At 52.9% G+C, this 57671-nt stretch carries 42 protein-coding genes and 1 pseudogene (2 of these 43 only partly in view); 14 read left to right on the top strand and 29 right to left on the bottom strand.

What is annotated here, in order from left to right; all coding sequences use genetic code 11:
• The 4 genes in view from pqiB to rlmKL are tightly spaced (at most 15 nt apart) and all read right to left on the bottom strand, a layout consistent with a single transcriptional unit that may run on beyond the window.
• Window positions 1-848: the 5' portion of an intermembrane transport protein PqiB gene (gene pqiB / locus C7M51_RS03940; RefSeq protein WP_160620601.1), read on the bottom strand. 796 nt of this gene lie to the left of the window's left edge; only the first 848 of its 1644 coding nucleotides appear in the window; its start codon is at window positions 846-848; the stop codon falls past the left edge of the window.
• Window positions 835-2103 (bottom strand): membrane integrity-associated transporter subunit PqiA, encoded by a 1269-nt coding sequence (pqiA, locus tag C7M51_RS03935; RefSeq protein ID WP_160620600.1) that lies wholly within the window; start codon window positions 2101-2103, stop codon window positions 835-837. The genes pqiB and pqiA overlap by 14 nt, the downstream gene beginning before the upstream one ends.
• Window positions 2104-2118: 15 nt before the next feature.
• The gene (locus C7M51_RS03930) at window positions 2119-4029 is read right to left on the bottom strand and encodes an ABC transporter ATP-binding protein (protein ID WP_160620599.1); all 1911 of its coding nucleotides are present in this window, start codon (window positions 4027-4029) and stop codon (window positions 2119-2121) included.
• A 6-nt stretch (window positions 4030-4035) separates the two neighbouring features.
• Window positions 4036-6147: a bifunctional 23S rRNA (guanine(2069)-N(7))-methyltransferase RlmK/23S rRNA (guanine(2445)-N(2))-methyltransferase RlmL gene (gene rlmKL, locus C7M51_RS03925; RefSeq protein ID WP_160620598.1), complete on the bottom strand. Its 2112-nt coding sequence runs from the start codon at window positions 6145-6147 to the stop codon at window positions 4036-4038.
• A gap of 123 nt (window positions 6148-6270) precedes the next feature.
• On the opposite strand from rlmKL, the gene C7M51_RS03920 reads away from it, so the two are divergent.
• On the top strand, window positions 6271-7380 hold the full coding sequence (locus C7M51_RS03920; protein ID WP_160620597.1) for a YcbX family protein: 1110 nt from the start codon (window positions 6271-6273) through the stop codon (window positions 7378-7380).
• 14 nt (window positions 7381-7394) lie between these two features.
• Here C7M51_RS03920 and C7M51_RS03915 read toward each other — a convergent pair.
• Window positions 7395-7939 (bottom strand): annotated as a pseudogene (locus C7M51_RS03915) (cell division protein ZapC).
• A gap of 198 nt (window positions 7940-8137) precedes the next feature.
• Window positions 8138-9148, bottom strand: coding sequence for a quinone-dependent dihydroorotate dehydrogenase (gene pyrD, locus C7M51_RS03910; RefSeq protein ID WP_160620596.1), 1011 nt, complete (start codon window positions 9146-9148; stop codon window positions 8138-8140).
• Window positions 9149-9392: 244 nt separating this feature from the next.
• Here pyrD and ssuE point away from each other — a divergent pair, with 244 nt between their 5' ends.
• Genes ssuE through ssuB form a run of 5 tightly spaced genes read left to right on the top strand, consistent with a single transcriptional unit; the run spans window position 9393 to window position 13652 of the window.
• Window positions 9393-9944, top strand: coding sequence for an NADPH-dependent FMN reductase (ssuE, locus tag C7M51_RS03905; protein WP_160620595.1), 552 nt, complete (start codon window positions 9393-9395; stop codon window positions 9942-9944).
• A gap of 12 nt (window positions 9945-9956) precedes the next feature.
• Entirely contained in the window at window positions 9957-10913 is a 957-nt protein-coding gene (locus C7M51_RS03900; protein WP_160620594.1) for a sulfonate ABC transporter substrate-binding protein, read from the top strand.
• Window positions 10914-10927: 14 nt separating this feature from the next.
• Complete coding sequence (gene ssuD, locus C7M51_RS03895) at window positions 10928-12073, top strand: FMNH2-dependent alkanesulfonate monooxygenase (protein WP_160620593.1); 1146 nt, start codon at window positions 10928-10930, stop codon at window positions 12071-12073.
• A gap of 11 nt (window positions 12074-12084) precedes the next feature.
• A complete protein-coding gene (gene ssuC / locus C7M51_RS03890; protein ID WP_160623554.1) occupies window positions 12085-12876 on the top strand; it encodes an aliphatic sulfonate ABC transporter permease SsuC in 792 nt (263 codons plus the stop codon).
• On the top strand, window positions 12873-13652 hold the full coding sequence (gene ssuB, locus C7M51_RS03885; protein ID WP_160620592.1) for an aliphatic sulfonates ABC transporter ATP-binding protein: 780 nt from the start codon (window positions 12873-12875) through the stop codon (window positions 13650-13652). The genes ssuC and ssuB overlap by 4 nt, the downstream gene beginning before the upstream one ends.
• A gap of 114 nt (window positions 13653-13766) precedes the next feature.
• Here the strand turns inward: ssuB and tri1 are convergent, their stop codons facing one another.
• The 5 genes from tri1 to pepN all read right to left on the bottom strand — a co-directional run bounded on the left by tri1 (window position 13767) and on the right by pepN (window position 21853).
• Window positions 13767-14834 carry an ADP-ribosylarginine hydrolase Tri1 gene (gene tri1, locus C7M51_RS03880; RefSeq protein WP_160620591.1) on the bottom strand — a complete coding sequence of 356 codons (1068 nt, stop codon included), beginning with the start codon at window positions 14832-14834 and terminating at the stop codon, window positions 13767-13769.
• On the bottom strand, window positions 14831-16141 hold the full coding sequence (locus C7M51_RS03875; RefSeq protein ID WP_160620590.1) for a PAAR domain-containing protein: 1311 nt from the start codon (window positions 16139-16141) through the stop codon (window positions 14831-14833). The genes tri1 and C7M51_RS03875 overlap by 4 nt, the downstream gene beginning before the upstream one ends.
• A 12-nt stretch (window positions 16142-16153) precedes the next feature.
• Window positions 16154-16942, bottom strand: coding sequence for a DcrB-related protein (locus C7M51_RS03870; RefSeq protein WP_160620589.1), 789 nt, complete (start codon window positions 16940-16942; stop codon window positions 16154-16156).
• A gap of 1 nt (window position 16943) precedes the next feature.
• Window positions 16944-18887, bottom strand: a complete 1944-nt coding sequence (locus C7M51_RS03865; protein ID WP_160620588.1) for a type VI secretion system Vgr family protein — start codon at window positions 18885-18887, stop codon at window positions 16944-16946.
• A gap of 350 nt (window positions 18888-19237) precedes the next feature.
• On the bottom strand, window positions 19238-21853 hold the full coding sequence (gene pepN, locus C7M51_RS03860) for an aminopeptidase N (RefSeq protein ID WP_160620587.1): 2616 nt from the start codon (window positions 21851-21853) through the stop codon (window positions 19238-19240).
• Between the two features lie 236 nt (window positions 21854-22089).
• On the opposite strand from pepN, the gene pncB reads away from it, so the two are divergent.
• The 4 genes from pncB to C7M51_RS03840 all read left to right on the top strand — a co-directional run bounded on the left by pncB (window position 22090) and on the right by C7M51_RS03840 (window position 27707).
• Window positions 22090-23310: a nicotinate phosphoribosyltransferase gene (gene pncB, locus C7M51_RS03855; protein WP_160620586.1), complete on the top strand. Its 1221-nt coding sequence runs from the start codon at window positions 22090-22092 to the stop codon at window positions 23308-23310.
• A 195-nt stretch (window positions 23311-23505) separates the two neighbouring features.
• Entirely contained in the window at window positions 23506-24906 is a 1401-nt protein-coding gene (gene asnS, locus C7M51_RS03850) for an asparagine--tRNA ligase (RefSeq protein WP_160620585.1), read from the top strand.
• 300 nt (window positions 24907-25206) lie between these two features.
• Window positions 25207-26328, top strand: a complete 1122-nt coding sequence (gene ompF / locus C7M51_RS03845) for a porin OmpF (RefSeq protein ID WP_280116108.1) — start codon at window positions 25207-25209, stop codon at window positions 26326-26328.
• Window positions 26329-26516: 188 nt separating this feature from the next.
• Window positions 26517-27707 carry an amino acid aminotransferase gene (locus C7M51_RS03840; protein ID WP_160620584.1) on the top strand — a complete coding sequence of 397 codons (1191 nt, stop codon included), beginning with the start codon at window positions 26517-26519 and terminating at the stop codon, window positions 27705-27707.
• Window positions 27708-27761: 54 nt separating this feature from the next.
• Here the strand turns inward: C7M51_RS03840 and C7M51_RS03835 are convergent, their stop codons facing one another.
• From C7M51_RS03835 to cmoM, 7 genes are all read right to left on the bottom strand, one after another.
• Window positions 27762-28391, bottom strand: coding sequence for an MBL fold metallo-hydrolase (locus tag C7M51_RS03835; protein ID WP_160620583.1), 630 nt, complete (start codon window positions 28389-28391; stop codon window positions 27762-27764).
• A gap of 45 nt (window positions 28392-28436) precedes the next feature.
• Complete coding sequence (gene mepK, locus C7M51_RS03830) at window positions 28437-28985, bottom strand: peptidoglycan L,D-endopeptidase MepK (protein ID WP_160620582.1); 549 nt, start codon at window positions 28983-28985, stop codon at window positions 28437-28439.
• 186 nt (window positions 28986-29171) lie between these two features.
• Entirely contained in the window at window positions 29172-30851 is a 1680-nt protein-coding gene (gene ldtD, locus C7M51_RS03825) for a L,D-transpeptidase (RefSeq protein ID WP_482805586.1), read from the bottom strand.
• Between the two features lie 277 nt (window positions 30852-31128).
• Window positions 31129-35607 carry a chromosome partition protein MukB gene (gene mukB / locus C7M51_RS03820; protein WP_160620580.1) on the bottom strand — a complete coding sequence of 1493 codons (4479 nt, stop codon included), beginning with the start codon at window positions 35605-35607 and terminating at the stop codon, window positions 31129-31131.
• Window positions 35604-36314, bottom strand: a complete 711-nt coding sequence (gene mukE, locus C7M51_RS03815) for a chromosome partition protein MukE (RefSeq protein ID WP_160620579.1) — start codon at window positions 36312-36314, stop codon at window positions 35604-35606. The genes mukB and mukE overlap by 4 nt, the downstream gene beginning before the upstream one ends.
• On the bottom strand, window positions 36295-37617 hold the full coding sequence (mukF, locus tag C7M51_RS03810) for a chromosome partition protein MukF (RefSeq protein WP_160620578.1): 1323 nt from the start codon (window positions 37615-37617) through the stop codon (window positions 36295-36297). The genes mukE and mukF overlap by 20 nt, the downstream gene beginning before the upstream one ends.
• Window positions 37614-38399 (bottom strand): tRNA uridine 5-oxyacetic acid(34) methyltransferase CmoM, encoded by a 786-nt coding sequence (gene cmoM, locus C7M51_RS03805; RefSeq protein WP_160620577.1) that lies wholly within the window; start codon window positions 38397-38399, stop codon window positions 37614-37616. The genes mukF and cmoM overlap by 4 nt, the downstream gene beginning before the upstream one ends.
• Before the next feature lie 125 nt (window positions 38400-38524).
• On the opposite strand from cmoM, the gene elyC reads away from it, so the two are divergent.
• Complete coding sequence (gene elyC, locus C7M51_RS03800) at window positions 38525-39298, top strand: envelope biogenesis factor ElyC (RefSeq protein WP_160620576.1); 774 nt, start codon at window positions 38525-38527, stop codon at window positions 39296-39298.
• Window positions 39299-39358: 60 nt separating this feature from the next.
• Here the strand turns inward: elyC and kdsB are convergent, their stop codons facing one another.
• The 11 genes from kdsB to serC all read right to left on the bottom strand — a co-directional run bounded on the left by kdsB (window position 39359) and on the right by serC (window position 52369).
• Window positions 39359-40105 (bottom strand): 3-deoxy-manno-octulosonate cytidylyltransferase, encoded by a 747-nt coding sequence (gene kdsB, locus C7M51_RS03795; protein ID WP_160620575.1) that lies wholly within the window; start codon window positions 40103-40105, stop codon window positions 39359-39361.
• Window positions 40102-40284 (bottom strand): Trm112 family protein, encoded by a 183-nt coding sequence (locus tag C7M51_RS03790; protein WP_038627028.1) that lies wholly within the window; start codon window positions 40282-40284, stop codon window positions 40102-40104. Before C7M51_RS03790 ends, kdsB begins: the two co-directional genes overlap by 4 nt.
• A 69-nt stretch (window positions 40285-40353) precedes the next feature.
• On the bottom strand, window positions 40354-41574 hold the full coding sequence (locus C7M51_RS03785) for a winged helix-turn-helix domain-containing protein (protein ID WP_160620574.1): 1221 nt from the start codon (window positions 41572-41574) through the stop codon (window positions 40354-40356).
• Between the two features lie 59 nt (window positions 41575-41633).
• Window positions 41634-42611: a tetraacyldisaccharide 4'-kinase gene (gene lpxK / locus C7M51_RS03780; protein WP_160620573.1), complete on the bottom strand. Its 978-nt coding sequence runs from the start codon at window positions 42609-42611 to the stop codon at window positions 41634-41636.
• On the bottom strand, window positions 42608-44356 hold the full coding sequence (gene msbA / locus C7M51_RS03775; RefSeq protein WP_160620572.1) for a lipid A ABC transporter ATP-binding protein/permease MsbA: 1749 nt from the start codon (window positions 44354-44356) through the stop codon (window positions 42608-42610). Before msbA ends, lpxK begins: the two co-directional genes overlap by 4 nt.
• 35 nt (window positions 44357-44391) lie before the next feature.
• Window positions 44392-46653 carry a ComEC family protein gene (locus tag C7M51_RS03770; RefSeq protein WP_160620571.1) on the bottom strand — a complete coding sequence of 754 codons (2262 nt, stop codon included), beginning with the start codon at window positions 46651-46653 and terminating at the stop codon, window positions 44392-44394.
• A 205-nt stretch (window positions 46654-46858) separates the two neighbouring features.
• Window positions 46859-47143: an integration host factor subunit beta gene (gene ihfB, locus C7M51_RS03765; RefSeq protein ID WP_038627039.1), complete on the bottom strand. Its 285-nt coding sequence runs from the start codon at window positions 47141-47143 to the stop codon at window positions 46859-46861.
• Between the two features lie 86 nt (window positions 47144-47229).
• The gene (gene rpsA / locus C7M51_RS03760) at window positions 47230-48903 is read right to left on the bottom strand and encodes a 30S ribosomal protein S1 (RefSeq protein ID WP_038627041.1); all 1674 of its coding nucleotides are present in this window, start codon (window positions 48901-48903) and stop codon (window positions 47230-47232) included.
• Between the two features lie 117 nt (window positions 48904-49020).
• The gene (gene cmk / locus C7M51_RS03755; RefSeq protein WP_160620570.1) at window positions 49021-49704 is read right to left on the bottom strand and encodes a (d)CMP kinase; all 684 of its coding nucleotides are present in this window, start codon (window positions 49702-49704) and stop codon (window positions 49021-49023) included.
• Window positions 49705-49914: 210 nt separating this feature from the next.
• Window positions 49915-51201, bottom strand: a complete 1287-nt coding sequence (aroA, locus tag C7M51_RS03750; RefSeq protein ID WP_160620569.1) for a 3-phosphoshikimate 1-carboxyvinyltransferase — start codon at window positions 51199-51201, stop codon at window positions 49915-49917.
• Between the two features lie 82 nt (window positions 51202-51283).
• Window positions 51284-52369, bottom strand: a complete 1086-nt coding sequence (gene serC / locus C7M51_RS03745) for a 3-phosphoserine/phosphohydroxythreonine transaminase (protein ID WP_160620568.1) — start codon at window positions 52367-52369, stop codon at window positions 51284-51286.
• A 308-nt stretch (window positions 52370-52677) separates the two neighbouring features.
• Between serC and ycaO the strand changes: the two genes are divergently transcribed.
• From ycaO to pflB, 3 genes are all read left to right on the top strand, one after another.
• Window positions 52678-54435 (top strand): 30S ribosomal protein S12 methylthiotransferase accessory factor YcaO, encoded by a 1758-nt coding sequence (ycaO, locus tag C7M51_RS03740; RefSeq protein ID WP_160620567.1) that lies wholly within the window; start codon window positions 52678-52680, stop codon window positions 54433-54435.
• Between the two features lie 352 nt (window positions 54436-54787).
• Entirely contained in the window at window positions 54788-55648 is an 861-nt protein-coding gene (gene focA / locus C7M51_RS03735) for a formate transporter FocA (RefSeq protein WP_160620566.1), read from the top strand.
• A gap of 86 nt (window positions 55649-55734) precedes the next feature.
• On the top strand, window positions 55735-57671 hold the 5' portion of the coding sequence (pflB, locus tag C7M51_RS03730; RefSeq protein WP_160620565.1) for a formate C-acetyltransferase. It continues 358 nt past the right edge of the window; only the first 1937 of its 2295 coding nucleotides appear in the window; the start codon lies at window positions 55735-55737; the stop codon falls past the right edge of the window.

The raw sequence follows: 57671 nt of genomic DNA, 5'->3' as shown, positions 1-57671 counted from the left end.
TAGAGCGAATCCTGAATGCTGCGCTGATCGTCATAAAGATGATATTCCGCCTTATTTTCGGCAGGCACGCCCAGCTCCCAGCCATCGGGCACATCAAAACTGACGCCGCCGCTAAACAGCGTAGTCAGCGATCCCATTTCAACACGCATACCCGATGCCGACATCTCTACCGCAATACCGCTATCTTTCCAGAAGCGCACATTAGAAGTGACCAGCCGATCATAAGGCGCGGCGACAAAAAGCTGATATTGCATAGCGCGCTTGTCGGCATCAAAGCTGCTGGTTTCCACCGAACCGACTCGATAGCCGCGAAACAGCACCGGATCGCCCGCATTAAGCTGACCCGCTTTGGTGCTATCCAGCACAATACGAATACCTTTCGCGTCAGGCGGTGCCAACGGTGGAGCATCAAGCAATTTATACCGATCGGGCTTGGTTCCCTTGCTACCCGGCTGGAGTTCAATGTAAGCCCCGGAAAGCAGCGTACCAAGGCCGGTAATCCCCTCGCGCCCTACCTGCGGTTTTACCACCCAGAAAACGCTGTCTTCATGCAGCAGCTTTTCCATTCCCGCATTGAGCCGGGCTTTGATTTCTACATGATGCAGATCGTCGGTCAGCACGGCGCTTTCCACTACACCTACATCCACGCTGCGGCTCTTAATCGCCGTCTTCCCACCTTCAATGCCTTCAGCATTGGTGGTGATAAGCGTCACCTCCGGTCCCTGATGGCTAAAGTGGTAAAACAGAATCCAGGCACCAATCAGGACGGTAACAATAGGTACTATCCATACCGGCGACCAGCGTTTAATTTGATCCACTTTGGCGACGCCGTGGTTATTTTCCGTCAAGACTCGGCTCCTTCATCATATTCTCTGGTTCACGATCCCAGGTAAGACGGGGATCGAACGTCATGGCGGCAAACATTGTCAGGATCACCACTGCCGCAAAGAGTATCGCACCCGGTGCGGGATAAATATTCATTAACTGCCCTATTCGTACGAGAGCGGAGAGCACGGCAATAACAAAAACATCAATCATCGACCAGCGGCCGACAAACTCCACCACTTCATAAATCAGATGCATCTTTTCGCTATCGCGTCTGCCGTGCCCGTTGGCATCCCAGCACAGCCAGCCGATAGCCAGCATTTTCAGCGATGGCACCATAATACTGGCGATAAAGATGACCAGCGCCACCGGATAAGAGCCGTCGCTCCACAGCAGGATAACCCCGGCCATAATATTGGAGCCCATTTTGTCACCCAGCGCTTCGGTTACCATAATTGGTAAAATATTGGCGGGAATGTAGATAATAACCGAGGTGAACAGCAGCGCCAGCGTCCACTGCAGACTATGCCGACGACGCGCATGCGCTACCGTTGTACAGCGCGGGCAGACAGAACGATCGGCGGGCAGCACGGCAGTACAGCACGGACAGGATCGCAGCCCCTGCTTCAATCCACTGATACCAGCCTGCGGCCTGAAAGGAAGCGGCGGTTCTGCGGCGATTTCCCGCCACAGCCAGCGTCGATCGACGCACTGAAAAGCGCGTAGCTGCAACAGACAAAACAGACACCAGGGCAGGAAACTGCTGCCGATACCAATATCGCCGTAGGCCATCAGCTTAACGAAGCTGACCAGCACTCCCGCGAGGAATATTTCCGCCATTCCCCAGCTTTTAAGCTTAAACAGAATACGCGCCAGGCCAATACGCAGCGGCTGTGGCAACGGTAGCGGATTAACCAGCAGCAGTAATGTCACCATGCAAAAGGCAGGCACCGCCTGAACAAACAGCATAAACAGCGTGGCGAGGCTGGTGTAATCTTCTGAAACCATTACCTGTGGGATTTCCATCAGGGTAATTTCACTGCTCAACCCGGAGACATGCATACTCACAAAGGGAAACAAATTAGCCAACAGCAGCATAAACAGCGCCGCCAGCGCATAACCGGAGGGCCGCTTACGCGGCTCGCTCCAGTTAATGGTCAGGGTGGCGTGACAGCGTGGACAGCTCGCTTTCTGCCCGATGGCAATCGGCGGCAGCCGCGTCATCAGGTCGCATTGCGGACAAAGCATCCACTCTTCTGAGTGTTCGGATGAACACATAGCCTACTCCCGATCTCAGGCGCCGTTTTTCAGCGATTCAAGGTATTCCCAGCGTTCGAAAGCGCTTTCCAGCTGCTGCTCAGCCTCCGCCAGCGCATCCAGAACCGGCTGGGTTTTATCATGCGGCTGGCTAAAGAAGCTGGCATCCGCCATCTGCGTCTGCAGCTGTTCAATCTGTGCTTCCAGCGCCTCCAGCTGCTGCGGCAACTGTTCCAGCTCGCGCTGTAACTTATAGCTTAGTTTTACAGCTGGCTGTTTTGCCCCCTCATTCCTGGGCGCTTTTTCCACCGGCGCCGACGCTTTTACCGGTGCGACGCGGCTCTGACGCGATGTGGCACGCTGATGCTGAGCATCATGATAGCCGCCAACAAAGGCACCGATGTCGCCGTTGCCTTCGAAAATCCAGCATTCGGTAACGGTATTATCCACGAACTGACGATCGTGGCTTACCAGCAGTACGGTGCCCTGATAGCCATCAATCAGCTCCTCCAGCAGCTCCAGCGTTTCTACATCCAGATCGTTAGTCGGCTCATCGAGAATCAGCAGGTTGCTTGGCTTCAGGAACAGGCGCGCCAGCAGCAGGCGGTTGCGTTCACCGCCGGAAAGCGCGCGTACCGGCGTCATCGCACGTTTCGGATGGAACAGAAACTCCTGCAGATAGCCGAGCACGTGGCGAGGTTTGCCGTTAACCATCACCTCCTGTTTGCCTTCTGCGAGGTTATCCATCACCGTACGATCGGGATCGAGAATAGCGCGATGCTGATCGAAGTAGGCGACTTCCAGTTTGCTGCCGCTGTGTACGCGTCCGCTGTCTGCCTTAAGCTGGCCCAGCATAAGTTTCAGCAGCGTGGTCTTACCGCAGCCGTTCGGCCCAATCAGCGCGATCTTATCGCCACGCTGCACCTGAGCGCTGAAATTTCTGACCAGGGTGCGATCGCCGATGCTGTAGTTAACGTTCTCCAGCTCAAAGACAATCTTGCCGGAGCGTGACGCTTCCTCGACCTGCATCTGCGCTTTGCCCATCACTTCGCGGCGTTCCGAGCGCTCACGACGCAGCGCTTTCAGCGCACGCACGCGGCCTTCATTACGGGTACGACGAGCTTTGATGCCCTGACGAATCCAGACCTCTTCCTGCGCCAGCTTGCGGTCAAATTCAGCGTTCTGCATCTCTTCAACGCGCAGCGCCTCTTCTTTCCCGGTGAGATATTTATCATAGTCGCCCGGCCAGGAAACCAGCTTGCCGCGATCGAGATCGACAATACGCGTCGCCATATTACGGATAAATGAACGGTCGTGAGAGATAAAGACGATGCTGCCCTGGAAAGTTTTCAGGAAAGTTTCCAGCCAGTCGATGGTTTCGATATCCAGATGGTTGGTGGGTTCATCCAGCAGCAGCACGCGCGGATTGCTGACCAGTGCGCGCCCCAGCGCCGCTTTACGCAACCAGCCACCCGAAAGCGACGACAGCTCCACTTCCGGCTCAAGGCCAATCTGCTGTAGCACATCATTAATGCGCGATTCCAGCTGCCACAGATTATGGTGATCCAGCACGCCCTGCAGGCGCGCCATTTCATTAAGGTTTTTTTCGCTCGGATCGTTCATCACCACGTGAGAAATGGCGTGGTAGGCCTTCAGATGCTCCGCCTGCTCCGCTACGCCCTCGGCAACAAAGTCATATACCGTACCGGCGATATTACGCGGCGGGTCCTGTTGCAGGCGCGCCACCACCAGATCCTGCTCGAAAATAATGCGCCCATCGTCCAGCGGCTGCTCGCCGTTGATAATTTTCATCAGCGTGGATTTACCGGCACCGTTGCGCCCTACCAGACAGACGCGCTCATTCTCTTCAATATGCAATTCGGTGTGATCGAGCAGCGGTGCATCGCTGAAAGAGAGATAAGCGTTGTGAATACTAATTAATGACATACAGCGTTATTCCTTACCGGCATGGGTTATCAGCCAGCAGTTATGAATGTGGCGGTTGCGGGCAAAATCCTGTGACTGCGTTTTGGCAGTGATCTCCTGGGCGCGCAGGCCGATAGCGGCCAGGCCTTCGTGATCCATTTTAAAGCCACGTTTATTGTTAGAAAACATAATGGTGCCGCCCGCACGCAGCAGACGTTTAAGATCGCGCATCAGCTGCAAATGATCGCGCTGCACGTCAAAGCTCTCTTCCATACGTTTTGAGTTAGAGAAGGTAGGCGGATCGATAAAGATCAGATCGAACTGCTCATGACTTTCACGCAGCCAGCTCAGGCAATCTGCCTGCATCAGTCGATGCTGACGCCCGCTGAGGCCGTTTAAACGCATATTGCGTTCTGCCCACTCCAGGTAAGTGCGCGACATATCCACCGTAGTGGTGGAACGTGCGCCACCCAGCCCGGCGTGCACGCTGGCGCTGCCGGTATAGGCGAACAGATTAAGGAAATCCTTGCCTTTACTCATCTGGCCCAGCATACGCCGCGCGAGACGATGATCGATAAACAGGCCGGTATCAAGGTAGTCGGTCAGGTTTACCCAGAAGCGCGCGTTAAACTCACTAACTTCAAAATATTCGCCTTTTTCGCCCAGCTTCTGATACTGGCTTTTACCCTTCTGCTTTTCGCGCGTTTTCAGCACCAGACGATTAGCTGGCAACTTCAGTACCGTCAGCGTGGCGCTGATGACATCAAACAGACGCTGACGTGCCTTGAGCGCATCGATGGTTTTCGGTGGCGCATACTCCTGAATCACCACCCAGTCGGCGTAGCGATCGACGGCGACGTTATATTCCGGCAGGTCGGCGTCATACAGGCGATAGCATTCGATACCCTCCTGACGCGCCCACTTGTCCAGCTTCTTCATATTCTTTTTCAGGCGATTGGCGTAATCTTCCGCCACCTGCGCAGGCATTCCTTCGCTGCTGCTTGCCGCCAGCTGGTAGTTTTTCTGTACGCACTCCAGCGGGCCGTTTTTCGCTTTAAACTGACGATCGGCACGCAGCTGCAAACAGCTCAGCAGATCGGGCGAGGCGCTGAACAGCGAGAGATGCCAGCCGCCGAACTGGCTTTTCATTACGCGCCCCAGCTGGCTGTGCAGTGCGATCAGTGCCGGTTCGCTCTCCAGACGTTCGCCATAGGGCGGGTTGCTGATAACGGTGCCGATCGGCCCCTGCGGCAGCGGATTTTTCAGCTGCACCACATCCTGCACGCCAAAGGTAAAAAGATCGGCCACGCCAGCGCGACGGGCATTGCCGCGCGCGCGTTCCAGCACCCGCTCATCGTTATCATAGCCAAAAAAGCGCGAAGTTGTCTGCTGCACGCCCTGGCGGGCGCGGATCTGCGCTTCGTCGATTAGCTCTCGCCACAGCTCAGGCTGATGTGCTTTCCAGCCTTTGAACCCCCACTGACGGCGGTTCAGACCCGGAGCACGATCGCTGGCGATCAGCGCCGCTTCAATCAGCAGCGTACCGGAACCACACATCGGGTCGATCAGCGGCGTACCCGGCTGCCAGCCAGAGCGCAGCACTGTCGCCGCGGCCAGGTTCTCCTTCATAGGTGCCTGCCCCGTCTGCTGGCGATAGCCGCGCTGGTGCATTCCTTCCCCGCTCAGATCGAGCGCAATGCTGGCGATATCCTTATTCAGCCAGACATTGATGCGCACATCCGGCTGTTCACGATCGACATCCGGGCGCGGCAGATTTTTACGGGTAAAGCTGTCAACGATGGCATCTTTTACTTTTAACGCACCGAACTGGCTGTTGCGAATCGCTTCGTTAGTACCGCTAAAGTGGACGGCAAAAGTACCGTCAATCAGGTTTGTCCAGTCGATAGCCTGGGCGCCAAGATAGAGATCGAGATCGCTATAGACGGAGCATTCGCTCAGCGGCAGCAGGATACGCGATGCCAGGCGGCTCCACAGCAGGCTACGATACATTAAACGATCGTCACCCTGATAATGTACACCACCCTGCACCACCTGCAGCTCCTGCGCCCCCAGCGCTTCCAGCTCACTCTTCAACAGCTCTTCGAGCCCACGCGCCGTACTGGCAAACAGAGAATTCATATCATCACTTACAGTATTGGGAAAATTGTTGCGCATTATAGCTAATCGCCGCCGCATGTCATAAAGTTAGCTTCCTTTAAGCGCAGATTCCTGTATTGCCCGTGGTCCAGTTCGGAGAGCATTATGATTGTTCTGTCACGCCTGTTTATTCATCCGGTCAAATCAATGCGAGGATTACAGCTCTCGCACGCCCAGGTAAGAGAGAGCGGTCTGGCCTTTGATCGCTTGTTTATGCTGACGGCTGAAGACGGCACCTTTATTACCGCTCGCCAGTTTCCACAGCTGGTGCAGTTTATTCCGGCGTTGATGCCGGACGGGCTGTGGCTACAGGCACCGGACAACAGCAGCGCAACGTTGCGGTATAGTGATTTTCAGCCACAGGATGCCGCGACCGAAGTCTGGGGCAATCATTTCACCGCCCGTATCGCACCGCAGCCGATCAATGACTGGCTGAGCGGCTTTTTCCCGCATCCGGTTCAGCTACGCTGGGTCGGCCCGGAGATGACGCGTCGGGTCAAACGCCATCCTGACGTGCCGCTCGGCTTTGCCGACGGCTATCCATTTTTGCTGGTAAACGAAGCGTCACTGCACGATTTGCAACAGCGCTGTACGGCAAGTATCCGACTGGAGCAGTTTCGTCCTAACCTGACGGTTACCGGCGCGGTCGCCTGGGAAGAGGACAGCTGGGCGCGCCTGCGCCTTGGTGAAGTGGAGTTTGACGTCGCGAAACCTTGCAGCCGCTGCATTTTCACCACCATCAGCCCGGAGCGTGGACAAAAGCATCCTTCCGGCGAACCGCTTAAAACGTTACAGAGTTTCCGCAGCGCGCTGGATGATAGCGGTGATGTCGATTTTGGAATGAATCTGATTGCCCGCAACAGCGGCGTTATTCGGGTAGGCGATACGCTGGAAGTGTTACAAACCCAGCCGCCGCGCTTATATGGCGCGGGTAAAGTCACAGAGACACTACATGTGGAAGCGGCGGCGGAAAGCAGCGTGACGATTAGCTACCAGGGCAAATCGTTCATCGGCAATAACCAGCAAGTTATACTGGAACAGCTGGAAATGCAGGGCCACCGCATTCCCTACAGCTGTCGTGCCGGCCTGTGTGGTAGCTGTGAAATGCGCCTGCTCTCAGGTCAGGTAACGGCGCTGAAGCAGGACGCCGTGCACGCTGATGGCACCCTACTAAGCTGTAGCTGTATTCCCGCCGGAGATATTGAGCTGGCCTGACGCCGAATGCGCGGTCAACCGGCCCAGGCGTAATGCTGCGCCTGTTCGGCATGCCAGGATTGCAGGCGATCGTGCATAATTTAATCGCATCGCCAAGCATCATGGTTTTACCGGCCAGCTGCAGCTGGGGCTGCGCCAGTACGCACAGTGCCGCGCTTTCTCCCGCTTCAACCACCAGCAGCCTGGCCTCTTCCCCGCTTTCATTCAGGGTAACCGTAACCAGATCGCTTTCACCCGGCTGCCAGCAGTGACGCTGACGAACGCGAAAATGCCAGCTTTTCGGCATCAGAGGCTTCAGAAAACGATAAGCAACCAACGCGTTGAGTAGCAGCTCGGCGTTCTGTTCATCGCTGAGCGCTGCTTCGCGGCAGCTCTCCTGCCAGGTATAAAACTGCGCCGCATCGTCAACGCTGAACACTGCGTCATCAAACGCGTCCGGCGTCAGCATTTTGCGGGAAAAACGCGAGCGAAACAGCATACCATCCGCTAAGTCGAGCATCATACGATCCTGCTCTGCGTCGAAAAACCAACGCCAGTTGTCGTCAGGTTTTATCCTCATGGTTTGCCTTACTACAAGTTGAGGGTTCCGAACTTCAGGTTATCGTCAACCTGAAACAAAATAGTGTTCATCAGACACGGCATAAACAGAAAATATCAAAACCGTGAATAATAATTTTCCATCAGAGAACAAAGTATGTACAAAATATAAACCAGCCGGAAACAGATTAAAAGCCCCCGGCCAGATTCTTCAGGAAGGTCAGAGATGCGTCACAATCTCTTTGATTAAACCGGGACCTTTATAAATAAAGCCGGAATAGATTTGTACCAGCGTGGCCCCTGCCGCTATTTTCTCACGCGCGGCAATCACGGAATCAATTCCGCCCACACCGATAATTGGTAATTTGCCCTGTAATTCCTGAGAGAGGCGACGGATAACTTCGGTGCTGCGTAGCTGTACCGGTCTTCCGCTCAGTCCACCCGTCTCTTCATTAAATTTCATGCCGCTGACCAGAGAACGATCGAGCGTGGTATTCGTCGCGATAACGCCATCAATCTGATGACGAACCAGACTATCTGCAATCTGCACCAGCTCTTCTTCCGAGAGGTCAGGCGCAATTTTTACCGCCACCGGCACATATTTCAGATGTTTCTTTTCCAGCAGTTTTTGCTGTGCTTTTATTGCCATCAGCAAATCATCCAGCGCCTCACCATATTGCAATGTTCGCAGGCCTGGGGTGTTGGGCGAGGAGATATTCACGGCGATATATCCAGCCAGAGGATAGACTTTATCCATACAGGTCAAATAATCCTCTTTGCCCTGCTCAACCGGCGTATCTTTATTTTTACCGATGTTAATACCCAGTACGCCGTTAAAACTGGCGCGTTTCACATTTTCTACCAGCCGATCCACACCGAGATTATTAAAGCCCATGCGGTTAATAATCCCTTCGGCCTCCACCAGACGAAACAGGCGCGGCTTATCATTGCCCGGCTGGGGACGCGGCGTTACCGTACCGACTTCAACAAAACCGAAACCCATTGCGCCGAATGCGTCAATGCAGTCGCCGTTTTTATCCATTCCGGCCGCCAGACCAAGCGCATTCTTAAAGGTTAGCCCCATGCATGTCACCGGACGCGCCGGTAAGCGCTGGCGAATCAATGCTTCTAACGGCGTACCGCTGATACGGCGCAGCTGCTGCAGCGTTAGTTCATGGGCATGTTCTGCGTCAAGATGAAACAAGGCTTTACGTGCGAAGGGGTAAAACATGGGCTCTCCTGAATTCCCGGTGGCAAACGGGGCGATATTATCTGGCATAACGGCAGTAAAAAGCCAGAGATGTTAAACCTCGGCGCCAGTAAACCTGATATCGCACCGGCTTGCCCTGCTTTAGCGCAAAATTAGCTTTCTATTACTGGATAAATCATTTAATCACCGTCGCCCCCTCTGCCACTATAAAGCCACTGGTTCTCAATAAGTTCAATATAATAACTTTACGTTATAAGGAGTGGCGATGCGTGTGATTACTCTGGCCGGAAGCCCGCGGTTTCCCTCACGATCTACGGCGCTGTTGACGCTGTGCCAGCATACACTGGAAGGCTGTGGCATTGAGGTCACGCCCTGGAACATTCACAACTTTCCACCGGAGGATCTGCTCTATGCACGCTTCGACTCTCCTGCTCTGCTGGCGCTCAAAGAAGATTTAGCGCTAGCCGACGGGCTTATTGTCGCCACGCCGGTTTATAAAGCTTCTTTTTCCGGCGCGCTGAAAACCCTGCTCGATCTTCTGCCAGAACGCGCGCTGGAACATAAAGTTGTGCTGCCGCTGGCTACCGGCGGCACGCTGGCGCATATGCTGGCGGTCGACTACGCACTGAAACCGGTGCTGAGCGCACTGAAAGCGCAAGAAGTGCTGCATGGCATCTTTGCCGAAGACAGCCAAATCAGCCACTACGATCGTCAACCTGAAATTAGCGACCTGCTGAACAGTCGGTTAAATGACGCATTGACCACCTTCTGCTATGCCCTGCGGCAGCGTGAAGCGCGCCTGGCACAAGCGGTATAAGGAGAGTAGCCAATGTCTCGTTTCTCCCGTCATCTTGCTGCCGCTCTGCTGGCGCTGCTTGGCCTCAGTGCCATCGCTTACGCCGCACCGCAGGCACCCGACGCTATCCGTATCGGCTACCAAAAAGGCTCCGTCAGTATGGTACTGGCTAAAACACACCGCCTGCTGGAGCAGCGCTATCCCAACACGCAAATTCGCTGGGTAGAATTTCCTGCCGGCCCACAGATGCTGGAGGCGCTTAACGTAGGCAGTATCGATCTCGGCAGCACCGGCGATATCCCACCGCTGTTTGCGCAGGCCGCCGGTGCCGATTTGCTCTATGTTGGTGCGGAACCACCCAAGCCGCAGGCGGAGGTTATTCTGGTTGCGGATAACAGCTCCATCAAAACGGTTGCTGATTTAAAAGGCCATAAGGTAGCGCTACAGAAAGGTTCCAGTTCTCACAATCTGCTGCTGCGCGCGCTGCAAAAAGCGGGATTGCAGTTTACGGATATTCAGCCTGTCTGGTTGACGCCTGCCGACGCGCGCGCCGCTTTCCAGCAGGGCAATGTCGATGCCTGGGCCATCTGGGACCCTTATTACTCTGCCGCCTTACAGCAGGGCAACGTACGGGTACTGACCGATGGCAGCACGCTCAATCTTACCGGCTCTTTCTATCTGGCTACCCGCAGCTATGCCGAAGCGCATGGCGCATTTATTCAGTCGGTGCTCGATATTTTCAGCCAGGCGGACGCCCTGACGCAGAGTCAGCGCCCTGAAAGCATCAGGCTGCTGGCACAAAGTATGGGATTGCCTGAGGCCGTCATCGCCAGCTACCTCGATCATCGGCCGCCGACACGCATTACGCCGGTCGGTGCGCAAACGGTACAGGCGCAGCAACATACCGCCGATCTGTTTTACCAAAATCACCTGCTTCCCGTGAAGCTCGACGTCACCCGCCATATCTGGCACGGCGCAACCGTTCAGTGAGTAAGGAGAATATCATGGCATTATCCGTTTTCTGGTTTTTACCCACCCACGGCGACGGTCACTATCTGGGCACGGCGGAAGGCGCACGCCCGGTTGACCACGGTTATCTGCAACAGATTGCCCAGGCGGCAGATCGGCTGGGGTTTGGCGGCGTGCTGATCCCTACCGGGCGCTCCTGCGAAGACGCCTGGTTGGTTGCCGCGTCGCTGATTCCGGTTACCCAGCGGCTGCGCTTTCTGGTAGCGCTGCGTCCTGGCGTTATCTCACCAACCCAGGCTGCGCGTCAGGCCGCGACGCTGGACCGCCTGTCCAATGGTCGTGCACTGTTTAACCTGGTGACCGGCGGTGACCCGGAAGAGCTGGCGGGCGATGGCGTCTTCCTCGATCATACCGAACGCTATGCGGAATCCGCCGAGTTTACCCGTATCTGGCGGCGCGTGCTGGAAGGAGAAACCGTCGATTATCAGGGCGATTATTTGCAGGTGCGCGGCGCACGCCTGATGTTTAAACCGGTACAGCAGCCGCGTCCGCCACTCTGGTTTGGCGGATCGTCAACGGTGGCGCAGGACTTAGCGGCGGAGCAGGTGGATGTCTATCTTACCTGGGGTGAACCACCGGCCCAGGTCAAAGAGAAAATCGAACAGGTCCGCGCTAAAGCGGCGGCACAGGGGCGCAAAGTGCGTTTCGGTATTCGCCTGCACGTTATCGTACGCGAAACCAATGCTGAAGCCTGGCAGGCCGCCGATCGGCTTATCGCGCACCTTGATGATGCCACTATTGCCAAAGCGCAGGCGGCGCTGGCACGTACCGATTCTGTCGGTCAGCAGCGTATGGCGGCATTGCATAACGGTCGCCGCGATCGGCTGGAGATCAGCCCCAATCTCTGGGCTGGCGTCGGCCTGGTACGTGGCGGCGCGGGCACGGCGCTGGTTGGCGATGGCCCAACGGTGGCGGCACGTATGCAGGAGTACGCCGATCTCGGCATCGAGACCTTCATTCTTTCTGGCTATCCCCATCTGGAAGAAGCTTACCGGGTTGGCGAGCTGCTGTTCCCTCACCTCGATCTGGCAGTGCCTGACGTACCCGCGCCACGCCGTATACCAGCCCATGGCGAAGCGGTGGCGAATGATTTTGCGCCGCAAAAAGTGTCGCAAAGCTGAGGATGCGCATGATGAGCAAAGGCAAATTCAGCGCACGTCATCCACTGGTCCCCTGGCTGTTGCCGGTGCTGCTGCTGGCGCTGTGGCAAATCGCTTCGCAAAGCGGATGGCTTTCAACGCGCATTCTGCCCGCGCCGCAAAGCGTGGTACTGACCTTCTGGCGTCTTAGCGCCAGCGGCGAACTGTGGCAACATCTCGCAATCAGCAGCTGGCGAGCGCTGACCGGTTTTATTATCGGCGGTACGCTTGGTCTGGCGCTTGGGCTGCTGGCCGGGGCCTCGTACTGGGGCGAGCGCCTGCTCGATACCTCGGTGCAGATGCTGCGCAACATCCCGCATCTGGCACTGATTCCGCTGGTGATTCTATGGTTCGGCATCGACGAATCCGCCAAAATTTTCCTGGTAGCGCTGGGCACGCTGTTTCCCATTTATCTCAATACCTTTCACGGTATCCGTAATGTCGATCGCGGTCTGGTGGAGATGGCGCGCAGCTATGGCCTTTCCGGCTGGCGGCTGTTTAGCCAGGTGATGCTGCCGGGTGCCCTGCCCTCAATTATGGTCGGCGTGCGCTTCGCGCTTGGCCTGATGTGGCTGACGCTGATCGTGGCGGAGACCATCTCCGCTAATTCCGGTATTGGCTATCTGGCGATGAACGCGCGTGAGTTTTTACAAACCGATATTGTCGTCGTTGCCATCGTGCTCTATGCGTTGCTGGGCAAACTGGCAGATGTCAGCGCCGTGCTGCTGGAACGCCTGTGGCTGCGCTGGCACCCCGCTTATCAACTGAAGGAGGCCGTGGTATGAACGCTATTGCAGCGCCGTCGCGTCTTAACGTCGGCACGCCCGTTGGATTACAGAGCGTCAGTAAACGCTTTGGCGATCGCGCTATCCTGCAGGGTATCGATTTACACATCCCTTCCGGCCAGTTTGTCGCGGTGGTAGGACGCAGCGGCTGCGGTAAAAGCACCCTGCTGCGCCTGCTGGCCGGTCTGGAGTTTCCCAGCGAAGGGGATCTGCTGGCCGGGCAGGCGCCGCTTGCTACCGCACATGAAGAAACACGTCTGATGTTTCAGGACGCGCGCCTGCTGCCGTGGAAACGGGTAATCGATAACGTTGGCCTCGGGTTACGTGGTAACTGGCGCGCCGATGCTATGCGGGCGCTGGAAGAAGTTAATCTGGCCGATCGTGCCGGAGAGTGGCCCGCCGCGCTTTCGGGCGGTCAGCGGCAGCGCGTGGCACTGGCGCGTGCGCTGATCCATCGCCCCGGCTTGCTGCTGCTGGACGAACCGCTGGGCGCCTTGGACGCCCTGACGCGTATTGAGATGCAGGAACTGATTGAGGCTATCTGGCAACAGCAACATTTCACCGTCTTGCTGGTAACACATGATGTCAGTGAAGCCGTTGCCTTAGCGGATCGGGTGCTGCTGATTGAGGATGGGCGTATCGGGCTGGATTTAACTATCGATCTGCCACGCCCGCGCCGTCGCGGTTCCGCCCGGCTGGCGGAGCTGGAACAGCAGGTGCTGGAGCGGGTGATGCGCCGCACGCCGCCGCCAGCGGTGCGTTACGCTGAGCGTTGAAGACAGACACAGTAAGGAATAAAGCCAGGGACGGCAATTTTTGACTTTCCGTATGGTAAATGTCCCGCCTGTGCCATCACCAACAGTAACAGGTAGCTACGCCAGACGGGTTTATTACCGCTCCTCTTCAGGAGCCTGCCTGAACAGTGCTTCTGCCATAGCGGCGATTCTTTTTTCCTGCACCAGCCTGTCGCGCCATTCCCGCGGTATCCCCGAATAACCATACAGCGCACCGGCAATCTGACCTGCCGTGGCAGCCACGCTGTCGGCGTCATCACCCAGATTCGCAGCCAGAAGAATCGCGTCGCGGAAGTTATCCGTATTCCATACCGCCCACATCGCCGCTTCAAGCGTGTCGATAACGTAGCCGCTCGAACGGATCTGATCGCGTGTTTTCTGCTTGTATTCACCTGCGTTGATGATTAATACCCTTGCGCTAAGCGGAATCGCATGGGGTGAAAAGACTTTTTCTTTTGAGCAACCATTAATCAAATAATTGATTATCAAACCTAAAAACTGACAGGAAAAGATGGACTCAACGGCACCATGCGTAGCAAGACTTTGTGTTTCAGAGTCAAAATATGTTTTCTTTAGTGAACGTCTTCTAAATATAGGCACAGGGGCCATTCTTATCAGGGCCGCATTACCTGCGGTATTTTTAGCCGTATTCCCGAACCATGAAGAACCTTGTAAAAGATATTGCTCAAGCGCATATTTTGTCGTATTGCCTATATCAAAACATCTGCCATTTGAGCTGTTTTCGCCATAATGGTACCAGCCTACCAGTTTTTCTCTGAAACAGGTGATATCCATAATGCCTTCTTGAAGATACGTCTCAGCGAGACATAAAGCCATAGAGGTATCATCAGTCCACTCACCCGCTTTGAGTTGGAAAGGCCCACCACCTACCATATCTGTAATATTTTTCTTATCGCGAGGGAGGAATTCCAGTGTCGTGCCCACCGCATCGCCAACAGCAAGCCCTACCAACGCGCCTACGGCTTTATCACAGGATTGTTCCTCAGTAAGACTACATATTACTTTTTGATCCCAGGCGTTACGGAGTTCTCCTGGACGTTCGTTATTCTCAGAATATTGCGCTCGTGCACTTACCGGTAAGTAATGATGATACCTGTCTGCATAGCGGTTAACTATTGCATCTTCTTCGTGTAGATCAATCATTCAATTTCCTTAAGTTGAATTATGATGGAACCATTTTCTTCTATTCTGTTAACAACTTCAAACTTAGTTCCTGGAGGATACAGTACTTCGGTTTCTGTTGACTTAAATGCAGACAAGAAATGAATGTTTTTACCAGATTTCCCTTCAATATTAAGTATGATGTTTCCTTTAAAAGGTTCGATAATATCTGTGCTCATGAATGCTTTATCAGCAACTATATTACCTGGTTGATAAGCATCCAATACTTCGGCAGGCAAAGTATCTATACCTCGGAAAGTTTCTCCCTCGAATACAGGTAGTTTATTCATTCCTTCTACAGCATGGTTAGCAAATGCCTCTAATTCCGGAGTCAGGGGTTTTACCCCCCTTAATGCTGGATTAATCATTTTATATCCAGCTTCAGTAGTATAGCCGTGCAAAGCACCTACTTGATCATCGCTTAATAATGCTGATATCGTAGGGTTGTATTGATCTGCAAGTTCCCTTCCTCTATTAATCCACCGACTTGCCCGATCTTTTCCTACTGCGTCAGCTAAACTCATCGTGGATTTAGGCGGAATTGCAGCAGTTTTATTGCTCCGCCAGGCATCGAACTTCATCCCGCCTTTGCTGCCCGCTGCTCCACCGACCAGGCTGCCTGCCAGCATCATCCATTTTTGTCCGTCGCTGCCCTCACCAAACAGCTTTCCGCCGAGATAACTGCCTGCATAGCCGCCGCCCATACCGCCAAGGGTGCCCAGCACCGCTATGGCAGGAGAAGCCAGCACCACCAGCGCCGCGCCGCCGATACCTAACATCGCCCAGTTAATCCATTCCGGTATTTCCGGGCTGATTTCATCCGTCTGAATCTTATCGCCGCCAATAAAAACATCAGGCGATCCGGAAAAAATTTCAGCGCTACAGGTCAGGCGATCGCCGATACGGGCTGCGGGATAGTTGTTGATAAAGACTTTTATTGACCCTTCGGCAACCCGCTGCGGGCTGCCGCTATGCTCATCGCATGCACCTGTAGACAGATGGGCACGGATAGCGGGACGATCGTTAATGTAAACATCAGGTGAACCAGAAGCCAGTTGACCAGTGGTATGACGGGGTGCCCAGGACATGCTGCCCAACAGTTCGCCCAGCCCACCGCCGGTACAGGCACCTGCCGCAACGGCTGACACAGCTACCAGCGCCGTGCCACCGGTTACCACAATCGCTGCTCCCGCCACTAACGCACCGCCGATCGCACCGGCAATCAGCCATCCTTCAGACGCTGTATGGGCTATTTCATCCTGTTCCCGTGCAGCATTAAATTCAGACACAGAGTCCTCTTCTTATTTATCTGAAATAAATCTGTTTATTTTATCAATGCTATTCAGAGCTTCTGGCCCGCTGACAGAACGGCACACGGATAACAGAGACGAGAGAGGCTGGAAATTTTCTGGCGAGGATGTCCAAAGCCCATAACGAACCGGTTCGCTGTCTACCACCGCCGCAATATGAAGCGGGTGACCGGTCGAACAATAAAAAAGATACTGCCCGTTTAATGCACGTTGTAAATTGACATGCTGATAAAGTGCCTGAACGCTTTCAAAAACATTAAGCTGGCGAAGATCGGTATCAATCACGAAAAAAATGCTTTGCGCATCCGCCGGCACAGCTTCACTAATAAAGCCATCGTTATCGTGCCGATGAAACCTGATGCTTTTTAAAATCTCAGCATATTGTTTTTGATAATAGTCAGTAAAGCTATCAGGACAAGAGCCAATATAGCTAATCATCTTTTTTCCTGCCGGTTTATCATCCAACAAAACGACGGTCTGTTTCTGCCACACCTGCGCATTATTGCTTTCAAAATGATAAAAAATTTCAGCGGCGGGCATTCCATCAATGACGGTCATGACCGAGGAAATGAGCTTGAATTTTGGTACGGTTATTTCCAGTTCTTTTAACAGACGCGCAGCGACACCCTGCACTTTATCATCAAACTTTGCCGTCCCCCGTGAAACCACAAAACTAAAATCGCTGGCGCTGTTTTCGCTAAGGACAAAAAGATTCATCGTTCTGTCTTTATAAATATCAGGGATCTCCAGCATGGCTTCCTGCAACCTGAATATTGCCATATTATTTTCCTTGTTCAGCACCAGACACAAACAAACTGTCCAGATCGGACTTTATTCTTTCCTGATGTGTAGTTCCGGGCGCAATGGTTTCAGCACCACCGTCCGCAGGATTAAGATGTAATTCACCGTTCGTTGTATTAATTTGCCCATCTTTTTCTACGGTAATATTAAAATTAACGCCTTTAATATTGATATTGCCGTCTGAAGTTAGTTCTATCACGCTTTTGCCACACTCCAGACGGATCGCCTCTCCCGATCCTATGGTAAAACGCTCCACGGCATTGACCGTACACGTCTTGCCCGTTAAAGAAGTGCTGTGACCTTTAACACCTGTCACCCTGTCCTGAACAATGCGCTGTTTCTCATTTTTGCCAACAAATCGGGTGTTATTTTTTTTAATCACCATGCTGGCATCATTCTTCACATTCACATCCAGATTACGCTCCGCCTGTAGCCACACCTGCTCCGCTCCCGCCCTGTCCTCAAAGCGCAGCGCGTTGGCGTTATCAGGCGTGCCATCCTTCGTACGGCTCAGAAAACCCATCTGCGTCGCCGCGCCCGGCAGCGACCACGGCGGCATGCTGCCCTCGTTGTACACCCGTCCCGTCACTATCGGACGATCCGGGTCGCCGTTGATGAAATCGATCACCACCTCATCGTTCACCCGCGGTATCTGCACCCCGCCGTAGCCCTGGCCCGCCCACGCGCTCGATACCCGCACCCAGCACGAGCTGGTTTCATCGCCCTTCGCCAGCCGGTCCCAGTGGAACTTTACCTTGACGCGCCCGTAGCGGTCGGTGTGGATGGATTCCCCCTTCGGCCCCACCACCCGCGCCGTCTGCGGCCCGTGCGTTTTCGGCCACGGCGTCGTCGGCTCCGGGCGGAATACCACCTCCGCCGGCAGCACCCGGAACGTTATCTCATGCAGCGTGCTGCCCTCCCCGCCGCTGGCGTAGCGGTTCTCCTCCAGCCGGTAGTCCGCGCTCAGCGTCAGGTACTGCCCGTTGTCGCCGACGTGCGGGGCGTTACGCAGCCTGAAGGTGTACCCCGGTGCGATACCCAGCGCCGTGCCCTTTCCGCTTATCTGCCGGTGCGCCGCCTGCCACTCCTCCTGGCGCACGCGCACATATTTCTCACCCTGCGCGTGCTCCACAAAGCGCCCCGGCCACTCAAACACCTCGGTCTGTCCCGGCTGCGGTGCCGCCGGGTTCTGCCGCGCCTGCAACAGCCACGCATACGGCTTGCGAAAATCATAGTCGTCGATGCTGTACAGCCCCGGCGTCACCCGGTCCTCCAGCGCCCAGTGGCTGACGCCCTGCTCGCCGGTGACCCCGCCGCTGCCGGTCACGTGATAAGCGATGGTTTCATAGCCGGGGAAAGGCTCGTGCGCCTCCGGCGCGTCCGACAGCACCATGATGTGCCGCTCCGCCTCGTGACGGAACCAGTAATAAATCCCTTCCAGCTCCATCAGGCGGCTGATGAAGGCGAAGCTGCTCTCCTGGTACTGCACGCAGTATTCCCATACGCGGTAGCTGCCAGTAAGCCGGTCTTCCACCTGCACATGATATTCCGCCAGCAGCTGATGAATAATCTGCACCGCCGTCTGCTCCTGAAAGATGCGCGAGTTTTTGTCGCGCTTCATCGGCCACAGGTCCGGCTCAATGGTCAGCTTATAGACGGCGTAACGCGTACCGCCCAGCTCTTCGCTGTGCACCGCCACGCGGGTAATTTTACCGTTAAGGTAACGCACGCCGCCGGAGAGCAGCAGGCCGGTGGGGATGGCGAGCGTCAGCGGCTGACCCAGCAGCGTGTGGCGCTCAACGCGCGCGTCAGTACCGAGCAGGGTGACGTTCAGGGCAAAAGGCTGCGATAAGGCTTCGCGGCCTTCCAGCTTCCAGAAAAGCAGTCCCTCCACCGGCAGCGTGGCGGTAATACGGTTCAACATAGATAAATTCCATTTTCAGAATCACGGGTGGTATCAGGTAATTAGTTAATATACTAAATATTAATCAGATCAATTTAAATGCTAACTTTTATCTGAATAGAGCTGTGTTAATTCTCACCATAATTAATGGCTTTGTCATTATCTAATCTGCTAATATCATTAAATGAATAATGCATAATTAAATATAAAATAATTAGCTACGCATTTTTATCAATTATGGAATACGACAAAGCAAAATCACGATGGGAGATAATGATAAAATGAAAAAAGGTTCATCATTAAATAATGAACCTTTATAATTAATCAACCAATTAATCTTTATCCGCAGATTACGGATAAAGATTCTTTCCTCAGGCGCTTAACGCTTTGCTAATTTTTTCATACAGATCGCCGGAAAGTTTCTCCAGCCCCTGTAACTCTTCCAGCGCCTCGCGCATCATCCGCTGGCGATCCGCATCATAACGTTTCAGGCGGATCAGCGGCTCGATCATCCGTGCAGCAACCTGCGGGTTACGACGGTTAAGATCGGTCAGCATCTCTACCAGGAAACGGTAACCGCTGCCATCTTTCGCATGGAAAGCCGCCGGGTTAGCTGAGGCGAAAGCGCCAATTAATGAACGGATACGGTTCGGGTTGCTCATGCTGAAAGAGCGATGCTGCAGCAGTTCGCGTACGCGCATTAGCACGTCCGGTGCCGGGCTGGTGGCCTGTAACGTAAACCATTTGTCCATCACCAAACCATCCTGATGCCAGCGATCATCCCATTCGCGCAGCATTTCATCGCGACAATCCAGCTGCGCCATGACCGCTGCCGTCAGCGCTGCCAGCGCATCGGTCATATTATTCGCCTGCTGATATTGTGCCTGCACCAGGCTGTTGGCCTGTTTCGCATCGCCCAGCGCCAGATAGCTCAGACAAACATTTTTCAGGGCGCGTTTGCCAATGTCGCTATGCTCAACGCGGTACTCCGGCGTCTGATAAGCGCGATAAACCGCCAGCCACTCGTCAGCCAATTCCACGGCCAGGGTACGCATTAGTGCGTCACGCACGGCGGCGTTGGCTTCCGGATCGATAATATCAAACAGGGCGGCAATCTCATTTTCATTCGGTAGGGTCAGGATCAGCGCCATCAGCGCCGGATCGCTGTGCTCATCCAGCAGCACCGCACGGAACGCATCGGCCACATGCAGCGGCAGCGACAGCGGTTGTCCCTGCTGATAGCGCGCCACGTTGAGTTTAATGTGGGTAGCCAGCAGGCTTTGCGCCGCATCCCAGCGCGAGAAATCGTTGCGCGCATGACGCATCAGGAACGTCAGCTGCGCGTCACTCCAGCTGTAATCGAGCTTAACCGGCGCTGAAAACTCGCGCAGCAGCGACGGCACCGGCTGTTGAGGCACATTATCGAAGATAAAGGTCTGGAACTCTTCGGTCACGTTCAGCACATGATGCACCGGCTCGCCGTTATGCTGTAACGCAATCGGTTCGCCTTTATCATCATAGAGCTCGATATCAAGCGGAATATGCAGCGGCAGCTTTTCATGTTGATCGGCAGTCGGCGGCGTAGCCTGGGTAACGTGCAGCGTATACTGCTCCAGCTCCGGGTTATAGTCATCGCGTACGGTCAGCACCGGCGTACCCGACTGGCTGTACCAACGGCGGAACTGAGTTAAATCGATATGGGAAGCATCTTCCATCGCCTGCACAAAATCGTCGCAGGTGGCGGCGCTGCCGTCATGACGCTGGAAATAAAGCTGCATCCCCTTCTGGAAGTTTTCTTCACCCAGCAGCGTATGCATCATGCGGATCACTTCCGATCCCTTCTCATACACCGTCAGGGTATAAAAGTTATTCATCTCGATGACGCGATCGGGACGGATCGGGTGCGCCATCGGGCTGGCATCTTCCGCAAACTGCGCGCCACGCATCACGCGCACATTATCGATGCGGTTAACCGCACGCGAGCCGAGATCGGAGCTGAACTCCTGATCGCGGAATACCGTCAGCCCTTCTTTCAGGCTGAGCTGGAACCAGTCACGGCAGGTTACACGGTTGCCGGTCCAGTTATGGAAATATTCGTGACCAATAACCGCTTCAATGCCGAGATAATCTTTATCGGTGGCGGTTTCCGCCTTCGCCAGCACATATTTAGAGTTAAAGATATTTAAACCTTTATTCTCCATCGCGCCCATATTGAAGAAATCCACCGCGACGATCATAAAGATGTCGAGATCGTATTCCAGCCCGAAGCGCTCCTCGTCCCACTTCATACTGTTTTTTAGTGAGGTCATCGCCCAGTCGGCACGATCGAGGTTACCGCGATCGACATAGATTTCCAGCGCCACATCACGGCCGGAGCGGGTGGTAAAGCTGTCGCGCAGCACGTCGAAATCACCGGCCACCAGCGCAAACAGGTAACAGGGTTTCGGGAACGGATCCTGCCACTTGATCCAGTGACGTCCATCGTCCATCTCTCCGGCATCGATGCGGTTGCCGTTAGAGAGCAGGAACGGATAGCGTGCGCGATCGGCAATCAGCGTGGTGGTAAAGCGGGCCAGCACGTCGGGGCGATCCAGATACCAGGTAATATGACGAAAGCCTTCAGCCTCGCACTGGGTGCAGAGACCGTCGCCGGACTGATAAAGGCCTTCCAGGGCGGTATTGGCGTCGGGATGAATATCATTGACGATAGTCAGCGTAAAGTTTTCCGGCAGGTTGTTAAGAACCAGCGCCCCCTCTTCCTGCTGATAATCCGGCCACGGACGCTCATCCACCAGCAGCGAAACCAGCGTTAAATCGCCGCCATCGAGACGCAGCGCGGCCTGACTGTCACCGAGACGTTTTACTTTACTGACCGCCGTTACCCGCGTCGTGCTGGCGTCGAGGTTAAAGGTCAGATCGATATCGGTAATGGTGTAATCTGGCGCACGGTAGTCATGGCGGTACTTCACTTGTGGCTGTTGCGTCATACATTCTTCTCGCGTCTACAATGGTTTAACCGCTAAGTCTATTCTGGTTGCGTCCGGCTTGCCACGTCGAAACGGCGCTTTTCGCAGTTAATGCTACATACCTTTTACCCTGACCTATTTCTCCTCGACCTTTCCCCCGGTTTTATGCTGTGATCGGCTTCTATTAATCTGTCGGCAGGTTATACTTTTCGTCCTGAAGATCTGTTTACACCCACGGAAACGCCCCGCGCGAGAGGATGCTGAAACGCACCATGACACGATACGCTTCCCCGATTTTGACCACGATGCTTGATACCGATGCTTATAAGCTGCATATGCAACAGGCTGTTTTTCATCGCTATCACAACGTGACCGTTACCGCAGAGTTCCGTTGCCGGGGCGACGATCTGTTAGGTATCTACGCCGATGAGATTCGCGCTGAGATTGCCCATATGCAGCATCTGGCGCTGAGTGCAGAGGAATACGCTTATCTGGCGAGCCGTCCTTTCTTTAAGCAGGACTATCTCGACTGGCTGAAAACGTTTCGTTATAACCCTGAACAGGTGCGGGTTCGCAATCACGGCGGCAAACTGGATATCCGTATCAGCGGCCCATGGCGTGAAGTAATCATGTGGGAAGTTCCACTGCTGGCGTTGATCAGTGAAGTGGTTCACCGTCACCGTTCACCACAGGCGACGCCGGCAATGGCGGTTGAACGCCTGCTGGAGAAAATCAGCGATTTCAGGGAGCGCACGCAGGATGTCGATCTTACCCGCTTCAGCCTGATGGATTTCGGTACCCGCCGTCGCTTTTCCCGCGACGTACAGTTTGCCATCGTCAGCACGCTGAAAAGCGATTTCCCCTGGCTGGTAGGATCGAGTAATTACGATATCGCCCGTCAGCTCAGTATTACGCCGGTCGGCACTCAGGCGCATGAATGGTTTCAGGCGCATCAGCAAATTAGTCCGGTGCTGGCAAACAGCCAACGCGCAGCGCTACAGGCCTGGCTGGATGAATATGACGATAAACTCGGCATCGCTCTGACCGACTGCATCACAATGGATGCTTTTCTGCGCGATTTCGGCCCCGGTTTTGCCAGTCGTTATCAGGGGCTGCGTCACGACTCCGGCGATCCGGTCGAATGGGGAGAAAAGGCGCTGGCGCACTACCGAAAGCTGGAGATCGATCCGCACAGCAAAACGCTGGTCTTCTCCGACAATCTTGATTTCAACAAAGCCATCGACCTTTATCGCCACTTCGGTCAACGTACCAACGTTGTTTTTGGCATCGGCACACGTTTAACGTGCGATATTCCACAGGTTAAGCCGCTGAATATTGTGATTAAGCTGGTGGAGTGCAACGGAAAACCGGTCGCCAAGCTTTCTGACAGTCCGGGAAAAACCATTTGTCAGGATAAAGCCTTCGTGCGCGCCCTGCGTAAAGCCTTCGATTTGCCCCTGGTAAAAAAAGCCAGCTAATCTATCGCGCCAGCCCAATTTTCCGCTGTGCTGGCGCAGTTATCCCCTCTTCCGGTCGCATAAACCACGAAATAAAGAGAAAACTCTCCCGTAGCGATGAATTCTGCTTGTGTCCTGACGGACGGCAAGTAACATAGATTAGCCCTAAATTCGGGGTTAACCTGTTTATTTTCGAACTAATAAAGAGAGAACTTTATGAGCGTAGTGCCTGTAGCGGACGTACTGCTCGGCCAGGTTGCGGTAGGCAGCGATGTCACCGTGCGCGGTTGGGTGCGTACCCGAAGAGATTCAAAAGCCGGTATTTCCTTTGTCGCCGTGTATGACGGCTCCTGCTTTAATCCCGTTCAGGCTGTCGTCAATAATTCTCTGCCTAATTACCAGAGCGAAGTGCTGCGTTTAACTACCGGTTGTTCCGTTATTGTGACGGGCAAAGTGGTTGAATCTCCGGGCCAGGGACAGAGTTTTGAGATTCAGGCGACTGCAATTGAAGTGGTAGGCTGGGTGGAAGATCCCGATACTTACCCGATGGCGGCGAAACGTCACAGCATCGAATATCTGCGTGAAGTTGCGCATCTGCGCCCGCGTACCAACCTGATCGGCGCTGTTGCGCGCGTTCGCCATACGTTGGCCCAGGCGCTGCACCGCTTTTTCCATGAAAACGGCTACTTCTGGGTTTCTACTCCACTGATCACCGCGTCCGATACCGAAGGCGCTGGCGAAATGTTCCGCGTATCCACGCTGGATTTGGAAAACCTGCCGCGTGATGCACAGGGCAAAGTCGATTTTAATGAAGATTTTTTCGGCAGAGAAGCGTTCCTGACGGTATCTGGTCAGCTTAATGGCGAAACCTACGCATGCGCCCTGTCAAAAATTTATACCTTCGGCCCGACTTTCCGCGCTGAAAACTCCAATACCAGTCGCCACCTGGCTGAATTCTGGATGCTGGAGCCAGAAATTGCTTTTGCTTCGCTGGATGATGCGGCTGATCTGGCGGAAGCGATGCTGAAATATGTCTTTAAGGCTGTGCTGGAAGAACGCGCGGACGATATGGCGTTCTTTGCTGAACGCGTAGACAAAGAAGCGATCTCTCGCCTGGAAAAATTTGTTACGGCCGATTTTGCGCAAGTTAATTATACCGACGCGATTGATATCCTGCTCGCCAGCGGTCAGAGCTTCGAAAATCCGGTTAAATGGGGCATCGATCTCTCTTCCGAACATGAACGCTACCTGGCGGAGAAACATTTCAAAGCACCGGTGGTGGTCAAAAACTATCCGAAAGATATTAAAGCGTTTTACATGCGTCTTAATGACGACGGTAAAACCGTGGCCGCGATGGATGTTCTCGCGCCAGGCATCGGCGAGATTATCGGCGGATCGCAGCGTGAAGAACGTCTTGAAGTACTGGATCAGCGCCTGAATGAAATGGGCCTGAATAAAGAAGATTATTGGTGGTATCGTGACCTGCGCCGTTACGGCACCGTACCGCATTCCGGTTTCGGCTTAGGGTTTGAACGTTTAATCGCCTATGTTACCGGCGTACAGAATGTCAGGGACGTTATTCCCTTCCCACGCACGCCTCGCAACGCCAGTTTCTAAAATTCCGCATTAAATATAAGAAATTCATATATCTACAAAGGCTGACTACGTCAGCCTTTTTTTATTTTTTTAAATTTTGAATTCTCTCACAAAGTTCCCTGATTTTTACATTTTGTAATATATATTTTCTTCTTGAAACTACTATTAGGGTTTAGTAGCATTTTCGAGGTAGAATTACCTGGCTGTGAATGGAAAGATGCCAGCAGACACAGGAAGACACCAAACTCTGATCAGGTATTTGTAAAGAATTCTTGACGGCAGTGGCAGGTGTCCAAATAACTCCGATGAGGGTAATAAAAAATGATGAAGCGCAATATTCTGGCAGTGGTTATCCCCGCTCTGTTAGCTGCCGGAGCAGCAAATGCGGCCGAAATCTATAATAAAAACGGCAACAAACTGGACCTGTACGGCAAAGCTGTAGGTCTGCATTATTTCTCTGATAACGACGGCTACGCCAGCGATGGCGATAAAAGCTATGTTCGTTTCGGTTTTAAAGGCGAAACGCAGATTAACGACCAGCTGACCGGTTATGGTCAGTGGGAATACAACGTACAGGCTAACCGTTCTGAAGGCGGCAACGACGTTCAGGAAGGCAACAAAACCCGTCTGGGTTTTGCTGGTCTGAAATTCGCTAACTACGGCTCATTCGACTACGGTCGTAACTATGGCGTCGTTTACGATGCAATGGGCTGGACCGATATGCTGCCGGAATTCGGTGGTGATTCCGCTTACTCAGACAACTTCTTCGTAGGCCGCAGCAATGGCCTGGCAACCTACCGTAATACCGATTTCTTCGGCCTGGTTGAAGGCTGGAACTTCGCTTTACAGTATCAGGGTAAAAACGACGATGGCGTAAACGCTAACAGCCGCGGTATTCAGCAGGCTAACGGCGACGGCTACGCAATCTCTACCACCTATACCTCACCGATCGGCCTCGGCTTCGCCGCTGGCTACGGTTCTGGCGACCGTACCAACGGCCAGCAGAACTCTTACTTCGGTAACGGCGGTGAGCGTGCTGAGCAGTGGGCTGCTGCGGTGAAATATGACGCCAACAACATCTACCTGGCGGCAATGTATAGCGAAACCCGTAACGCAACCTACATTGAAGACAAAACCACCGGTAACCTGACCTCCGGTAACGTTGGCTTCGCGAACAAAACCCAGCAGCTGGAACTGGTTGCACAGTATCAGTTCGACTTCGGCCTGCGTCCGTCCGTGGCATACGTTCAGTCCAAAGCGAAAGATGTTGAAGGCATCGGCGATGTGGATCTGGTCAAATATTTTGAAGTGGGCGCAACCTACTACTTCAACAAAAACATGTCCACCTACGTTGACTACATCATCAACCAGATTGATGACAACAACCGTCTGGGCCTCGGCTCTGGCGACACCGTTGCACTGGGTCTGGTTTACCAGTTCTAAGTTAGCGTGATAGCGAGCGGGTTGACTCTGCTCGATACAGACAACGGGGCCTTTGGCCCCGTTTTTACTTCTTCTTTTTCAATCCCAAACCTACCGCTTTCTTTTTCTCGCAAACGGTTGGCATTTAAACATTCTGGCGTTAACCTGAAGCCTCTTTTCGCTTGTTTCGAAGCTTACGGACCTCTCATATGTTTGAAAATATTAGTGCTGCACCCGCCGATCCTATCCTCGGCCTAGCCGATCTTTTCCGCGCTGACGATCGCCCGAATAAAATTAATCTTGGTATTGGCGTCTATAAAGATGAAACCGGACAGACGCCGGTGCTGACCAGCGTGAAAAAGGCTGAACAGTATCTGCTGGAAAATGAAACCACTAAAAACTATCTCAGCATTGATGGCCTGGCCGATTTTGCCCGCTGTACTCAGGTTCTGCTGTTTGGTCACGACAACGCCATTATTAGCGAAAAACGTGCCCGCACGGCACAAACGCCTGGCGGAACGGGCGCACTGCGCGTAGCCGCTGACTTCCTGGCGACGCAAACTACGGCAAAGCGTGTCTGGATTAGCAATCCCAGCTGGCCGAACCACAAAAACGTTTTTAGCGCAGCGGGCCTGGAGGTTTGTGAATATCACTATTATGACGCTGAAAACCATCAGCTCGATTTCGACGCCATGCTGGTCAGCCTGCGCGGCGCTAAAGCAGGCGACGTAGTGCTGTTCCACGGCTGCTGCCATAACCCAACCGGCATCGATCCCACTGCCGAACAGTGGGCGCAGCTGGCCGAGCTGTCGAAGGCAAGTGGCTGGCTGCCGCTGTTCGATTTTGCCTATCAGGGTTTCGCTCGTGGTCTGGAAGAGGATGCTGAAGGGCTGCGTATTTTCGCTGCCAGTCATGGCGAGTTACTTATTGCCAGCTCCTACTCAAAAAACTTTGGCCTGTACAACGAGCGTGTAGGCGCTTTTACCCTGGTCGCAGCCGATAGTGTCGTCGCCGATACCGCGTTCAGCCAGGTAAAATATACTATTCGCGCCAACTACTCTAACCCACCGGCACACGGCGCTGCTGTGGTCGCCACTATCCTGAGCAATGATACGCTGCGCGCTATCTGGGAGCAGGAGCTGACCGATATGCGCCAGCGAATTCAGCGCATGCGTCAGTTGTTCGTTAATACCCTGCAAGAAAAAGGTGCCAATCGCGATTTCAGCTTTATTATTCGCCAAAACGGTATGTTTTCATTCAGCGGGCTGAATAAAGATCAGGTTGTTCGCCTGCGTGAGGAATTTGGTATTTACGCGGTTAATTCAGGACGTATTAACGTGGCGGGTATGACACCGGACAACATGGCCGCACTCTGCGAAGCCATCGTAACGGTTTTATAAGTCGTTAATGCGCATTAAAAATGGGCCGAATGGCCCATTTTTGTTTCCGCTATATCAGTTTAAAAATGGATTACTGATGCGCTCGCGTCCCAGCGTAGATACCGGACCGTGGCCTGGAATAAAAGTAACGTTATCACCGAGCGGCAACAGTTTATTTTTAATGGCGTCAATCAGTGCTTCATGGTTTCCCTGAGGGAAATCCGTACGCCCAACGCCCCCGTTAAAAATAACGTCGCCTGAAAATAGCAGGCGTCCGGCCCGATGAAAGAAAACGATATGGCCCGGTGTATGTCCGGGGCAATGCAGCACTTCCAGCGTAGACTGACCTACCTGTACGGTCTCCCCTTCTTCCAGCCAGCGATCGGGCGTAAAGGGCGCGCATTCAGTTAACCCAAACATCTGACTCTGCACCGGTAATGCATCCAGCCAGAACGCATCCTGCTTTTGCGGACCAACAATCGATACGCCATAATGCGCTGCCAGTTCTACCGCCGCACCAACATGATCAAGATGACCATGCGTCAGCAGCACGGCCTTAACCTGCACATTTTGCGTCTCAACCTGCTGTTTAATCCGCTCCGCATCGCCGCCAGGATCGATTAACGCCGCCTCACGTGTTTCATTACACCAGATTAACGAACAGTTTTGCGCGAAGGCCGTTACGGGGATAATAAGGTAATCCATAATGCTCCGTTATCAGCGACCAACGGTCGCCAGTATAGCGCTCTGTTACCAGGTTCTTACCGGCCCGGTATCAATATGCACGAAGTTGCTACGTGGGTAATATCCTACACCACCGGCACGCATTTTTAGCGCCGCCTTACGAATATTACTTAACGATATGCCTTCAATATGGAAATCCATCGCCTGCCCCAGCGTGTGATAGCTATGCTTGGCTACGCCGCCTCCTTTTTCCCGCAACATATTGTTGGTGGCAAGCGAACGATAACCGGAAATAAGCTGAACGGGTTTACGATTTTCAAGCATTGCCTGCAGGCGATAAAGCTGATCGAATAATTTCGGATCGATACTTTTAATTTTATTAGCCCGATAATCACGGAAAAAGTAGTTTAACCGCGCCAGCTCTTCCTGATCGTAGTTTTTACCATTAAAGAACTCGGTTTTCAGGGTTTCGCCCGTATGAAGATTATTAAGCGTTAGAATACGTGGACGAGACGTTGACACTGAGGCAAAAGCTGAGTCTGGAAGCAGCGCAAGCCCTGCTGCCGCTCCACCAAAAACCAGCAGCTTACGACGTTGAGAATCAATATTAGCCATAAAATGCGTTTACCTACGAAAAGAAAGCGAAGCGTGCAAAAAGCATACAAGCCCGCACCATAACCGCCGTTTTTGTTAACGTCAAGCTGCCAAACCACAGTAATGTGAGGAACAACGTAAATAGCGGGGATACAGGGGCTGCCTGGCGGGGCAGGCAGCCCAATAAAAACCTTACAAAATCAAAGGCTAAAGCAGCAATTTAACCGCCTGTGTCAGGATGCGTGTCCCCGACTGAGCGGTAGTATCGTAATTGTAAATATCTGTACGAAACTGTGTCTTTCCGTCATCAGCTACCCAGGCCGTTAAATAGAATAAATTAACCGGAATATGATGTCGTATCGGCACATAGCGCGTATCTCCCTGTTTAAGGGAGCTGGAGATTCGTGCGTCATTCCAGCCGGCATCCTGCAACAGCAGGTTTGCCAAATCCGACGCTTTATTTACCCGCACGCAGCCGGAGCTTAAAGCACGAATATCTTTCTGGAACAGACCATGATTGGGCGTGTCATGCAGATAGATCGCATCGGAACTGGGCATATTGAATTTGAAACGCCCCAGCGAGTTGCCAGCGCCCGGTGCCTGACGCAGCCGATAAGGGAAATTATCTGCCGAGACCATGTTCCAGTTAATCATGCTGGGATCGATAACCTCGGCCTGACTGCTCCAGCCTGACAGCAGCGTATAGCCATGTTTATACAAATAGGAAGGATCGCGCTTCACTTTGGGAATGATATCCTGACGCACCAGCGAGGTAGGAACATTCCACGGCGGATTGAGCACGACGTTGTTTAATGCGCTGCGCATCAGCGGCGTTTTACGATCGGGACGCCCGACAATCACGCGCGACGACAAGATTTTATTGCCATCGGCATAATAGACCAGGGAATAGTTTGGAATATTCACCATGATGCCGTTACGCATATCATCCGGCAGCAGACGCAAACGCTGTATATTCAACGCTAATAGCGAAGCACGTAGCTGGGGTGAAACATTCAGCCATTCACGTGTACGTGGGCCGATTGCGCCATCGGCATCCAGCCCCTGCCAGCGCTGAAAACTTTTTACCGCTTCCACCAGCTCCGGTCCGTAGAGATTATCGCTACTGGCGACCGGCTGTGAAGCAGCCACGTTTCCGGGATTTTCCGGCGTTGCTGCTGGCAGATCGATAACATTTGCCGCTGAAGGGCTAACGGCTACCGCCTGCGTATCATCACTCAGAGGATGCGTATCAGCGGAGGCAGTATCCTCATTCGGCGCTGGCGTGTCGTGCTGTGTAAACATGCCGGTGCGCTGCAAGATTTCTCTTAGCGCCGGCACATCATCGCTAACCTGTCCCGGACGCAGCGTCTGCTTATTCTTCAGCTGTGGCCAGGGATGCGTATCCGCCAGCAGCGTTTTGAGCGCTTTATGCATCGGTGCGTATTGCGGATGCTGCGGTGCCAGCGAGTGAACAAAAGTTGCAGCATGGCCGTTATCAACGGCGGATATCCACTGGTTAGTGACCGACATCGGCGGCAACGCCATTTTATAAGGCACCTGACTATAGAGCCAGATCTCCCCCTGTTTCGGCACGCTGCTCACAAACTGCAAATAGCCGAGCATGGCATCCGATAAGATAATATCGCGCGCCATGCCGGTAATTTCAGGATCGGTTAGCTGCTGTACCCACTGAGTAAACTGAGGCTGGATACCTGAAAGCGCAATTTCAGCCAGCTGCTGCTGAAACTGCTGAACCGCCTCCCGATCCTGCCACAGCGGTTGCATATGGCGCGTGGCATAGAGCGATGCCAGCGTTCCACTGTAGAAAGGTTTTACACCCTGCGGTAGCGCAGCCAGAATTTCCTGCTGCCCTGCAGCGGCGCTCATGGTTTTATGCGTCGCATGTTCCGGTACGGGCGTAGTTATCGCCGCTTCAGCCGTACATACCTGTACCAGGCTGATGGCAACCGCCCAGGCCAGCGCTGTTCTTCTAACGATATAAAAATCTGCCAGCAACATCCTTGCCCCCTGCCTGTTTTATCTCCGGTTAACGAACCGTCAAGACTGTTAATTATTATAATAAGTATATAAACGAACAACGGCATTTGTCTTATAGAGCAAATGCCGTTGGCTAGATTAAACGTGAAGCAACAATTTTACTACATCAGACCTGCGTTTTTTCATCCTCCGGCTGGTCCTCTTCTGCTTCACGCTGGCTGCTACCCGGCAGCGGATCGGCAGAGAAACCGCGCAATCCGACAACGTGCACGTGCTCCGTATTATTAAAGACTTTACGCACCAGCTTATAGGTCGTGCCTTTTTCCGGGCTGATATTTTCCGGCGCAGCGATAATCAGCTGCATTCCCAGGCGCTCGCAAAGTTCAAACAGCGTAGCGATAGATTTAGCATCAAGTCGCGCTGCCTCATCAAGGAACAGCAGACGACACGGGCTGATATCTTTACCACGCAGGCGTCGCGCCTCTTCCTCCCAGCTCTGCACCACCATAACGAGGATTGACATACCGGTACCAATGGCCTCACCGGTTGACAACGCCCCGCTTTCAGCACGCAGCCAACCATCAGAACCACGGTTTACCTCAACTTCCATTTCCAGATAGTTGCGGTAGTCGAGCAGCTCCTCACCGATAGTTTGCGCAGTACGCTGTCCCATATCGATTTGCGGATTCAGGCGCTGCCAGAGCTTCGCCAGCGCTTCAGAGAAGGTCAGACGGTTACTGTTAAACAGATCCTGGTGCTGCTCATGTTGTTCAGAAAGCACGTCTAACAGCGTTGAATGGCTTTCGCGTACGTTAACGTTCAACCGCACGCTACGCACCTGACCAAAGCTGACGCTTTGCAGCCCCTGGTTGAGCTGGCGAATACGGTTCTGCTCGCGCTGGATGGTTTTGCGAATGATATTCGCCACGCTGCGTGAACTGATCGCCAACATTTTTTCACGCGCGGTCAGTTCCTCGGTCAGTCGGCTCAGCTCGATCTCCATCTGCTCGATAGCTTCAACCGGATCGTCAGTACGGATAATATCCTGACGGATACGTTCGCGCAGATGCTGATAGACCGCGATAAAGAACTGAATTTTGCGTTCCGGACGCTTCGGATCTTCAGACAGACGCAGCACATCGCGCAGATGCTCGTTATCGGCAACCGCCAGACGCAGCGCACCCAGCGCCTTATCCGACATTGAACGCAGCTCATCGCCGCCAAGATAGGCAAGTTCACGACGATGCAGGCGACGTTCAACGCCGTTATCTTTCACCATGCGCATTACCGCACACCAGCCCGCCTTGGCGCTGACCACCTGCTCGCGACTGATATGATAATCACGTTCCAGGCGGCGCAATTTTTTCTGCAGGCCATCCATTTCCGCCTCGCAGAAGGTCAGCTGTTTTTCCAGCTGATTACGGCGAGAACGGTTATGGCTAAGGGCGTTATGCAACTCGTCGCGACGAATTCTGGCGCGTTCTTCCGCGCTGGCATCCGCCTGTACGCCGATATCCTGCATCTCTTGCTGCAACTCTTTCAGCATGTCGCGTTTAGCGTCATAGGCGCTTTTCAGCGACGCCAGCACCTGAGAGTATTGCGTCAGTTTGGCCTGATGTTCACGCAGCTGTTCGCGCGCTCTGGTGCGATCGGCCTCGGCATGTTCCAGACGCTGACGTAATTTTTCATTCAGATCGCTGGTACCGGTAAGCATCCCGGCAGAGTCAACATAGCTAAAGTGTGCGCGGCGCTGCACCACTTCAGTGATGGCAAACGCCTGCTGACGCGCCTCGCGCTGCGCCTGCTGCGCCTGCTGATAATCCGCTTTCAGCTGTTCATGCTGTTGCGGATCGCTTTGCAACACGCTCAACAGCGGCTCAAGGCGAGCCAGATGGCTACCGTGCTGTTGTATAAAGCGTGCCGCCTCCTGTGCCTCGCTCAGCAGTTCACGCAGTTCTTCACAGCGATCGGCCAGCGTTTCATCCAGCAGCAGATTGATACGCGGCAGCAGGCGGTTGAGCTGGGCTACGCCCTCTTTCGCCTGTTCATACTGCTGACGCTGCTGCTGATTTTCACTTTCGTGCACGTTCAGGGCGCGTTCGATTTCACCACGGCGCGTATTCAGCTGGCGAATCTGCGCCTCAGGATCTTCTTCGAACGCAACCGCCAGATGACTACCGATAAAGCGGCTGAAGGATTGATGCAGACGCTGTGTTTTCTGTACGTCAAACGAAAGCGTGGCGTAAGTTTCTGCCAGCTGTTCACGTTCGCTGTGCAGTAACTCAAGTTGTTTTTCACGAGCGGCGCGACCAAACAGCGGCACCTTCGGGAAGCGAGAATAACGCCACTGGCGATCCGCCACTTTAACCACGACCGCTTTTTCCAGCTCTTCTACGCTGAATACGCTGTCATCGAACGATTGCGGATCGCCTTCGATCAGATAGAGGTCTTCCGGACAATCTTCCAGCCCGTCCAGCTGTTCACGCACCAGCGAAAGATCGGGCACCACAATACCGTGACGTGACGGTCCATACAGCGCCGAGAAGTAAGGCGCATCTTCAAAGGTTACGTCATCATAGATTTCTGAAAGCAGCACGCCGCCGAAACGTTCTGCCAGAGCGTTCAGCCGTGGATCTTCTGCACCGCCAGGCTGGCTCAAGCGTTCAATCTGCTGTTCCGTCTCCCGCTTGCGCGCCGCTATTTCATCGCGCTCAACCGTGGTTTCACGCTCGCGCTCCAGCAGCCGCTGCATATATTCCGTCACCTGCTGGCTGTTCTCCAGCGGCTCTCCGGTTTGCTCGCTGAGCTGGGTCAGGATCTCCTGTGCGGCAAGCCAGTGCGGCGCACGTGCGGTCAGGTGGCTGATGCGCTCGCGCACCTGCTCCAGCTCCTGACGCATCATCATGCGCTGTTCACCCGCCTCGGCAACGCTTTGCCCCAGTTGCTGAATGCGTGCTTCCAACTCCTGTTGCAGCGCTTCCAGTTCATGAGCCTCATACTGCTGACCCTGACGCTTGCAAAATTCATTCAGCAGACGCTCGGCTTCATACTGCTCACGCAGACGCTGTTCCATTTCGGACAGGCGCATACGCAGCGAGGCAAGCTGTTCCGCCTGATGGCGCTGGTTCGCCGCATCGCGTAACAGCTCCCGCCCGGTTTGCCAGGCTTCGCTACGGCTCACCGGTCCGGCAATTTTACAAACCAGCTCAAATGCCTGCTCAAACTGGCTATGTGCCGCTTCGGCCACGCTCATTTTTTGCTCAAGCATCAGCAGCGTTTCCGTTGCTTCCTGCTCGCGCGCCTGAAACGTCTCCTGCCACTCTTCGGCATTTTCAGCGCTCAGCTCCGGCAGACGACAGAGTTCCTGCGCACGCTTCAAAGCCGCCAGCGCCTGTTGATACTGGATGGCACGCGTCTGCTGTACGTCCAGTGCCTGCTGATAATCCGCCAGCTGGCTTTTCAGTTCATCAACTTCCAGCTCTGCCGCTTCACGACGCGCTTCATTTTCTTCCTGCACCTCGCGCGCTTCGGCGACGACCTCGTTTTGCTCTTCCAGCCGGTAAGTCAGCTCATCGAGATCGGCCTCATAGCGTTCAATCTTTTCCTGCTGACGTACCGCCGTCTGCACCAGATTGAGGTGATCGCTGGCGGCCTGATAATCCGTTTCCAGATCGGCTTCGGCGGCGCTGTGTTCAGCCAGCTCGCGCGCCATCTCTACGTGGCGATACTGCTCGGCGGCCAGCTGCTTGCGGCTGGCAAACAGATCGCTGCGCAGCGCCAGCGCGCCGTCCAGATGGATGCGTCGCTCGTTAGCATGGCGCATATAGTCTGCCGCCACATAGCTGGTAGCTTCAGAGATCAGGTGCTTAAACAGATCGCGATCGGATTGCGTCACGCGGATAGCTTCCAGCGTCATGCGGTTTTCACGCAGCGCGGCTTCCATATCCTGGAACGCTTTACGGACGCCGCTGTTTTCCGGCAGCAGGTAATCTCGCAGAGAGCGGGTAATGGCACTGGAAATACCACCGTAAAGCGAGGCTTCGATCAGGCGATAGAATTTACTGCGATCGCCAGCCGAGCGCAGACGTCGCGCCACAATACCCAATTCGAACATCAGGCTGTGATAATCGATAATAGAGTTGTACTGTTTGAACTGTACCCCCTCCATCGCTTCCACCCGCTCTTTCAGTTCGTTAAGCGGCAAAACGCGCGCCTGGCGCGTGCCAACCGTTTCAGTCAGCACTTCTGTCGGTTGCTGAGCACTCGGCAGGCCGTGGATGCTGAAAGGGCGAATATCTACTTTCTTATCGCGCCCGGCCACCTGCTGTAGCCGTACGCCGACAATGACTCGCTGATGGCGCGAGTTCACTACGTCAAGCACCGAGTAGCAGACGCCCGGACGCAGCTTGCCGTGTAAACCTTTATCGCGTGAACCGCTGGTTGAGCCCGCCTCGGTGGTATTACGAAAATGCAGTAACGTCAGATCGGGGATCAGCGCCGTAATAAAGGCGGCCATGGTCGTTGATTTACCGGCGCCGTTGCCGCCGGAAAGCGTCGTGACCAGGTTATCAAGTTCAAAAGTACGCGCAAAAAAACCGTTCCAGTTGATCAGCGTTAGCGAGCGAAATTTACCGCGTTCAATCATTCCTCTTCATCCTCCGCTGTCTCTGACTGGGCTTCTTCCGGGGTCTCCTGTCCTTCAACGCTGCTCTCAAGCGCTATCGCTTCACCAACGCGAATCAGGCGTAGCTGCGCCTCGCGCGGATCGTCGCCGCTGCGTACATCTGCGCCAAAGCGAAACACCGATTCCATAATGCGAAACTTACTGCTGTCGTTGCCCATAAACCACACCATACCGAGCCGACGCAGGCGGTTCAGCGAAGCGCGCATTTTTTCCTGTAGCTTCTGACGATCGAGATCGGAGCCGGTTGAACGCTGATTTACCAGCTTCAACAGCTTGCTCTCATCCGCCAGACTTAGTAGTTCATCATAGAGTTCCTGCTGGGAGAAAATGCCTTCGTTAGCCAGACGTTCCGGGCTGAGATAGAGGTAGCAGAGGATTTTTCCCACCAGCATATCCAGCTCAGAGAGCACTGAGCGAGGAATCAGCGTGGTGGAGCGCGGACGCAAATAGAAAAAACCTTCCGGCGCGCGAATTAACTCAACGTTGTAACGCGCGTAAAACTCTTCAAGATATTCCTGGTAATCCATTAAGAAGGCGTGGTTGTCCAGCTCTTCAATGCCAATATGCCGTCCCGCACGCAGCTGGCTATCCAGCGCGGGAAAAAGCGGATTCGCCAGTGCCTGGGCCAGTTTAACCGGCATCACTTGTTCAATATTTGTCGATGACATGCGCCTGCACCTTGGCTCCGTAATCATTAATGGGCTGCCATTGCGCCGGCAACCCGGAAAAATCAGCTTCCGCCACGCCTAAACGCACCGCCTGATCGACGACGATACGCGCCACGTCAAAATGGCGGGATCGTGGATACTGCGCCAGATAATCCCGCATCACCTCACCGAGGTTAAGCGGTTTATTTTCCGTTTTGTAAATCTGCAGCGCTTCTTCAATCATCGCTGCAAGCTGTTCACGGATTTCATTAAATTCTTCGTATTCCAGCTCTGAAGGCAGCTCGCCGGTCACTTCTTCGTCACGCAGCGCCATCTCATCGTCACGCATATCGAACAGGCGATCCGCGTTGGCCCAGGTCAGCGCCCAGGGCTGGTCAAAATAGTTCTGTACCGACTGACGCAGACGCTGGGCAAAAACGCGGTTTTTATCCATATCGATCGCGGTACGAATAAACTTATGCACGTGACGGTCATAACCGATCCAAAGATCGATCGCCTGTTGGCCCCAGCTAATAATGCGGTCAAGCTTGTTTTGCAGATCGAAAACCAGCTTATCGATAAAGCCTAAATCGGGGCTGTTGAGCGTGGCATCCTGGATACGCAGCAGATTGGCCTGTAGCTTATCGCCTGCGGCTTCCAGCGTATCCTGTAATTCGCGCAGCGTGCCGGAGGTTTCAGAAAGCAACATTTCACAGCTGGAAATAGCGGCGCGCCAGTCCTGATTGAGCAGCTCAGCAATATCATTTTTTACCGACTGCTGCTGCTCATCCATCAGACGCTGGGTTAAATCGATGCTGTCGAAAATCTCCGCTACCGAATACTTCAGCGGCGCGAAAACGTTACGATGCCAGTGAAATTCATCGCCATTTTCATCTGCCGCATCCGCCGCCCGCTTTAGCTCCTGCGCAACAATAGAGAGCTGCATGGAGAGACGCAGCGTAGAGAACTCCCGCTGGCGGATATAATAGTCGGTAATGCCGATGGCCAGCGGCGTCAGGCGATAGATAGCATTGCCATCCGCCAGCTCGCTGGTAAAACGGTTAAGCAGGCGCTGACGCACCATATCGTTTATCGCGTTGTTAGCACGTACCGTCACGGTTTCATGGGTTTGTTCAAACACCTTGCTGACATGGCGGAAGGCATCAATCAGTTCGCCTTCGCTCATTTCACCATCCATGCGTTCGCTGTTTAACGTGGCGATAGCCAGTAAAAAGGCCAGACGTTCGGTAGGTAACGAAACGGAAAAATCGTTTTTCCGCGCCCACGAAACCAGTTCCGGGACAGTCTGGGAAAAATCACTCATAGTCGATCCTTCTGGGCGGGTTTCCGCGCGGTAACATGGATATAGCGCCCAAGGCTGATAAAGGGCTCCTGACGGCAATATTGCGTTTCCATCGCCAGTACCCGATCGAATTCATCAATTCTTTGTTGTTTATCGTGCATGTAATCGTGAAATACCCGAATGCCGGCGCGGCGTTCAATAACAAAGCCGCATGCCTCTAACCATTGATAAACCTGCTGGGGATCGCGCGGATAATCTGGCGAAAGGGTGCGTTTTTTACGCTTCTTCATGCCTGATTCCAGCCAGCCAAAATTACCATGCGCCAGGTTCTGCAAAATAAGTCCGTGCAGGTTATAAAACATCAGCGATAATATTCCACCCGGTGCCAGCGTGTTATACAGCACTGCCAGAATCTCTTCGGGCGCAGCGACCCATTCCAGTACAGCGTGAAACAATACCAGATCTGCTGGCTTATCCAAATATTGTGCCAGCTGTTGGGCGCTAATTTGCTTAAATTCCATATTAGTCAGCACGTTCTGCTGTTCCGCATTAGCGCGTGCGCGTTGCAGCATTTCGCCGGAGATATCACACAGCAAAACCTGGTGGCCGCGCGCCGCCAGCCCGCAGGCTATTTGCCCCTGCCCACCGCCGACGTCAACAATATGCAGCGGACGGTCAGGCAGCGTAGGCAACAGCGCGTCCAGCTCCTGCCACAGGATCGCCTGACGAATTCGTCCTTTAGTGGTACCGTAAATGTTTTGCGCGAATTTATCTGCAATATCGTCAAAGTTACGATCCTGCATAGCGGCAGCTCCGGTGGATTGCGGTTCAGTAGCGCCTATTTTGTCATACCCCGGCTAAGAATGAACCTTTGATGCAAACTCTGGCTCTCGGATGATGTTTTTTCGGACAAAAGGAATCCGTAAATATGTTTTTTTCCCTGAAAAAAATCGTGGGCGGGATATTATTGCCTTTGCCACTCCTGCTTCTGCTCATGGCGACGGGTATTTTACTGCTTTGGTTCACACGGTGGCAAAAAAGCGGGAAAATCCTTATTTCTGCTGCCTGGATAATTCTTTTTGCGCTGAGCCTGCAGCCGGTAGCGGATAGCCTGCTGCAGCCGCTGGAGAAGCAGTATCCTACACGCAACGTCGCTGCGGATGTCAGTTATATCGTGGTATTAGGCGGCGGCTATACGTGGAACCCGGCGTGGGCGCCCAGCTCAAATCTGATCGGTAACAGCCTGCCGCGCGTCACTGAAGGCATAAGGCAGTGGCGTAGACATCCCGGTGCGAAACTGATTTTCACCGGCGGCGCAGCAGAAACAAATCCGGTGAGCAATGCCGAGGCGGCAGCGGCGGTAGCGCTATCGCTTGGGGTTCCGGAGACGGATATTATCCGGCTCGACTGGCCTAAAGATACGGATGATGAAGCGCGGGCGGTTAAAAAAATCGTTGGAAAGCACGCGTTTCTGCTGGTTACGTCTGCTAATCATATGCCACGCGCGATGGCCTTTTTCCATCATCAGGGATTAATGCCGCTCGCGACACCGGCCAACCAGATGGCGATTGAATCAGCGCTGAACTGGTGGGAGAAAGCGCTGCCGTCGCCGCTGTGGCTAAGCCACAGCGAGCGCGCAGTCTATGAGGGAATGGGGACCTTCTGGCAAAAACTTAACGGCAAAAACGGTACCGGGAAGTAAACCGAATCGCGCTGACTGAAAGAGGCCATACGGCCTCTTCCGTTCCCCCAATGGCGGTGGTTATTGCAGTACCGCCCGGACACGCGCTAAATCTTCTGCGGTATCCACCCCTGCCGCTGGCGTCGTTTGCGCCACATCGACATGAATTTTTTCACCGTACCAGAGCACGCGCAGCTGCTCCAGCAGCTCAATTTGCTCCAGCTCGCTGGGCTGCCAGCTAACGTAGCGACGGATAAAACCTGCACGATAGGCATAAATACCGATATGGCGCAGCAGGCTGTCACCAACCGTGTCACGCGATTGCGCGAAACGCTCGCGATCCCATGGAATGGTCGCGCGGGAGAAATAGAGCGCGTAGCCCTGCGCATCACGCACTACTTTTACCGCATTGGGATTGAACGCTTCTTCGGCGCTGGCGATCGGCACGGCCAGCGTAGCCATACCTGCTGTCACGCCCGCCAGGTTATCGGCCAGCTGACGAATAATTTCAGATGGAATAAGCGGCTCGTCGCCCTGCACGTTAACGATAATTGTATCATCGGCAAACTGATATTTTTCTACTACTTCCGCCAGCCGCTCGGTGCCAGACTGATGATCGGCACGCGTTAAGCACACTTCGCCGCCCGCAGCGGTAACTGCCGCCGCCACATCAGGATGATCGGTAGCCACAATGACGCGATCGGCACCGGACTGCTGTGCCCGCTCCATAACGTGTACCACCATCGGCTTACCATGAATATCCACCAGCGGCTTTCCGGGTAAACGGGTTGATGCAAAACGGGCTGGAATAATAACGACAAAGCTCATGGATGTATCTCGTCTGCTGACAGCGTGCGGGCTTCGTTTTCCAGTAATACCGGAATTCCATCACGAACCGGATAAGCCAGTCCGTCCGGTTTACAAATCAGCTCCTGCTGTTCTTTGTTGTAGTAGAGCTTGCCGTTACACACCGGACAAGCGACGATTTCAAGTAAACGATGATCCATGTTTCCTCCGTAATGGACCGAAGCCTCAGGAAAGCAAGCATAACACAGCCGCGAAACGGGACGATAATGTCACGCCTGATCAGCCAACCGCCAGCCCGTACCCAATATTTGCCTGATTTTAACAGGCGCCTGCGTCATTATAACCCGATCCGCACCCTGCCAACGGGCAAAGCGCCCGATCGCACGCTGTAAATCGGCGACAAACCCGGCGCTGACGCGAGTTTTCTCTTCCAGCCACAGATTATTAATCTGAAGACAGCGCTCACGACGCAACATTTTTGCATCCAGGCGCGCTTTTAGCGCACCGCGATGTAGCAGCGGTAACGTAAAATAACCATATTGCCGCTTTGCCGCCGGTGTATAACATTCAAGCCGATAGCTGAAATCGAATAGCGCCTCCGCCCGCCGCCGATCCCAAACTACCGGATCGAAAGGCGAAAGAATCGCTGTATGAGTGGCGTTAAGCGGTTTTTCCAGATGAACCAGCGCATCACGATGCAGCCACATAGTGCCCATGTTTTCTACCGTAACGGGAATAATGAAACCCTCTTCCTGCCAGCAAGGAATAATCTCTTTTAACGCTACCTGTTTTAAGCGGTAGTAATCGGGTAACCATTCAGGACGAAAGATGCCTAAACTGGCGGCGCTGTTGCGCAGCATCTGTTCGCGCGCTGCTGGCTCGCTAAGTGTATGCTGTGCATCATCCCACTGCGGCATCACTCGCTGACGTAAATCGTACAGGCGCTGAAAATTGTGCCGTCCGCTGACCATCAGTTCACCCGCAGTAAACAGATTTTCCAGATGGCGTTTATAGGGTTTCCATGCCCACCAGCCGGGCTGGTGGCCCGGTGCGGCAGCAAAATCGGCAGAGCGCACCGGGCCTTTTTCAGCTATATGCTGCAAAAGGCTGGCAATATCATCGGCATGCTGCTTCATCCAGTCAGCGTTGTACTTCCAGCCCATTTTTTCCGGCTGCAGCATGCGATGTCGCAGCAGTGGGTAATCTTCCACAGGAATAAAGCAGGCCTCATGCGCCCAATACTCAAACAGGCTGCCGTTTGCCAGCGCCTGCTCCAGCCAGGTTTCTGGATAATCACCTAAACGGCTGAACAGTACCAGATAAGGGCTACGCGCGACCACATTGATGGTATCAATCTGCAGTAACGACATACGTTTGATAATAGCCAGCAGATCGTTAAAATTTGCTTTGCGTTTCGGCGGATTTAATAAAGCCTGTGCCGCAAGGTGCAAATTGCGGGCGGTTTGCCGGGAAAGGGAGAGAGGTGCCATCAGCTATTCCTTTCTGTCAGATAGCACCCAGTGTAATCGTTCTGCTGAAAAGTTTTAAATTAGCGAGGAGCCAGCGCAGTAATTTTATCCAATAGCGCCTCCGCGCCGCCTGAGAGACGCGCTTCGACCGGAAGATACCACCAGTTCTCATGAGCAAAAGCACGATATTTTACCGCGTCCTTTTCCGTCATGATTAAAGCTTCTCCGTTTGGCGTTAACGCAAGCAATTCGGTTTCGCTACAGGAACGATGATCGGCCAGGGACACGGTTTGGAGCGGCGTCACCCCCTGCTGGCGCAGCGTGGCAAAGAAGCGTGGCGGATGCCCAATTCCCGCCATCGCCACAACAGAAGTCAGCGCTGACAGCGGGCGACTTACGCCCGATTTCACATTTATCGCCGCACCGGGTTCAAGACGCATAGCTATTTCCATCGCCCCGGCGTTACCACCGTTTACAATCACCGCATCGACCTGACGCAGGCGACCGGCCCGTTCACGCATTGGCCCTGCCGGTAACCACCAGCCGTTGCCAAAGCGACGTTCACCATCCACCACCACGATCTCGATATCACGTGCCAGCGCATAGTGTTGTAAACCGTCATCGGTAACGATTAGATCCAGCGGACCTGCCGCCAGCAGTGCCTGAACCGCTTCGCTACGTACTGGCGAAACCGCCACTGGCGCGCCGGTACGCTGAGCGATCAGTACTGGCTCGTCTCCTGCTTCCTGCGTCGACGTTTCCGCCGTTAGCAGCAGTGGATAGCGTGCCGCCTTACCGCCGTAACCACGGGACACCACGCCAACTTGCAGACCGCGCTGCTGTAGCTGTTCCACCAGCCAAATCACCACCGGCGTTTTACCGTTACCACCCGCCGTCAGATTCCCTACCACAATCACCGGAACCGGCGAACGCCAGGCTTTGCGCAAGCCATGTCGATAACTAAAGCGAATCAGAGCGGTAATAAAGCCATACAACAGGCTGAACGGTAGCAGCAGCAGATAGAGCGGAGAGCGCCCGCTCCAGATACGTTCAATCATTGTCCAAACTGCATCTTATGCAGCTGCGCATAAGCGCCCTGCTGACTGATAAGTTCATCGTGCGTGCCGCGTTCAATAATGCGTCCATCTTCCACCACAACGATCTCATCTGCTTTTTCAATCGTCGACAGGCGGTGCGCGATAACCAAAGAGGTGCGGTTTTTCTGCAGCTCGTCCAGCGCTGACTGAATCGCCCGTTCAGATTCGGTATCCAGCGCAGAGGTGGCTTCATCCAGAATCAGAATTGGGCTGTCACGTAACAGCGCACGCGCAATAGCGATACGCTGTCTTTGACCGCCAGAGAGCAGTACACCGTTTTCACCAATGACAGTATCCAGACCATTTTCCATTTTACGAATGAAATCCATGGCGTGAGCCATTTCAGCCGCTTTTTCAATCTCCTGACGATTGTAGACATCGGTACGTGCGTAGGCGATGTTATTAGCGATAGTGTCATTAAACAGGTGGACATTTTGTGAGACCAGCGCAACCTGATTACGCAGCGAACGCAGGGTATATTCACGCAGATCGTGCCCATCAATGGTTATTTCACCCTGCTGGATATCATAAAAACGCGTCAGCAGGCTGGCCATGGTTGATTTCCCTGAGCCTGAGCGTCCTACCAGCGCGACGGTCTTACCTGCCGGAATGGTCAGATTGATGTCACGTAAAGCGGGAATATCACGGCCCGGGTAGCTGAAGGTGACATGACGAAATTCGATATCGCCTTTTGCACGTTCGATTTCTCGCGTGCCTTTGTCCACTTCCTGCTCGCTGTCGAGGATAGAAAACAGCGTCTGGCAGGCGGCCATACCACGCTGGAACTGCGCATTGACATTCGTTAATGATTTTAACGGGCGCATCAGCGCAATCATGGAAGAAAATACGACCGTAATCGTACCGGCTGTCAGGGTATCCATTACGCTGGGAAAGCTGGCGGCATAAAGTACGAAGGCCAGCGCTAAGGAGGCGATTAACTGAATAACAGGATCGGAAATGGAAGAGGCAGAAACCAGCTTCATGCCCTGATGGCGCATGCGATTACTGACTTTGTCAAAACGCTGGGCTTCGACTTCCTGCCCGCCAAAAATCAGTACCTCTTTATGCCCTTTCAGCATCTGCTCGGCGCTGGTAGTAACCTGCCCCATAGTGTTCTGCATATTTTTGCTGATGCTGCGAAAGCGTTTGGAAACGGTGCGAATTGCCATCGACACAATCGGTGCCAGCACAATCAGAATCAGGGAGAGCTGCCAGCTGTAGTAGAACATCATAATGAACAGGCCAATAATCGATGCCCCTTCACGCACGACGGTTACCAGCGCGCTGGATGAAGAAGACGCTACCTGCTCCGAATCATAAGTAATACGTGACAGCAAGGTGCCTGTAGATTGTTGATCGAAAAAAGAAACCGGCATGCCCATCATATGATTGAATAAACGGCGACGCATATTCATAACCACGTTGCCGGATACCCATGAAATACAATAGCTCGAAGCATAACTGGTTACGCCTCGAATCAGCATCAGACCAATTACCGCCAGCGGCATCCATATTAATACTGACTTATCGGCCTTACCAAAGCCCTCATCCAGTAAAGGTTTCAGCAATGACAGCATAAGGGTATCGCCTGCCGCATTGAGGATCAGCGCTACGGCTGCCACAATCAATCCCGCTTTATGCGGTGCGATCATCGGCCAAAGGCGACGAAAGGTCTGCCATGTTGAGAGATCTTTATCTTGATGCATTATTTAACCAGCATTGTTTGAAATAGCCGTTCATTTTACCTGGATTCCCCCCGGACGCCAAACCACTGATGATACCAGCGGGGCAATATTTGTTCTCTCAGGCCATTAACTTGCCATCCGTCAGAATAAAACGCTACGCTGAGCTGACCAGAATGAGCGGTATCACGCCAGAGATAGCCTGAGGTACGATAGCGTTCTACGATTTGAGCAGAAGGTAGACGCCATGCGTTATAGCGAGCTACCGAAGCGAGCGCCAGGCTGCCGTTGACATTGCGCAATAGCGGAGCGCTGGATGAAGTTTTACTGCCGTGATGCGGTACCTGGATAATATCGGCCTTAACTGCCTGCCGATTACGCCGTAATAATTCTCTTTCTGCTCTGGCTTCCAGATCGCCCGTCAACAATACATGATAACGACCATCGCTAATGCGCAGCACACAGGAATCATTGTTGCCGCCCTGCGAAGAGATAGCCAGCGGCCAAAGTACGTCAAACTGTAAGCCTTGCCAGTGCCACACCATACCGGCTATACAGGGTTGATGATGGGGAATTGGCAAGGCACTGCGCACGCTGGCGTTCGGCCACGCCTTCTGCATATCCGACAGGCCACCACTATGATCAAGATGCTGATGGCTGATAATAATTTCGTCAGTCTTAAGGCCCTGCCAGCTAAGCCAGGGGAGCAGCGTCTGCCGTGCGGCACTGCCGCCGGGCCAGCGATTGCCCGTATCATAAATCAGTGCATGTCCGTGGCGCGAAACAACTATTGCCAAACCATGCCCGATATCCAGCATATCCAGTCGCCATTCCGGCCGGATGCGCGAGCTATACCACAGCAGCGGCAATGCGCAGGCGGCGAACAGCGCTATCGGTGCGCGCCGCCACCAGCCCAGACGAAAAGCGCTGAGTAAGAGCCAGAAAAGTAAGCTGATAATCAGCGCATTCCTGCCCAATGCCATCCATCCTTCCGGCAAGAAAGCTAACAGATAAAAAACCAGCGCCAGTGAGCGATCCGCCAGCCACCAGAGCGGTAAAGCCAGCCAGGCTGTAGGCATAATTAATGCCAGCAGCAATGCCGGAACAGTAATAAAAGAGACTACCGGAATCGCAATCATATTTGCAGGTAGCGACGTCAGGCTCAGGCCGTGGAAAATTAATGCCTGCAGTGGAATAAGCAACATCATCATCCCCAGCTGCAAATGCGCAAGCTGTAAAAGCATCCAACGCTTACGGTGTCGCCAGCGGGCAGGCAAAGGAAACCACTGATACCAGAATAACAAAGTTGCTACCGCCAGCACCGAAAGCCAGAAGCTATCTGAAAGTACCGTTACTGGATCAAAAAATAAGATAGTGCCTATACAAACCAGCCAGATCTGCCAGCTATTGCAGTTAATATGCTGAAAGCGGATCACTGCCCATACCGTTAACGCAATTAACGCTCTTATTGCTGGCGGATTACTGCCCGACAGCCAGCAATACAGCGCAGCTACGCTGAGGCTAAACAGCAACGGCAACGGATAGCTGATGCGCCATGCAGGCAACAGAAACTGTAACAGGCGTGCCACCATCCAACCCAGTGAGGCAGCCAGACTGATATGCATACCTGAAATAGCCATAAGATGTGCGATACCTGTATCACGCAGAATATCGCGAACATCAGCACTCAACCCCTGCCGATCGCCAAACAGTAATGCCGTCATAACGCTGTGCCAGGGCAGATGCTGATATTGTTGCTGGGCCTGGCTCACCAGGTGATGATGAACAGAACAACGTTGGGTAATGGCTTTTGCCGCCAGCAGCGTTCCCTGCAGTGGCATACTGTTGGCAAGAGCGAAACGCTGTGCATCAAAACTACCTTCATTTAACCGTCCGTGTACTGGCCTTAACCGCAAGCTCATTTCCCAGCGCTGCCCTGCGCACCATATCTGTTGCACCCGACTGTTTGCAATATTGGCATAGAGCGGTGGAAACAGGATTTCATTACCATACTGGCGAATCCTGACAATCAGCCGCTCTTTTTCACCAAGCACCTGAACGATTTCCGCCGTTACGACAACAGGGATACGTGTAAGAACCGCAAGCGGTGCCAAAGCCTGCTGTGCTGCCAGCAACGCCCATACGCTGAACAGGCCACATATACCGATATAATGCAAAATCCGTATGGGTTGAGCTAACGACAGCAACGCTACACCCAGCATTAGCAGCAAAAAATTTATATCAGGCAAATATGCCAGGAAGAGTAAAGGAAGCGTACCAACCGCAGACATAAGAGCCAGAAAAGGCAGTGAATATGGCATTGTTTCATCCTGTTAAGCGAAGGATGAGTATGCCCAATCGGTCTTTCAACCGCAGGTGGCAAAAAGGATTACCGGAAGCGATAGCAGAAAAAGAATGGAAAAGTTACCTGATTAACAATATGGACTGCGAGCAGGTACGCATTAATAGAAAATGGCAAAAAAAAACGACACCGTAGTGTCGTTTTCTATGCGTTGCCATCCTGCCTTAACCGTAGATGTTCGCCCGATCACGTAATTCTTTACCGGGTTTAAAGTGGGGAACGTATTTACCTTCCAGTTCCACTTTATCGCCAGTTTTTGGATTACGCCCAACGCGCGGTGCACGGTAATGCAGAGAAAAGCTGCCGAACCCCCGGATTTCGATGCGTTCACCCTGGGCCAACGTGGTGGCCATGTGCTCAAGCATCTCTTTTACCGCATCCTCTACGGCTTTCGCCGGGATATGAGTTTGCTGGGCCGCAAGTCTTTCAATAAGTTCTGACTTGGTCATTAATCCTCCGGTTAATCCCTGTTGGAATGGTCTGACAGCCTGCTTCCAGTTCCGGGCACCAACGGCAACCCGGAACCGGGGGACGATTACTCGCCTTTAGCAGCTTTGAACGCTTCAGCCATTGCGTTAGAGAAGTTGCTCTCTTCCTGTTTGTTGTTAACAGAAGCGATAGCATCTTTTTCGTCAGCTTCGTCTTTAGCACGTACAGACAGGCTTACAACGCGGTTTTTACGATCAACACCGGTGAATTTGGCTTCAACTTCGTCGCCAACATTCAGTACCTGAGTTGCATCTTCAACGCGGTCACGTGAAGCTTCAGAAGCACGCAGGTAACCTTCAACGCCGTCTGCTAATTCAACTGTAGCACCTTTAGCGTCAACTGCAGTCACTTTACCAGTAACAATGGCACCTTTCTTGTTCAGAGAGATGTAGTTGTTGAACGGGTCTTCTGCCAGCTGTTTAACGCCCAGGGAGATACGCTCGCGCTCTGCATCGACCTGCAGAACCACAGCGGCGATTTCGTCACCTTTTTTGTACTCGCGAACCGCTTCTTCACCTGTTGCGTTCCAGGAGATGTCAGACAGATGAACCAGACCGTCGATGCCGCCTTCCAGGCCGATGAAGATACCGAAGTCAGTGATTGACTTGATTTTACCTTCAACACGGTCGCCCTTGTTATGGGTTTCCGCAAACTGCTGCCACGGGTTAGCTTTGCACTGTTTCAGGCCCAGAGAGATACGACGACGTTCTTCGTCGATATCCAGAACCATCACTTCTACCACGTCGCCAACGTTAACAACTTTGGACGGGTGGATATTTTTGTTGGTCCAGTCCATTTCAGACACGTGTACCAGACCTTCAACGCCTTCTTCGATTTCTACGAAGCAGCCGTAATCAGTCAGGTTGGTTACGCGACCGGTTAGTTTAGTACCTTCCGGATAACGTTTAGCGATAGCTACCCACGGATCTTCGCCCAGTTGTTTCAGACCCAGAGAAACACGGGTACGTTCGCGGTCGAATTTCAGTACTTTAACAGTGATTTCATCGCCAACGTTGACGATTTCGCTCGGGTGCTTAACGCGTTTCCACGCCATATCTGTGATGTGCAGCAGGCCATCAACGCCGCCCAGATCGACGAATGCGCCGTAGTCAGTGAGGTTCTTAACGATACCTTTGACTTCCATGCCTTCCTGCAGGTTTTCCAGCAGCTGATCGCGTTCTGCGCTGTTTTCAGATTCGATAACGGCACGACGAGAAACAACAACGTTGTTGCGTTTCTGATCCAGCTTGATTACTTTAAATTCAAGCTCTTTGCCTTCCAGGTGCAGTGTATCGCGCACCGGACGCACGTCAACCAGGGAACCCGGCAGGAACGCACGAATACCGTTCAGCTCAACAGTGAAGCCGCCCTTGACTTTGCCGTTGATCACGCCAGTTACAGTTGCAGCTTCTTCGTAAGCTTTTTCCAGCATCAGCCATGCTTCATGGCGTTTTGCTTTCTCACGAGACAGCAGGGTTTCACCGAAGCCGTCTTCTACTGCATCCAGAGCAACGTCAACTTCGTCACCAACCTGGATTTCAATTTCGCCCTGGGCGTTTTTGAACTGCTCAGCCGGAATGGCAGACTCAGATTTCAGACCGGCGTCAACCAGTACGACATCTTTGTCGATAGCAACAACAACACCACGAACGATGGAACCCGGGCGGGTTTCGATTTCTTTCAGGGACTCTTCAAAGAGTTGAGCAAAAGATTCAGTCATATTTAATCTTTAAAAGGTAAATTTAACGTCCACCTGACGTCCTGCCGGATGGGGTTGTTTAACATGCCTGATGCCCTTCCATGGCATCAGGTTATAGCATCTGTCTCGCCGCCGCCGTTATGCTAAGGCCAGCTTTTCACGAGCATAGCTCAGGGCGGTATCGATAACCTGTTCGATGCTCATACTGGTAGAATCCAGCACTAAAGCATCTTCCGCTGGCACCAGCGGCGCAATAGCTCGATTACGGTCACGCTCGTCGCGCTCCTTTATCTCGGCTAAAAGGCGTTCAAAGTTAACACTAAAGCCTTTTTCCTGCAACTGTAGCATACGGCGCTGCGCCCGCTCTTCAGAGCTGGCGTCCAGAAAAATTTTTACTGGCGCATCGGGGAAAACCACCGTGCCCATATCACGCCCGTCGGCAATCAGGCCAGGCGCATCGCGAAATGCCCGCTGACGACGCAGCAATGCTTCGCGCACACGGGGAAATGCCGCAACTTTCGAGGCGGTATTGCTGACTTCCTGAGTACGGATTTCTCCTGTGACATCTTCGCCTTCCAGGATAACCGCCATTTCGCCATCGGTAGAAATAAAACGCACGTCTAAATGCGCGGCGATAGGTACCAGCGCCTCTTCTGATTCAATATCTACCTGATGATGCAAGGCTGCCAGCGCAAGCACGCGATAAATAGCGCCGGAGTCAAGCAGGTGCCACTGCAACGCTTCAGCCATCGCTTTACATAGCGTGCCTTTACCGGCTCCGCTTGGTCCATCGATGGTTATTACCGGGGCTGTTGCCGTCATATTCTTCTCCTGTCGCTGCTGGTCGTTCTCATGGCTCCCTGCATTCAATCACAGGTCGCGGCGCATTATACGCTGCAATCATTCCGAACGTTAACTTTAAGCATAGACAGGACTTAAATATTCTTCTTTTTAGGACAATCCTCTGAAGGTAAAACAGCTATGCCCGTCAGTCGCCCTCTTCACATGATAAAGAGAGCGACAGTAATTCACTTAAGCAGGCGTGCTGATAGCGGCCAGGCGCTCAAAATAATCCGGGAAGGTTTTAGCCGTGCATTTCGGATCAAGAATGGTTATTGCCGTATCCGATAATGCTGCCAGTGAGAAACACATTGCCATGCGATGATCGTTGTAGGTACCGATTTCAGCGGAGCGGATATGTGCAGGCGGCGTGATGCGAATAAAATCATGCCCTTCTTCCACTTCCGCGCCAACCTTACGCAATTCGGTAGCCATAGCGGCCAGGCGGTCGGTCTCTTTTACGCGCCAGTTATATATATTGCGCAGTACCGTAATGCCATCAGCAAATAATGCCGTGGTCGCGATGGTCATCGCTGCGTCAGGGATATGGTTCATATCCAGATCGATCGCATGCAATGTTCCATGCGTACAGGCGATATAGTCATCGCCCCACTCGATTTTGGCCCCCATTTTTTCCAGCACATCAGCGAAACGGATATCCCCCTGAACGCTATGACGACCAACGCCGGTAACGCGTACCGTTCCACCTTTTATTGCCGCTGCGGCAAGAAAATAAGAGGCAGAGGAAGCATCGCCCTCAACCAGATAATCTCCCGGCGAAACATAGCGCTGGTTTCCACGGATAGAGAAGCGCTGATAATTATCGTTATCTATCGTTACGCCAAAGGTTTTCATCAGGTGCAGCGTGATATCAATATAGGGACGAGAAACCAGCTCGCCTTTAATCACAATAACGGTATTTTCTGGTGCCAGAGGAGCAGCCATTAACAAAGCTGTTAAAAACTGACTTGAGACGCTACCGTCAACGCTGACCTCTCCCCCGATAAAACCACCGCGAATACGCAACGGCGGATATTCCTTCTGTTCGAGGTAGTCAATTTGCGCACCGCCCTGACGCAGCGCATCAACCAAATGACCAATGGGACGTTCTTTCATGCGTGGTTCACCGGTCAGGACCACATCATTATCGGTAAGACAGAGCGCGGCGGCCAGCGGGCGCATGGCGGTGCCCGCATTGCCCAGGAAAAGTTCCAGCGCGTCCGGCGCTTTTAGCGGCGCACCGTTACCGGTGATTTCACAGACGGTACGATCTGCAGAAAGCGTATAGTTAATCCCCAATGCAGTAAGCGCATGAAGCATATGTTTAATATCATCGCTATCTAACAGATTCTTCAGACGTGTCTTTCCCTGCGCCAGCGCAGCCAGCAACAAAGCACGGTTAGAAACGCTTTTAGAACCGGGAAGATTAACCGTGCCCTCAACGTGAGCGATGGGTTGTAATATCAGGGATTCCTGCATGTGAACACTTTTCTCCATAAACCAGCGCAATAAAACCTCGCATCAGGGCGAGGTTCTCAGTAAGCAATAAAACAGATCGGGATTAGCCGTGACGACGTTCAAAATCGATCATAAAGTCGGTCAGAGCTTTCACCCCTTCAAGCGGCATCGCGTTATAGATAGACGCACGCATCCCACCGACAACACGGTGTCCTTTTAGCGCATGCAGGCCTGCGGCAAAGGATTCTTCCAGGAAGAGGCTATCGAGAGAAGGTTCAGCCAGCTGGAAAGGCACATTCATGCGAGAGCGATTAACCGTAGCAACCTCATTACGGTAAAAGTCACTACGATCGATGACGCCATACAGCAAATCCGCTTTGGCCTGGTTAATCTTATCGATCTCACTTACGCCACCACGCTCTTTCAGCCATTTGAAAACCAAACCTGACAGATACCAGGCAAAGGTAGGCGGCGTGTTGTACATAGAGTCATTATCTGCCAGCGTTTTATAGTTAAGCACCGACGGCAGCGCCTGTTGTGCCTTGCCTAACAGATCTTCGCGTACGATCGCCAGCGTCAACCCGGCAGGCCCAATATTTTTCTGCGCGCCAGCATAGATAACGCCATAACGGCTCACATCCAGCGGACGAGAAAGGATGGTCGATGAGAGATCGGCGACAACGATTTTATCACCAAAATCGGGCTGTTCATCAATAGCGAGGCCGTCAATAGTTTCATTAGGGCAAAAATGTACGTAGGCAGCGTCATCACTCAGCCCCCATTCTTTCATTGGCAACAGTGCCCGTTTGCCATCAATTTGCACTTTGGCATCGATAACATTCGGTACGCAGTATTTTTTCGCCTCTTCAATAGCGCTGTGTGCCCAGTAGCCGCCATCAACATAATCTGCGGTTTTCGCCGTACCTAACAGATTCATCGGCACCGCCGCAAACTGCGCGCGGGCACCGCCGTGACAGAATAAGACTTTATAGTTGTCAGGCACTTTCAGCAGATCGCGTAAATCTTTTTCTGCCTCTTGTGCCACCTGAGTAAACTCTTTACTGCGATGACTGATTTCCATTACGGAAGTCCCCAGCCCATTCCAGTTACAAAGTTCTTGTTCCGCACGACGAAGCACTTCTACCGGCAACATTGCCGGACCGGAGCTGAAATTATAAACCTGCGTCATTTCCCGTCACCACTGTCAGATCGGTTGGTTGTGAATAGGCTATCGGTTTTATCACTGCCATTAGTATGCTGCAAACATTTCTCTGGTCGCGATCACATTTTCTCCGCATCTGTCGCAACAGCTTGTAGGGCAAAAGTAAAGCGGCACGATATTTTGTGAGGCTTCACGCATCGGTGAAGGATAACGACAGAAAGAAAATGATAATTTTGCCAGGATATCGTTAAGGAAATTTGGCGCTTCAATAGCGTCCTGAACGGAAAGCCCGTATCATTGCGCGCCTTACGCGCAACCAACCTATAGTAGGCAACATGACTCAAACTTTTATTCCGGGCAAAGATGCCGCTCTGGAAGATTCCATCACACGCTTTCAGCAAAAGCTGCAGGATTTAGGTTTCAATATCGAAGAAGCTTCATGGCTAAACCCTGTTCCTCATGTTTGGTCAGTACACATTCGTGACCGTGATTGCCCTCTTTGCTTTACTAACGGTAAAGGTGCCAGCAAAAAAGCGGCGCTGGCTTCTGCGTTGGGCGAATATTTTGAACGCTTATCGACTAACTATTTTTTCGCCGATTTCTGGTTAGGCGACACCATCGCAAATGGTGATTTTGTTCACTATCCTAACGAAAAATGGTTCCCGTTGCCGGAAGACGACAGCCTGCCGGAAGGCATCCTTGATGCACGCCTGCGCCAGTTTTACGATGCGGAAAATGAGCTGAGCGCCAGCGACCTTATCGATTTGCAATCCGGTAATACAGCGCGCGGTATCTGTGCCCTGCCTTTTACCCGTCAGTCTGACGAACAGATCGTCTATATACCGATGAATATTATCGGCAACCTCTACGTTTCTAACGGTATGTCTGCAGGCAATACCCGTAACGAAGCGCGGGTACAGGGCCTTTCTGAGGTGTTTGAGCGCTACGTAAAAAATCGCATTATTGCTGAAGCCATCAGTTTACCTGCGATTCCACAGCAGGTGCTGGACCGCTACCCTGGCGTTGTGGAAGCCATTGCCCGCCTTGAGGAAGAAGGCTTCCCCATTTTTGCCTATGACGCATCGCTTGGCGGTAAATATCCGGTCATTTGCGTAGTGCTCTTTAACCCGTCAAACGGCACCTGCTTCGCCTCTTTCGGTGCTCATCCCGATTTTGGCGTGGCGCTGGAACGTACCGTTACCGAACTCCTGCAGGGGCGCAGCCTTAAAGATCTGGACGTCTTTACTCCACCGACCTTTGATGATGAAGAAGTCGCCGAGCACGCTAATCTGGAGACGCATTTTATCGACTCCAGCGGTGCAATCTCCTGGGATCTGTTTAAAGAAGAGGCAGATTATCCTTTTGTTGACTGGCGTTTTAACGGCAGTACGGAAGAAGAATTTGCCACGCTGATGGCTATTTTCCAGACGGAAAATAAAGACGTTTACATTGCAGATTATGAGCATCTGGATGTTTACGCCTGTCGTATTATCGTTCCCGGCATGTCCGATATTTATCCGGCGGAAGATCTGCTGCTGGCGAATAATAATATGGGCGCAAATCTGCGTGAAACGCTACTGGCGCTGCCGGGCAGTCAATGGGATAAAGAAGATTATTTGGCTCTTATTGAACAGCTGGATGAAGAAGGCCATGACGACTTTACCCGGGTACGTGAACTGCTGGGGCTGGCGACGGGCAAAGATAATGGCTGGTATACCCTGCGTATTGGCGAACTGAAAGCTATGCTGGCTTTAGCAGGTGGCGATCTCGATCAGGCGCTGATCTGGACCGAATGGACGATGGAGTTTAACAGCTCTGTGTTTACTGCAGAACGAGCTAACTATTATCGCTGCCTGCAAACCTTATTGTTGCTGGCACAGGAAGAAGAACGCGATCCGCAGCAGTACTACACGGCCTTTGTTCGTATGTATGGCGCGGAGGCGGTTGAGGCAGCCTCAGCGGCATTAAGCGGTGAGGAAGCGTTTTATGGTTTGCAGCCTGTGGATTCCGATCTGCAAGCATTCCCTGCTCATCAGGCTTTACTGGCCGCCTATGAAAAATTACAGCATGCCAAACGGCTTTACTGGAAATAAATAGCGTTGCCAGCCTGTTAATTCAAGCCAGCTACTTTATAATAGCTGGCTTCTTTAATACTGTCTGAAATAACTTAACAATATAAACAATCATGTTTCTTTTTAATTACAAATCCTGCCAGCCGCCCTGGTTTTCTTCTTTTTAAAGCTATACATTAAATGCTACATTCAATTTTTTTTGCATAAATTAAAATAATTTTTATTTTTATAATTCAAAGACTTAATAGCATTGCATCCAGTTTTTTTATGGCTCACGCTTCCTGTCTTATCTCCAAATATGATCTATATCAAATTTTGCCAAATACTCCTTTGTTAGTATCACGCCGACAATTTTTTATGGGAGTGCGTTGGTATGAGTACTGACAATCCTTTCAATCTTTTATTACCGCCAGCTATGGCGAAAGTCGCTGAAGAAGCGGGTGTCTATAAAGCCACAAAACATCCACTAACCACGTTTTTTTTAGCCATTAACGCTGGCGTTTTTATCTCTGTCGCCTTCGTTTTCTATATTACCGCCACTACCGGAACGGCAGATATTCCTTATGGTCTGGCCAAGCTGATCGGCGGCCTCTGTTTCTCCTTAGGTTTGATGCTGGTTGTTGTATGCGGTGCCGACCTGTTTACTTCAACCGTCCTGATTGTTGTCGCTAAGGCCAGCGGTCGCATCAGCTGGGGACAACTGGCAAAAAACTGGTTGTATGTTTACGTTGGCAACCTGTTCGGGGCGCTATTTTTCGTCGCACTTATCTGGTTTGCGGGTCAGCATGAAGTCGCCAACGGAGCGTGGGGCTTAAATGTCTTACAGACTGCTGACCATAAAATGCATCATACTTTTATTCAGGCGGTATGTCTGGGTACGCTGGCAAACCTGATGGTCTGCCTCGCCGTCTGGATGAGCTATTCTGGTCGTAGCCTGACGGACAAAATGTTCGCCATGGTATTACCGGTAGCGATGTTTGTTGCCTGCGGCTTCGAACACAGCATTGCCAACATGTTTATGATACCCATGGGAATTGTCATCCGTGATTTCGCGTCACCTGAATTCTGGCAGGCAACGGGGGCAACCGCGGACCAGTTTTCTCACCTGACGTTAAGCCATTTCATCACTGATAACCTCATTCCTGTCACTATCGGCAACATTATTGGTGGCGGCTTGCTGGTGGGGCTAACGTATTGGGTGATTTATTTACGCGGCGGCTCCGCTCACCATTAACGGCACCCGTGTAACGAATTCGATCGGGCAGACGACCATCATCTGTCCGGTCTAAAAAAGAACTTTTATCAGAAGGTAGGTATATTATGACCGAGCTCAATGACAAACTGAACGCTGCCTGGGAAGGTTTTACCGCTGGCGACTGGCAGAAATCAGTTAACGTTCGCGATTTTATTCAGAAAAACTACACGCCTTATGAAGGAGATGAATCCTTCCTGGCCGGTGCCACTGAGGCGACCACACAGCTCTGGAATAAAGTCCTGGAAGGTATCAAAATCGAAAACCGTACGCATGCGCCGGTTGACTTCGATACCAGTGTCGCTTCTACCATCACTTCCCACGATGCAGGCTATATCGATCAAAGCCTGGAAAAAATCGTTGGTTTACAGACTGATGCTCCGCTGAAACGCGCTATCATCCCGTTTGGCGGCATTAAAATGGTTGAAGGCTCCTGCAAAGCTTATAACCGTGAACTCGATCCGCAGCTGAAAAAAATCTTTACTGAATACCGTAAAACCCACAACCAGGGCGTATTCGATGTTTATACCCCGGATATCCTGCGCTGCCGTAAATCTGGCGTTCTGACCGGTCTGCCTGATGCTTATGGTCGTGGTCGTATCATCGGTGACTATCGTCGCGTAGCGTTGTACGGTATCGATTATCTGATGCAGGACAAATTTGCTCAGTTCGGTTCTCTGCAGAGCGATCTGGAAAATGGCGTTAATCTTGAAGCCACTATCCGTCTGCGTGAAGAGATTGCTGAACAGCATCGTGCACTGGGCCAGCTGAAAGAAATGGCAGCCAAATATGGTTGCGATATCTCTCGTCCGGCGACTAACGCGCGTGAAGCCGTACAGTGGACCTACTTCGCTTACCTGGCTGCCGTTAAGTCACAAAATGGTGCAGCGATGTCCTTCGGTCGCGTTTCCACCTTCCTGGATGTTTATATCGAACGCGATATGCAGGCTGGTAAACTGACTGAAGAAGAAGCGCAGGAACTGATTGACCATCTGGTCATGAAACTGCGTATGGTACGCTTCCTGCGTACGCCGGAATATGATGAACTGTTCTCTGGCGACCCGATTTGGGCAACTGAATCACTGGCAGGTATGGGCGTTGATGGCCGTACGCTGGTAACAAAAACCACTTTCCGTTTCCTGAACACCCTGTACACCATGGGTCCGTCTCCGGAACCGAACATGACCATCCTGTGGTCAGAACAGCTGCCTATCAACTTCAAAAAATATGCGGCGAAAGTTTCTATCGACACATCATCCGTTCAGTATGAAAACGATGATCTGATGCGTCCTGACTTCGACAACGACGACTATGCTATCGCCTGCTGCGTTAGCCCGATGATTGTCGGCAAACAGATGCAGTTCTTCGGTGCGCGTGCCAACCTGGCTAAAACCCTGCTGTACGCAATCAACGGCGGCGTCGATGAAAAAATGAAAATGCAGGTCGGCCCGAAAGAAGCACCGATCTCTGATGAAGTGCTGGATTTCGACACCGTTATGGCGCGTCTCGACCACTTCATGGACTGGCTGGCTAAACAGTACGTTACTGCGCTGAACATCATCCACTACATGCACGATAAATACAGCTACGAAGCTGCATTGATGGCGCTGCACGATCGTGATGTTTATCGCACCATGGCATGCGGTATCGCCGGGCTGTCTGTTGCTGCCGACTCCCTGTCAGCAATCAAATACGCCAAAGTTAAACCGATTCGCGATGAAGATGGTCTGGCAACAGACTTCGAAATCGAAGGCGAATATCCGCAGTTCGGTAACAACGATCCGCGCGTAGATGACCTGGCTTGCGATCTGGTTGAACGTTTCATGAAGAAAATTCAGAAACTGAACACCTACCGTAACGCAGTACCGACTCAGTCTGTACTGACCATCACCTCTAACGTGGTGTACGGTAAGAAAACCGGTAATACTCCGGACGGTCGTCGCGCCGGTGCGCCTTTCGGACCGGGTGCTAACCCAATGCACGGACGCGATCAGAAAGGTGCCGT

It is taken from the genome of Mixta intestinalis (assembly GCF_009914055.1).
GTDB lineage: Bacteria > Pseudomonadota > Gammaproteobacteria > Enterobacterales > Enterobacteriaceae > Mixta > Mixta intestinalis.
Note: the sequence above shows the minus strand (reverse complement) of the source record. Positions and strands in the feature narration are given on the sequence as shown.

Coding starts and splice junctions, on each gene's coding strand:
- pqiA (WP_160620600.1), bottom strand. CDS start 2,103: ATGTGTTCATCCGAACACTCAGAAGAGTGGATGCTTTGTCCGCAATGC.
- C7M51_RS03930 (WP_160620599.1), bottom strand. CDS start 4,029: ATGTCATTAATTAGTATTCACAACGCTTATCTCTCTTTCAGCGATGCA.
- rlmKL (WP_160620598.1), bottom strand. CDS start 6,147: ATGAATTCTCTGTTTGCCAGTACGGCGCGTGGGCTCGAAGAGCTGTTG.
- C7M51_RS03920 (WP_160620597.1), top strand. CDS start 6,271: ATGATTGTTCTGTCACGCCTGTTTATTCATCCGGTCAAATCAATGCGA.
- pyrD (WP_160620596.1), bottom strand. CDS start 9,148: ATGTTTTACCCCTTCGCACGTAAAGCCTTGTTTCATCTTGACGCAGAA.
- ssuE (WP_160620595.1), top strand. CDS start 9,393: ATGCGTGTGATTACTCTGGCCGGAAGCCCGCGGTTTCCCTCACGATCT.
- C7M51_RS03900 (WP_160620594.1), top strand. CDS start 9,957: ATGTCTCGTTTCTCCCGTCATCTTGCTGCCGCTCTGCTGGCGCTGCTT.
- ssuD (WP_160620593.1), top strand. CDS start 10,928: ATGGCATTATCCGTTTTCTGGTTTTTACCCACCCACGGCGACGGTCAC.
- ssuC (WP_160623554.1), top strand. CDS start 12,085: ATGAGCAAAGGCAAATTCAGCGCACGTCATCCACTGGTCCCCTGGCTG.
- ssuB (WP_160620592.1), top strand. CDS start 12,873: ATGAACGCTATTGCAGCGCCGTCGCGTCTTAACGTCGGCACGCCCGTT.
- tri1 (WP_160620591.1), bottom strand. CDS start 14,834: ATGATTGATCTACACGAAGAAGATGCAATAGTTAACCGCTATGCAGAC.
- C7M51_RS03870 (WP_160620589.1), bottom strand. CDS start 16,942: ATGGCAATATTCAGGTTGCAGGAAGCCATGCTGGAGATCCCTGATATT.
- C7M51_RS03865 (WP_160620588.1), bottom strand. CDS start 18,887: ATGTTGAACCGTATTACCGCCACGCTGCCGGTGGAGGGACTGCTTTTC.
- pepN (WP_160620587.1), bottom strand. CDS start 21,853: ATGACGCAACAGCCACAAGTGAAGTACCGCCATGACTACCGTGCGCCA.
- pncB (WP_160620586.1), top strand. CDS start 22,090: ATGCTGAAACGCACCATGACACGATACGCTTCCCCGATTTTGACCACG.
- asnS (WP_160620585.1), top strand. CDS start 23,506: ATGAGCGTAGTGCCTGTAGCGGACGTACTGCTCGGCCAGGTTGCGGTA.
- ompF (WP_280116108.1), top strand. CDS start 25,207: ATGATGAAGCGCAATATTCTGGCAGTGGTTATCCCCGCTCTGTTAGCT.
- C7M51_RS03840 (WP_160620584.1), top strand. CDS start 26,517: ATGTTTGAAAATATTAGTGCTGCACCCGCCGATCCTATCCTCGGCCTA.
- C7M51_RS03835 (WP_160620583.1), bottom strand. CDS start 28,391: ATGGATTACCTTATTATCCCCGTAACGGCCTTCGCGCAAAACTGTTCG.
- mepK (WP_160620582.1), bottom strand. CDS start 28,985: ATGGCTAATATTGATTCTCAACGTCGTAAGCTGCTGGTTTTTGGTGGA.
- ldtD (WP_482805586.1), bottom strand. CDS start 30,851: ATGAGCGCCGCTGCAGGGCAGCAGGAAATTCTGGCTGCGCTACCGCAG.
- mukB (WP_160620580.1), bottom strand. CDS start 35,607: ATGATTGAACGCGGTAAATTTCGCTCGCTAACGCTGATCAACTGGAAC.
- mukE (WP_160620579.1), bottom strand. CDS start 36,314: ATGTCATCGACAAATATTGAACAAGTGATGCCGGTTAAACTGGCCCAG.
- mukF (WP_160620578.1), bottom strand. CDS start 37,617: ATGAGTGATTTTTCCCAGACTGTCCCGGAACTGGTTTCGTGGGCGCGG.
- cmoM (WP_160620577.1), bottom strand. CDS start 38,399: ATGCAGGATCGTAACTTTGACGATATTGCAGATAAATTCGCGCAAAAC.
- elyC (WP_160620576.1), top strand. CDS start 38,525: ATGTTTTTTTCCCTGAAAAAAATCGTGGGCGGGATATTATTGCCTTTG.
- kdsB (WP_160620575.1), bottom strand. CDS start 40,105: ATGAGCTTTGTCGTTATTATTCCAGCCCGTTTTGCATCAACCCGTTTA.
- C7M51_RS03790 (WP_038627028.1), bottom strand. CDS start 40,284: ATGGATCATCGTTTACTTGAAATCGTCGCTTGTCCGGTGTGTAACGGC.
- C7M51_RS03785 (WP_160620574.1), bottom strand. CDS start 41,574: ATGGCACCTCTCTCCCTTTCCCGGCAAACCGCCCGCAATTTGCACCTT.
- lpxK (WP_160620573.1), bottom strand. CDS start 42,611: ATGATTGAACGTATCTGGAGCGGGCGCTCTCCGCTCTATCTGCTGCTG.
- msbA (WP_160620572.1), bottom strand. CDS start 44,356: ATGCATCAAGATAAAGATCTCTCAACATGGCAGACCTTTCGTCGCCTT.
- C7M51_RS03770 (WP_160620571.1), bottom strand. CDS start 46,653: ATGCCATATTCACTGCCTTTTCTGGCTCTTATGTCTGCGGTTGGTACG.
- ihfB (WP_038627039.1), bottom strand. CDS start 47,143: ATGACCAAGTCAGAACTTATTGAAAGACTTGCGGCCCAGCAAACTCAT.
- rpsA (WP_038627041.1), bottom strand. CDS start 48,903: ATGACTGAATCTTTTGCTCAACTCTTTGAAGAGTCCCTGAAAGAAATC.
- cmk (WP_160620570.1), bottom strand. CDS start 49,704: ATGACGGCAACAGCCCCGGTAATAACCATCGATGGACCAAGCGGAGCC.
- aroA (WP_160620569.1), bottom strand. CDS start 51,201: ATGCAGGAATCCCTGATATTACAACCCATCGCTCACGTTGAGGGCACG.
- serC (WP_160620568.1), bottom strand. CDS start 52,369: ATGACGCAGGTTTATAATTTCAGCTCCGGTCCGGCAATGTTGCCGGTA.
- ycaO (WP_160620567.1), top strand. CDS start 52,678: ATGACTCAAACTTTTATTCCGGGCAAAGATGCCGCTCTGGAAGATTCC.
- focA (WP_160620566.1), top strand. CDS start 54,788: ATGAGTACTGACAATCCTTTCAATCTTTTATTACCGCCAGCTATGGCG.